Below are 51,711 nucleotides of genomic sequence, written 5' to 3' on the forward strand. Positions count from 1 at the left end.
TTGTAAAATTAGAATTTTCAACATTAAAACAAGGTCATAGGGCGGTCTACCACCATGAGATTTGTTTTTTAAATCATACTTAAAAATCCGGTTAAGAGTTGGGCGAAAACACTCGAAATCAACCACTCTTTCTAGCCGCTCAAGAGGGTCTCCTTTTAAACTTAATTTTTCAAGATAGTCGCTATCTCCAAATAAATTCATCTTCAATACCTCGTTAGCTTATTGTTAATCTATTATACCTCTTTTCATACGTTTTTAGAGGTGCCCTTAAGTGATTTTATCAACGAAGGAGGAGCTGCGCAAGAAACGACGACGTCAGCTCCGGACCCCCAAAAAGTAAAAGTTTCTAGCGAAGCTAATTTTAGTCTTGGGGGAATGACTTGGCAAAAAGTTAAAGAAGACAATTCAGAAGCTAATATTGGGATAGCCTATCAATCTCAAGGTCGTGTTGTTTTTAATTGGCAATATTATGATATTAGTCAAAAAAATTGGGTTACAATGAACGCAAATACAATATCCAATTGGATAACCTTCAAAGCACCTCATGCGGGCCAATATTTGATACATGTTTATGGGACAAATGAAGCAGGCGAAACAAAAGAGTATGCGATTGGTTGGAATGTTGCAGCTGAGTCCATATCTTTAAAAGGTATGACTTGGCAGACACTTGATGGTTTGGGAGCAAAAGCTAATATCGGCGTATCTTATAAATCAAATAGTCCGGTGACTTTTACTTGGCAATACTATGATATTGCTAAAAAAGAATGGCAGGTTATTGCAAAAGATACCACCTCAAATTGGATCACTTTCAATGCACCCCATACGGGCCAGTATTTGATTCATGTTGAAGCGAAAACTGCAGGTGGGCAGACTTCCACTTATGATATTGGCTGGACTGTGGAGACTGAATTTGTGACCCTGAAAGGTATGACTTGGCAGAAGGTTGATAAATATGGTGCAAAAGCTAATATTGGTATTAGTTATCAGGCTAATAGTCCAGTAATCTTTACTTAGCAATATTATGATATTGCTAAAAAGAGTTGCATATCATTACAAAAGATACCCCCTCAAATTGGATCACTTTCAATGCGCCTCATACAGGTCAGTATTTGATTTATGTTGAAGCTAAAACAAAGGGTGGACAGAGTGCGACCTATAATATTGGTTGGAATGTAACAACTAAAGAAGAGCGGATTAATAAAATCATCTCTAAAGCAAGTTCTTATGGCGGCCAAAAAGGTGGGCAACCATTTATTAATTGGTACGGTTCCGACCCCGTTGGTTGGTGTACAATTTTTGTTACCTACGTTTTTAATGAGAGCGGTATGGGAGATTTGGTACCGATGACTCACTTACTACAAACTTACTATAATTATTTCCAATCCAAAGGTCAGTTGTATAGCCCCCGGAGCACACCTCAAGTGGGAGACATTGCCATCTTTGATTGGCCAAATCTGCCTTGGCCTATTGGACCAGGCCATACTACGATTGTAGATTACGTAGGTGCGGATGGGACGGTCAGAACAATTTCAGGTAATACTGGCGACTATGTTTCATATTACTATACAAACTATAAGGATCCGAATAAAGCCTATGGATTAGTTGGTTTTGGAAGACCAGATTATTAAGATCTAAAATACCTTTAACTTTTTGCTAGTTTGCAATGTAGTTATCAAGCCTAAGCCTTGAATAGTTGCATACTTCTAATCAAAGTTGAGTAGGAAATTATCTGCAACAAACGAAAAAACTTTGTTGAAAAGAATATGGTTGTAAAATATAGTTCTGGATAAAAACCATTGCCAGAACTATTTTTATAGGTCGAAATTTAGAAAAATAAAAAATGATAGGAGTGCAGGATGATGAAAAAAATAATAACGTTAGTTTTAATCGTTTTGTCAAGTACTGGTTTAGTTGTATCAGCTACAGATTCGTCTTCACTTTCTGAAGATAAAAGAACACAGAACATGGTAGCAGAAACGGCACCAACAACAGAAGCAACTATGTTGAATAGTTCACAATCAAATCAAAAACCAACATCGCCACCACAAACTTCTGAAAATTCAGAGGATAATGCTAGTCAAACGACCACATATACTCCTCCCAAAAAAGAGCCATCGTCAGGCACGCTAAGTCTTAATGGGATGACTTGGCAAAAAAATACAGGTACTGGTTCAGATGTTAATATTGGTGTTGCCTACCAATCGAAAAGCGACGTTATATTTAACTGGCAGTATTATAATATCAGTAATAAAACTTGGGAGACAATCAATTCAAATACTGCTTCAAATTGGATTACTTTTAAAGCACCTCATGTTGGTCAATATTTAATTCATGTTTATGGGACGACTGCTGAAGGTGAGACTAAAGAGTATACGATAGGTTGGAATGTAGAACCAGAGACTGCCGTATTAAAAGGGATGACTTGGCAAACTCTTGAAAAAAATGCATCAAAAGCAAATATCGGGGTTGCTTATACAAGTAACAGCAAACTGACTTTCACCTGGCAATACTACGACATTACTAAAAAGGAATGGCATATAGTTGCAAAAGATACCACATCCAATTGGATGACGGTTACTTTACCGCGTTCTGGTAAGTATTTAATTCATGTTGAGGCCAAAACAGAGTCTGGTAAGACGGTAACATATGATATTGGTTGGAATGTAACTGCTGATACTGTTAATTTAACTGGTATGACTTGGCAACACTTGAAAAAAGATGCGTCTAGTGCTAATATAGGTATTGCTTACACAACCAATAGCAAACTGACTTTTACTTGGCAGTATTATGATATTGCCAAAAAAGAATGGCATCAAATTTTAAAGGATACGACATCAAATTGGATAACGTTTAATTCTCCTCATTATGGTCAATATTTGATTCATGTTGAAGCTAGAACAAAAGAAGGTACGACCGCTACCTATAGTATAGGGTGGCAAGTTTTTTCTAAAGACGGACTAGGCGAGATTCTACCGATTTTCAATAGTTCTAACAATGTGATGAGTGCGGGCTATTATAACCTAGTAACTGGAGAATCTGTCTATAAAAATGGTAAGAGTTTAGTAACTTCAGCTTCTACCTATAAGTTATTTATTTCCTTATATGTGTTTGACCTGATAGAGTCTGGTAGAGCTAATTGGAATACTAGATTCAGTAATGGAACATTTATGACAGGATTTTACGATATGATTATTAATTCGGGGAATGCCTTTCCTGAATGGGTTAAGTCAAACTATGGTTATAACAATATTGATAGTTTTTTGAAAATTAAGGGTTATGCGGGTATCTATAATTATTCAGATCGAGCAACCACAAGTGCGGAAGACTTAGTCAAGATATTAAAATACTATTATACAAATTCTAGCAATAGTAATATCAATTACTTACTTGATTTGATGAAAAAACAAAATTATCGCTCAGGTATCCCTAGTGGTACAGGTATCATCACTGCTGATAAAGTTGGTTTTCTATGGGATATTCGGAATGATGCCGGTATCGTTTACTCTAGTCAGCCCTATATTTTAGTGGTCATGACAAATGGTCAGTATAATTTTGATTTAATTGCTAATATCTCTAAAAGAGTTCAGAGTGTTCAATAATACTTAACAAGTAGTTATCAGGTATATTTATATGAAAAAAAGAATATTGTTAAGTCTGGCTTTTGTTTTTTTATTAAACAATGTTGTCATGGCGCATGCGGAAGAATCACCCCCGCTTTCAAACATGAAAAGTGATACAAATAAGGTTGCAGTTACAGAAGCAACAAAAAAGAAGTCAATTTTAAATAGTGATTTGTTAAATCAAAATACCACAACGGTACCCAATGTTTCTGAAAAGGAGGAGGGGATTATAAGTCAAGCAAGGCTCGACAGTTCAGCAACAAAAGCTAGCAGGACGTCTAAAGTAAAACTTACCGGTATGACTTGGCAAAAAATCACAAGTACTGGTTCAGAAGTTAACTTTGGTGTGGCGCATCAGTCCAAAAGTGATCTGGTCTTTAACTGGATGTATTATGACCTTACAAATAAAGCTTGGATGACTATTAATCCAAGTACCTCTTCAAACTGGATTACTTTTAAAGCACCCCATTCAGGGCAATATTTAATTCATGTCATTGCGACAAATGCCGAAGGGCAGTCTGACACCTATACGATTGGTTGGAAGGTAGCTGATGATACACTTAATCTAAAAGGGATGACCTGGCAAAACGTGACAAAAGATTGTTCTAAGGCATCAATCGGTGTGGCTTATATAAGTAACAATCAGGTGACTTTTACTTGGCAATATTACGATATTACCAAAAAAGAATGGCATCCTATCGCGAAAGATATAACATCTAATTGGATTTATTTTAGTGTGCCACACAGTGGCCAATATCTAATCTATGTTTCTGCAAGAACAGCTAACGGGATAGAGAAAACTTATTCTATTGGATGGCAAGTTGCGAATGAAACGATTAATTTGAAAGGGATGACTTGGCAAATTGTTCCTAATGATTTAACTGATAGTAATTTTGGCATTTCTTCTGAGACGAATACATCAGTTACTTATAATTGGCAATATTACGATATCAGTAAAAAAGAGTGGCATACCATTACTGATCAAACGCCATCAAACTGGACGACATTTAGTGCGCCTCATGTTGGTCAATATTTGATCCGTGTTGAAGCTAAAACGCCAAATGGTCTGACGAAAGACTATGTCATTGGTTGGAATGAAAAAAGTAGGCATAAAGTGACTACCGATGGTACCATTTTAAGTAATGAAAGTCAGAACATGACCAAGTTAATTGCCCATAGAGGTAATTCGTCAATTGCGCCAGAAAATACGACGGCTGCATTTACTTTGGCTATAGGTGCCTACGGTGTAGAAACAGATATTTTGCTGACGAAAGATCATCATTGGATCATCAGTCATGACAGCACGGTTGATCGGATGAGTAATGGTAGTGGTAGAGTTTCTGATTTAACGTTGGCTCAAATCAAAAGTTTGAAAATAAAAAACGGCGTTAATATCCAAAATTATCCTGGTCTTACAATTGCAACCCTAGAAGAGTATTTAGGTATTATGAATCAGATAGGAGCGAGACCGGTGATAGAAATTAAAGAAGGACCTGAACGGATCACGCCAAATGATATTGCGAATTTATTGCATGCGCTTAATACCTATAATCTCACCAGCCAAGCCCTGATTATTAGCTTTTATTTAGACGATTTGAAACTCGTCTATCAGCAAAATCAAACGCTTGAAATGTCACTGCTATATGCGGGTAATTTTACACAAATACAGTTTGATGCGCTCATTAAGGAGATGCCGAATACTGGTTTAGACATCAATGATGCTTTTATGTCACCCGAAGTTTCAAATTTATTGCATGAAAATGGCAGAAAAGTCGGTATTTGGACAACACCATTGAACTCGGTTAATCGTTATTTAGACTTTGGGATTGATTATTTTACAACTAATCAGCTTAAGTAATGGGTAATATGTGAAGAGATCTTGCGTTAAGAACATAAAACTATGTATACGAGTACATGGTTTTTTTTGTATTGAGAGGTGTGACTAATGTCAGTTATAATGAGATTAAATGTTGAGGATGGCGATAAAGTATTGTGTTTAGGATTAAAATATTTTTGATATTAGAAGCAATCTGTATAAATAGCTTGTGTTTTCGCTCGTAATATTTTGAAAAGCTATGAGGATATGTTACAATAAAGGGTACCTCTAAAAACTGCTTTTGATAACTTTTGAGATAAATTTTTCTAGCGCTAGGCATTGCGACAAAGCTTACTGCTGTAAGGTTCGGAGCAATAACGACGCGATAGGTAAATTTAGCCAAAAGTGGTAAATTTGAGTTTTTAGAGGTGCCCTAAAATTATTGGACTAAACGAGGTGTACTGTGGATAAGATAAATAATAAAATAACAATAAAACTAGTAGGCTTAATTATAGTTACAATTGGAATGTTAACTTCCATTAGTGTTTCTGCAAGTGCAGTCAATGACTATATTATTAATAATAAAGTTAAACCGGCAGATGAAACGTTATCGCTTGGAAGAATTTATAATCAAGATTCAAGCAAAAATGGTGGCATCAAAATGGACTATACCGATGGTAAACCGAAGATGGTCATTATCCATGAAGTGGGTGTTGATGGTGGGTCTATTAATGGGTCTATCGACTACATGGTTAGAACGCAAGATAATGCTTTTGTTCACTCATTTGTTGATGGCTCACAGCTGATTACCATAGCAGACAAAGCCAAGAAATCTTGGGGTTCAGGTGGTTGGGGCAATCAGTATGGTATCCAGATTGAGCAAATGCGTGTGAACACGAGTGCGGCATTTTATAAAGAAATTGCGACACTTGCCAAATGGACTGCTGATCAAATGATTAAGTATGGCATGGGTGCTCCGAAATTAATGTCAAGCCCGAGCAGTCCGCAAAAGAATGATTTATCCACCAAGCCTGATGGAAATTTAGCCAGTCATAAAATGATTTCTTACAAGTTTAACCAGACGACAGACCACGTCGATCCAGATGAATACTGGTCAAGATTTGGCTACGATATGAATCAATTCCGAGATTTGGTTGATTACTATTACTCATCTTCTTCATTAAATCTGAGTGGCATGACTTGGCAAAAACTGACATCAGATAACTCAGAAATTAACTTTGGGATTACTTATCAGTCTAAAAGTAAAGTGACTTTTAACTGGCAGTACTACGATATTAGCCAGAAAACGTGGACAACATTTGCAGGGAATACGGGATCTAACTGGGTGACTTTTAAAGCACCACACCCAGGTCAGTATTTGATTTATGTTAAAGCGACTAATGCTGAGGGGGAATCGAGAGATTACAACATAGGCTGGAATGTAGACGAACCGTTGAAGCTATCAGGGATGACCTGGCAAAAATTAACGGCAGATAACGGCGAGGCCAACATTGGCGTTTCCTACCAGTCAAAAAGTAAAGTCACTTTTGATTGGATGTATTATGATCTGAGTAATAAAACATGGTCATCGATTGCGACTAAAACAGGTTCGAACTGGGTTACCTTCAAGGCCCCACATGCAGACCAATATTTGATTTATGTCAAAGCGACTAATGCTGAAGGAACTACACAAGATTACAGCATCGGTTGGAATGTCGATGAGTCTGTTAGCCTATCGGGAATGACCTGGCGTAAAATTACTCCAGATAATTCTGAAGTTGACTTCGGAATCGCCTATAGGGCTAACAGCCAAACAACATTCACTTGGCAATATTATGATATCAGTAATAAGAAGTGGACAGTGATTGTTGCGAATACGCCCTCTAACTGGATTACTGTAAAATTGCCAAAAGCTGGTCAGTATTTGATTTATGTTGAAGCAAAAACATCAAGTGGCAATACAGCAAACTTCTCAATCGGTTGGAATACCTTGTTTAATCTAAACAATTTAACCGGAACAAATGATACTCAAAAAGCATGGTTCAATGCCCTCTATCAAGATGCGCAAAAACTAGCGAAAGATAATGACTTATTCCCATCTATCATGCTGAGTCAAGCTATTGCTGAGAGTGCTTGGGGACAAAGCGAGTTGGCGACAAAAGCCAATAACCTCTTTGGTATTAAAGCTGATGCCGGTTGGAAGGGTGATAAATATACAGCTCTAACGAACGAGGTTGTGAACGGTCAAACCGTTCAAGTCATGGCTGATTTTCGTAAATATTCGAGTCAGGCTGAATCTTTGAAAGATTACGTGACGAAAATCAAAACAACTAAAAATGGTTCTGCCTATCGCTATCAAGCTGCATGGCGTAGCAATGCAAAAACCTATCAAAATGCAGCCCAAGCCTTGAAAGATGGAGGCTATGCGACAGATCCAAACTACCCAACAAATTTGATTAATCGAATCGTCAATTACAGATTAGATACACTAGACTAATCGAAACAACAAAAAAGTTCTATGACATCACACATCATAGAACTTTTTATATATATTTTACACCCCAGTTCCCCGAATCAAGTCAACAGTTGACCGATCCAAGCGTTGCACAATTTCTTGTAAGAAAGCTTGTGCTGTATCAAAATCTTCCAGTGAGAAGAGGGTTTGATGGCTGTGGATATAGCGGGCACAAACACCAATTGTTGTCGATGGAATGCCTGCATGTTTCAGGTGAGCAGCACCAGCATCAGTGCCGCCTTTTGAGACATAGTACTGATATTTAACGCCAGCTGATTCTGCGGTATCCAGTAAGAAATCACGCATAGTTGGCAATAAGATATGACCGGGATCGAATATTCTAATCAATGTGCCGTCACCGATGCGACCATCAGCACTGGCATCAAAAGTATCTTGGGCAGGTGAACAGTCGACGGCGAAGAACAGATCGGGATTGAACTTGGTCGTTGAAACATGTGCGCCACGAAGGCCAACTTCTTCTTGAACATTGGCGCCTGCGATAAGGGTATTTGGCAGTTGAATTTTGTTATCGTTGAGATGCGCTAAAAGCTCAGTCACCATGAGGCAACCGTAGCGATTATCCCAAGATTTGCTGATAACGCTTTTTTTGTTGGCAGTCAGAATGGCCTCAGTTTGAGGAACGATGACAGCACCAGGATGGACGCCAAATCTTTCGGCCTCTGTACTATCTGCAAAGCCTGCGTCGAAAATAATGTCCTCTACTTGAGGCATGGCAGGGGCTCCACCTGCTCCACGCATGAGATGTGGCGGTACGCCACCCGTGATGACCGGAATTTCAACACCATTTCTGGCAAATAAAGTGAAACGTTGCGCTGAGATGACGAGTGGATTCCAACCGCCGAGCGAAACGACACGCAGTGTGCCGTCAGGCTTAATTTTGCTGACCATGAAGCCAACTTCGTCCATGTGACCTGCTACCATGATCCGTGGAGCAGTCGCGTCTGAGGCGTGTTTGATACCAAAAATCCCGCCTAGGCCATCGGTTTGCACCTCATCGACGTTAGGGGTGATATTTTGGCGAATGAAGTCTTGCATGGGGCGCTCAAAACCAGATGTTGCTTGAATTTCAGTAATAGCTTTGATTTTGTCAAATGTAATCGACATGTTGTGATTTCTCCTTAAATCGCTCAGCTAACTTGAGGTAAGTTAGCTTTTTATTCATTATATTTCCATGATACCAAAATAATGACGAGATGGGGTGAAAAACACAATCAGTTAGCGAGTGGCTCAAATTTATGCTAAAATATATACATGAAGAAAATTTTGAAAATTGGAGTGGGCGCACTTGTCGGTGCAAGTCTGGTCGTCAGTGTCAGCGCGCTCTATCAAAAGCGCAAAGATAAAAATCTAAGTAAGCTATTGGCTTTGGCCAAACAGCATTTTATGTTTGATGATATATTAACTAGTTGGATTGTGATGGAGCCAATTCTTTTTCATGTTCATGAAGGTGGCATCATTCGTCAGGATGGCACAGTTATAACGTTTGAAATCGATGCCGACACTTTGCGAATTGTAGAAACACACGAGTCAGAAGAAGCTATAGTAGCTAGAGGAGAAGTAAAATGATCATTCCGAATAGTGTAGAAGAATTAGCAACATATGTCGAAAAAGGTCGTAACGTTTTCTTTTTCACAGCAGATTGGTGTGGGGACTGTTCTTTTATTAAACCAGCCATGCCAGAAATTGAAGCAGCGTATCCAGAATATACCTTTATTGAAGTTGACCGAGATGTTTATATCGATGTTGCCATTGAATGGGGAATTATGGGGATTCCTAGCTTTGTCGTGATTGAAGATGGTAAAGAAACAGGCCGACTGGTCAATAAATTACGAAAAACAAAAGAAGAAGTGACTGCGTTCTTAACCAGTGTCAAAAGTTAAGACGCTTTTCTAAAGGAGTAGAAAATAAAATGATTGCGATTTATAACACCCACTTAAATGATGTCTTGATGTTGATTACAGGGGACAATCAGGGTGAAAAATTAACGGCAACGCGCAAGGACAATGTTGCTAAAGTTATGCGTGAGGACAACGGTGAAGTTGTTGCTTGGAACTTTTTTGACGCGTCAACTTTGTTTCCAATTACGGGAAATGGTCAAGTTGACCTTTCAGACGCCGATATTGATAAACTAAACGTTGCGATTAAAGCCGCTGGCTTTGATGATGTCTTGATTCCTGATCATGCGCCTAAATTTGTGGTTGGTGAGATTGTAGACCTCGTGCCACATCAGGATTCAGATCACCTCAATATCGCACAAGTTAAGATAGCTGAAGATAAAACGATTCAAATCGTAGCAGGTGCACCTAATGCGCGTGTGGGTCTGAAAACAATCGTAGCGCTACCTGGTGCGATGATGCCAAGTGGTGCATTAATCTTTGCAGGCCAACTTCGTGGCGAACCTAGCTTTGGTATGATGGCAAGCCCACGAGAATTAGCTTTACCAAATGCCCCACAAAAACGTGGTATTATTGAACTCTCAGCGAGCGAAATCCCAGGCACTGCCTTTGATCCAGCTAAACATTGGCATAAATAAGAAAATAGACAAAACAAAATCCTTTTATTTACGTATAAGTAGATAGGAGGATTTTTTATATGCTAAATAAAAGTTTATTAATTGGGCGCTTGACTGCCCACCCTGAGGTGAAGAAAACACCGACAGATAAATCTGTCTTGCGCGTGACCTTAGCTGTTAGCCGGCAATTTAAGAATGCTGACGGACAACGCGATGCGGATTTTCTGAGCATTATTATTGGGGGAAAACCGGCAGAGTTGTTTGCATCCTACGCTAAAAAAGGAAGTTTGGTCTCAATTGAGGGGGAGCTTAGGACACGACGTTATGAAGATAAGGCAGGCGTGGTACACTATGTGACAGAAGTCTTATGCCAGCAGTTTAACCTATTAGAAAGCCGCGCAGCTGTTGCTCTAAGAGAAAATCAAGTTGATGATGTCTCAAGTGTTATGTTAGAGGCTGAAGATTTATCGTTTTGATTTTAGCGTTGTTTAAAAAGGGTGTTTAAAATGAAAATAGAGAAAAATTTTAAAAAAATAGCGCTTATTTCAACGATCGTATTAGGGTTACTTACGCCTATTTTAACATCACCAGGAGCAGTCAGAGCTGAAATGAGTCAAAGTATATCAGCAGAGGTCAATGATGAGGTTGTTAAAGAAAAAACAGGAATCGGTATTCCAGAAGAATTACAAGAAGTATATCTAGCGCAGGTGCAGGGCGTATCACTAATTAAAACACATAGTACAGGATTTAAGTCTCGCTTAACTGCGCCAACACCTTCTAATGCTTACTATTTCAGTAACAATGTATTCTATAAAGCAGGGTACGGTATGCCTAACTGTACAGCTTATGCATGGGGAAGGGCTTATGAAATATTAGGTTCTAAACCGAGTCTTTCGAGAGGTAATGCGAAAGAATGGTGGGGCTATAATGCTGGAAAATATTCTTCAGGTCAGACACCTCGACTTGGATCGGTTGTTTGCTGGGGTAGTCCAGAAGGAGGTGGCTACGGTCACGTTGCAGTCGTTGAAGAAATAAATGGGGATATCCTGACTATATCGGAGTCAAGTTGGGGTGGTTTTATGTTTAGAACTAGAAAATTCAATAAAAAAAATATGGGAGCTGGATTCCAAGGCTACATCTATATGGGAGATTTTTCGACAATTCCAGTATCACCACCTGTGAAATTACCTGCAAAGAATTTGGCTCAAGCTACTTCATTAGATATCAATTATGAGACCCATGTGAGTGAGGTAGGTTGGATGAACAATGTTGTAGATGGTGCACTTTCTGGTTCAACAGGATATGGTCTAGCTGTTGAAGCGATGCGGATTTCTTCTGGAAATACTTCAATTGATAAAGCGATACAATATAGAGCTCATGTTCAAGAGATTGGTTGGCAAGATTGGAAAAAATCAGGTGAAATTGCAGGTACGACTGGACAAAGCAAAAGAATTGAAGCTGTTGAGATTACGCTAAATAATGGTGTATCGGATTATTATGATATTGAGTATCGAGTACATGTTCAAAATATTGGCTGGCAAGGTTGGGTGAAAAATGGTCAAGTTGCAGGTACGACTGGACAAGGTAAAAGAATTGAAGCTATTCAAATTAAATTAGTGCCTAAAAAGTCTTTCCAAGGTAGCTCTAAACCATCAAATGCTGATTTTTCGTATCGTTCTCATATTCAGAGTTTTGGTTGGTTAGGTTACGTTGAACTTAATACGATTTCAGGAACTGTTGGTATTTCAAAACGATTAGAGGCTTTTGAACTTTTGTATCAGGGTAAAAAAGAGAATATCCAAATTGAGGGGCATGTCCAAGGTATTGGTTGGCAGACAAATTTAGGTACTGCAGGGGTAATAGGTCAAGCGAAACGCTTGGAAGCAGTTAAAATAAGCTTTAAAAATGACTTGTCCAAGAAATATACGGTTAAATATCGTGTCCATGTCCAAGGTATTGGTTGGCAAGAGTGGCAAAATGAAGGTGAAGTGGCTGGGACAACTGGTCAATCTAAAAGAATTGAAGCAATACAATTTCAATTTATTCCAAAATAATATCTCGAAGAAAAAGTTTAGGTTGGAGAGAAACACTCACTAAAATCATGAACTGCCAAAAGGGTGGTTCATTTCATTTTATCTTGAATATTTTTATATCTATTCAATCAAAAATCCTTGACTATTCCTGACCAACTGAGTATAATAGAATTGTTAGCACTCGAACACACAGAGTGCCAAAAATTAAAAATAATTGGAGGCTTACCAAATGTTAAAACCATTAGGTGATCGTATTGTTTTACGTGTTAAAAAAGAAGAAGAGAAGTCTGTCGGTGGCATCGTTCTGACGACAAGTGCAAAAGAAAAACCATCAACAGCAGAAGTTGTTGCTGTTGGTGAAGGCCGTCATACACACCATGGTAAAGTTATTGAGCCAGGTGTGAAGGTTAGCGATGTTGTTGTTTTCGAAAAATTCGCAGGAACTGAAATTAAAGATGGTTCTGAAGAATTTCTGATTGTCCGTGAAGACGACATCTTAGCGATTGTAGAATAACAAACACAGCTTATAAAGTAGAAACATCAAATTAAATTTACGGAGGTAGAAGAAGTGTCAAAAGATATTAAATTTTCATCAGATGCGCGTGCAGCTATGGTACGTGGTGTAGATGTTTTAGCAGATACAGTTAAAGTAACGCTTGGACCAAAAGGTCGCAATGTGGTCTTAGAAAAGTCATTTGGCTCACCTTTGATTACCAATGATGGTGTGACAATCGCTAAAGAAATCGAGTTGGAAGACCATTTTGAAAATATGGGTGCTAAACTCGTTAGTGAAGTGGCATCAAAAACAAATGATATTGCAGGTGATGGTACAACTACCGCGACTGTCCTGACACAAGCTATTGTACGCGAAGGTCTAAAAAATGTTACAGCAGGTGCTAATCCAATCGGTATTCGTCGTGGAATTGAAACGTCTGTTGCAACCGCTGTTGACGCATTAAAAAATATTGCTATCCCGGTTTCAGGCAAAGAAGCGATTGCGCAAGTTGCTGCTGTTTCTTCTCGCTCAGAAAAAGTCGGCGAATATATTTCTGAAGCTATGGAAAAAGTTGGCAATGATGGTGTCATTACGATTGAAGAATCAAAAGGGATGGAAACTGAACTTGATGTTGTTGAAGGGATGCAATTTGACCGTGGTTACTTGTCTCAATATATGGTAACAGACAACGAAAAAATGGTTGCTGATCTTGATAATCCATACATTCTTATCACAGATAAAAAGATTTCAAACATCCAAGATGTTCTACCATTATTGGAACAAATCTTACAACAAAATCGTCCGCTCTTGATTATTGCTGATGATGTTGACGGAGAAGCTTTACCAACACTTGTCTTGAACAAAATTCGTGGGACTTTCAATGTTGTTGCAGTCAAAGCACCTGGCTTTGGTGATCGTCGTAAAGCCATGCTTGAAGATATTGCTATCCTCACTGGTGGTACACTCATCACTGAAGATCTCGGTCTTGACTTGAAGGATGCAACAGTTGATTCTCTTGGTCAAGCAAGCAAAGTAACTGTTGACAAAGACACAACGACAATCGTTGAAGGCGCTGGTGGAAAAGATGCTATCGCTAATCGAACTGCTGTCATTAAATCACAGATTGAGCAAACAACGTCTGACTTCGATCGCGAAAAATTACAAGAACGTCTGGCTAAATTATCAGGTGGTGTGGCAGTGATTAAAGTCGGTGCAGCCACTGAAACTGAGCTTAAAGAAATGAAACTTCGGATTGAAGATGCTCTGAATGCCACACGCGCAGCAGTTGAAGAAGGTATTGTCGCTGGTGGTGGTACTGCGCTTGTCAATGTCATTGCGCAAGTTGCTGACATCGAGTTGACAGGTGATGAGCTTACAGGCCGTAACATTGTCTTACGTGCTCTTGAAGAACCTGTCCGTCAAATCGCTAAAAATGCAGGCTATGAAGGTTCTGTCGTGATTGATAAATTAAAACAATCAGAAACTGGAACAGGCTTTAATGCAGCAACAGGCGAATGGGTAGATATGATTGAAACTGGTATTATCGATCCAGTCAAAGTCACACGTTCAGCACTTCAAAATGCTGCATCAGTTGCGAGCTTAATTTTGACAACTGAGGCTGTTGTCGCAAATAAACCAGAACCAGCCGCTCCTGCAGGTATGCCTGGTGGTATGGATCCATCTATGATGGGCGGCATGATGTAGTAAACATAAAGAACCCTTGTAAACAAAGGGTTCTTTTTTTATTTTATTCTAAAATTTATAAAAAGGGGCAAAAAGGGGGCATTAAAAGCTAAAAAATATTGTCAAGAGCATTTGTGATAATTTCTCTTGACTTCTTGGTCACGTGGTTATAAATTTGAAGTGTCGTATTAGCGTCAGAATGCCCCACACGTTCCATTATAGCCTTGAGCGGTATGTTTGACTCAGATAAAATAGAAACGTGCGTATGACGGAATATGTGACTCGTAACGGTCTTTGTGATTCCAACATTTTTAGCTACTTGTTTAATGATAGAGTTGAAAGCGTGAATAGTTAATGGATACTTTGAGGTTGATAGAAAAATGTAGTTTTCTGAATCTACATTATATTTCATTGTATTAATCACTTTAATATCATAGAGTATTTCAATAGCCTTCTGTGGTAAATCAACCACTCTTTCAGAGCTTTGATTTTTTGTTGATGTCTTAACGGCATCAGATATTTTTGATAGCGTATAATCGAGTGTACCTTCTACATTAACGGAAGTTCCGGTAAAGTTTTTCCATTGAAGAGCCTGTAATTCTCCATACCTTAGACCAGTTAATGATAGAAACTCGGATATCATAGCATGCAATTGGTGTCTGGGATTTGCGTATAGAGCATCTAATAATACATGTAATTCTTCTTTTTCTAAATATTTATCATTCAACTTTTTTCTTTGCTGTCTTTCAATTTCTCGTTTCGGCATCACTTTAGTTTTAGTAACTGGATTTGTTTTGATATATTCTTTATCGACTGCAAAGGATAGGATAGCTGACAAAGTTGTCCTGGTTTGTTTTGTATAGTTTAAAGAATAATTCCCAAAGGTATACATGTTATCTATTACCTGCATAATAAGGGCTGAGCTCACTTTATCAATCAGTATTTCTCTTCTGACATATGGTAAGATATGTTTATCCATCATAAACGGAACTTTTATCCAACTCGTTCTTTTTTTTTGGATTTTATAATACTTGAACCATTCATCGTATACTTCCCCAAATGTTTTAGAGTTATTTCGTGACTCTGTATTTGTAAGACTGTTTATTTTTTCTAGTAGCGCCACTCGACCTTTATTGATGGCTTGAGGAGTATCTTTTTCAATTGTCAAAGTAGCTTTACGCGTCTTACCAGTATTTGGATCAATATACCGTTCTTTTAAACTGAATTTTCCGTTTATTTTTGGTTCTACCCACATTGGCTTATAGTCCTTTCTGTGGTAAAATAAAAAGGTAGTCATCCTTTTTACTACGTTTCTATATCGTTACTCACAATCTTTTTGCGGAGGGAGTGGGTGACGTTTTTTTTATTTATCTAAATTTATCAATTGAGCATAATTCAATTTGTATATCTCATTTTGTAAGCCTTTTGTTTCTGCGACATTAGCAAAGTGTTTTACTAAAAGTTGGATTCCTTTATACTGAAGAAGTACATAACCACTGCCGATTATCAGAATAGAGAAAGCAATACTCCATTTTAAACCATCAACATGCTCATTCTTAGCCTCCATGATGTCAGAGTATTCCACATCATCAACATCGTCACTAGCGCTGTAATAATCGCTCTTTAGTGCAATTTTTGCAGCTTCATAATCACTTATTTCATTTTTAGCAGTAGCCACTACCAGAAAACCAATGATTATAATGCTAATACTAAAAATAGTATAAATCACATTAAACTTATCCCAAAATCTCACAAGTTTTTTTGATTCTTCATCAATAAATTCAATACTCTCCACAATAACAATCTCCTCCAGCTTTTAACGTGAATCCTATCTGCACGATATTTCGCCCACAATCTTTGGCGAGGGAGTGAGTAACGTTTTTTATTTTAGTTTAGTTTAGTTTGATTTTTTCTGTTTGCGTTCCCCAAACTCCAGTTTGTACTTGCAACTGAGTCGATGGGTCATTGATTGTATCTTCGCTTACGTCAAATACAACTTTACCACTCAAAGTAGATTCAGGGTTAAGTTCTTGTAAAAAGAAAGCGGCGCTATCACCATTTGTGGCTTGATTAGCATACATTGTAGCTGTTGTGTCTGCTTTAAATTCAGTCTTTCCTTTATAAAGTTTGAAAAAGTCATCGGTAACAGTAATGGCTTTGTCTCCGTTATTCGTAACCGTGACATTTAACACTAGGAATTTACCTTTAGCAGTTGAATTGACATACTCATTGCCTACTGTATCAGCAACTTCTTTTCCGTCCACTCTGTAGACAACTTTTCCGACAGTTACATCTTGACCAATTCCAAATACTTGTTTTTCAGATTTTTTAGGTGCTGATTTTTCTGTTTTTGATTCTGTTTTTGATTCTTTTGTTTCAACTTTAGCTGTTTTTTCGGTATCTGATTCTTTTGTTTTATCTTTATTACCACCGCCAACAGCACCAGCAATCACAATGACAATAATTAACCAAAACCACCATTTTTTAAATAAAGGTTTTTTAGCCTTAGCAACTTTTTCATCTCTTTTTCCCATTTTTGAAACTCCTTTTAAGCTTTTAACGTGAATCCTATCTGCACGATATGTTTATTACAGTTAATTCAATCTAACTATTTTTGTAGTTTTTTAAAGCATCTGCGATCACACGTTTGTCGTTGTCTGACATAGGTGGACTGTCAGCTGATTTAGCTGAATATTGAACAGTAAATGACTTGACTTCTATTTCAAACGTTTCTTCTCGACGATGACATCTGCAAGAAAGGTTATGCTCTATAACTTTTACGTCATTCTTCATAATAATCTCCTATATTTTATACACCAAAACCCACCGTTTTAAGGTAGGTTTTTTAATTATTCCGAATATCTTCCAACTACTCGCCCAAGTATTCTGAAATCGCTGTCTGCATCTACTTTCATATCCTTGTATTTCTCGTTAAAGCTATGCAAGCAAGCGTGGTCGTCCTCTAATATCAACTGCTTAACGTAAGTGTCGCCGTAATACTCAAACACGCCAATCTCTCCATCATTCAAGTTGACAGTCGATTCAATGAAGATATAATCTCCGTCATGATATTCAGGTTCCATTGAGTCGCCATAAACTGGTACAACATAATCAGCATCAAAGTCAACAGGTAACGTTATTGTTTCTCGTTGACTAGTTCCGATGTATTGACCTGTACCGGCTGAAACAGCATCATCATAATAAGGATATTCCTTTTCTATTTGATAATCTGCTATTTCCACGACTTTGTTTTGTTCGTCGAGTTCAGATTTGGCATAAGCAACTACTTTATCTTGCCTTGGTTTTTCAAGTTTATTGAAAATATTGTCTAGGATTTGTTTAGTAGTAGATTGTTTTTCTTTAATAGGATTGTATTCTTCTACTAAGTCAGATTTATCTACGCCAAAGTACCTAGCCATAAGTTCTATCTTATCTATACGTGGGTAAGAATTCGCTTTTATCCAATTCATTACAGTTGTATATTTAAAACCCATAGTATCAGCAAATTGATGCGGATTCATTCGTTTTGAATCAAGTAATCTTTTTATATTAAAAGACATTGTCTCTTTATTACCAAGATTACCAGTACGTCCTTTTATTTTATCTTCCATAGTACTATTATACTTTTTAATGGTATGAATGTAAAGTTGAAAAGTATATAAATAAAAACAAACAAGGAAAATACCATTTTGTGGTTGACATATACCATTAAATGGTATATAATTAACTCATATCAAACAAAACAACTCGAACGGTGTTAGTACGACGGACTGGAAAGCTAAGTTCATGAGTATGATGTTTGATAAATAAAAAAAGCCCGCTTGGGACTAGGAAAAACTATAGAAAGGGGTTTGTTTATGAAAAACGAAGCTTTGCCACTTAAAAAACATCGGTTATTGCATGATTTGACACAAAAACAAGTTGCAGAAAAAATCGGCGTGTCAAAAGAAGCAGTATCAAATTGGGAGAGAGGAGTGACTTTTCCAACACCACCAAATATCGATAAACTTTGTGAGCTGTATGATACAAACTACACGCTCATTAATTTTTATCCCGATATACCATTTAATGGTATATCCAAACATCTAGTGTCTTAGAAAGGAAAAGATATGAACGAATTACAAAATTTTAATTTCAGCGGTCAAGATGTCCGCATTATCACAATCAATGATGAACCTTGGTTTGTCGTGGCAGATATTGCCAAAGTATTAGGCGCTAGCAATTCAAGGAGTTTAGCGCAAATGGTAGACGAAGAAGATAAGGGTAAACAAAGTTTACACTCAGGTTCTGATGCGACTATCGTAAACGAAAGTGGTTTATACACAATTCTATTGCGTTCAAACAATCCACAAGCTAAACCTTTACGCCGTTGGGTTACAAGCGAAGTACTCCCAACAATCCGCAAACACGGTGCATATATGACAGACAAGAAAGCACAAGACGTTCTACATGGCAATGGTCTAGCTGACTTGCTTATCCAGGCAGGAGAACAAATTAAGTCACTTGAATTTGATAAACAGCAGTTGCAAGTTGAGTTAGAGGAAGTCAGACAAAAAACAACTTATCTCGATCTAATTCTTGAAAGTCCTGACGACATCTTAACAACTCAAATAGCACAGGATTACGGATATAGCGCAGTATCATTCAATCGCATCTTGCATGATTTGCGCATTCAACGCAAAGTTAATAAGCAATGGGTACTTTACTCGAAATACATGGGCAAAGGTTACATCGGTAGTCGTACAAGAGACTTTGTAGACAGCAAAGGTATTGCACGGACATCAATTACAACGACTTGGAAACAAAAAGGGCGTAAGTTCCTTTATGAAGTTTTGAAGAAAAATGGTTATTTTCCTTTAGTTGAACAAGATGAGTTAGTTAGCTGAACACAAAAAAAGCCAGTCGGCAAACTGGCTCACATTAAATAATTATAACTTGATTATACCACAAAAAGGAGATAGATGATGTCTAATGTAAATATCGTAAAAATAAAATCAATCTATGAGATTGCAAGCCCGTATGCTGATGATATTGAAATTACCAAGTACTATTGCAAAATATCAGAAGAACACGAGGATTGGGTTAAAGCCAAAAGGACTGTCCAAAATAAACTCAGAGATTTTGATGAGTTTACACAAGGAGAATTTACGAGAGGTATCAGAGGCAGAGTGACCAATCTTGCTGCATTTGATGCATGGATTATTTGGAAAGATAGATATAAACCACTTACTAGGAAACCTAAATTTGTCTTTGAAGACAAGGAGTTTTAGATGGCCAACAAACCGACAAAATTCGAACCAAGTAACCACGCAAAACTAGCAGCGCAGCTAGATAAGCACAACGGTCAAAATGTAGAATATTGGAGTAAGCGGAATGAAAAATAATCTTCCTAGTGATTCATTAAAATCGCAAACAATCAAAGAACTGGAAGACAAGTTAATTGATATTTCTGGATATATTGGTAATTTAGGAAACCCAAATAACACAGAAACAGCTAAAGCTATATCGCTTGCCCTAATCGCTTTGAAACTTGGAGGCAATAATGATTGACGTATTAATAGCTACACATGGCGCTCAGGAAGGCGCACAGGCGCAGTTTAACCACTCAACGCATAAATGGACAGTATGGACTAAACAAGGCTTAGAACGCACGTATAGCGATATCGTGAGATATGCACGGTATATGACTAGAGGGTATTGAGGAGAAACCATGAAAATTTACCACACTGAAACACAAGAAGATTACGACGCGTTGATGATTGAGCTTGAAGAAAATGGTTGTGAATGGAGAAATAGAAAAAAGCCAACACATTCTGATGAGTTTAAAAGGTACGGTAAAGATGTTTATATCTATGACAGATGTGGTGCAATTTCCATTTCTGACGGAGAGTGCTTTAAAGAGCGGCATAGCGATGAGACCCTCATCGAATACAAAGCAAAAGGAGAAAACATGACACAAGAAGAAATGAAACACAAATTGCAGAAAAACCTCTTTGATGTATCTGTAGCGATTGATTTATTTGCTAGATGTACATTGTCAGCAGAATCCGACTTAAAAGAAGCCGAATCGTCTGCTAAAAAGCTAATCGAAAAGATTGACGAGTATCTGGAATCTCTAAAGCCTGAATTTAAAGTTGGAGATATTGTATCAAGTGAAATATTTATAGATGGAAGTGGAATTGTAAGGTTAGAAGAAGATTTAACAAATGATTTTTCCGGAATTGAAGGACTTTGGTATATAAAGAAAGATTGTGAAATTAAAGATACAGCTTTTGGAGTAATAAATAAAAAAACCAGACACGCAACACCAGAAGAAATCGCAGAATATGAAGTTGCATTGACGTTTTACAAACATGGTCGCAAGCCTTTTGAAGTTAAAGATGGCGATTTGTTAGAAAATAAATTTGGGAAATTCATTGCTCTCAAATCTTTATTTGTCAAAGAAAATTTCACGGTTGAGGGGAACGCTTTTCTAAAAACAGTCGAAGAAGTCAGCGAATGGCTAGGTGCTGACGATGAATGACACACTCAACAAAATCATCGATGAGATTAAGCATTTCAGGTCACAAGGATACACAGGTTTTGAGGGATTGGTCATCGAGCTTGAAAGTATCATCGAGGATTATGAAGCTGAAAAGGAGCAGAATAATGGCATTTGAAATTAGAAACATTGGCGAAGCGCTAGACTTAGATACTGGCCAAGTAGTAGCCTTAACGCCAGATTACATTAAGCAGTTGGACGATGAAACGTTAGCACAATTTATATACGAGAGCAAACGATTTGCTAAATTACCAAAAGCTGGAGAGGAAGAACTTAAAAGCCGTTTGGAATCTGGAAAACGATTTAGCATGGTGGATTTTGGTAAGCCAGCTAAAACAAAAACGATTGCTGATAACAACGCACGTAAGCGTGAATTGGTTATCAAGCACGGTTGGGATTGTGTTAGTTTTAAAAGCCTAAATGAACTTAAAAAAATTTACGGTGAAAAATTTGAGGATGAAATATCTGACTTGATTGTAATCGGAGAAAAGAATCCAGCACTGAAGTGGAAGGTGTGAGATGGAGACATCAGAAACAAAAGCAGAACTATTTAAAGCATTTGCAAATTTCAAGAAAAAACTGAAACAGCCATTGAAAGATGCGAACAATCCTTTTTTTAAAAGTAAATATGTACCTTTAGAAAACGTTGTTCAGGTAGTAGACGAAGCCATGATAGATACAGGTCTTAGTTATATTCAAGAAATCGAAGACTTGGAAGAAGGGTATCTGAGAGTAGATACTATCGTCTTACATGAATCTGGCGAGTATATAGTAATTAAAGGGTCTAAAGTTAAGCCAGTAAAGAATGACCCACAGAGTGCTGGTAGTGCTACAACATATGCCAGACGTTACAGTTTAAGTACTGCATTTGGTATTGCAAGTGACCCAGATGACGATGGCAATGGAGCAAGCCAACAAGCTAAAAATAACCAACAACCAAAGAATACACAACAACCAAAAGCTCACCCTAAACCAGAATTAACTCCAGAACAAAAAGTAGCAGCCAATATCGATTGGGTTAATAAGAAGTATAAACCAGAAATCGAGCTTATCAAATCTTGGCAAGAGATGGAACATGAACAGGCATTAAAAGCAATTAAAGAATACTCAAAAGCGATGAAAGAGGCATAATATGGCAATTATCACAGTAACAACACAATTAACAGAAAAGAACATGCGGACAGTTAATACCAAAAATGGTCAAAAACAGGTTGTTAGCGTTCCTGTTATCAAGGATAAAGACGGTAGTTGGGTATACGCATCAACCTTCATCAACTTTGAGGTTCACGAAGGCGATGTTTTGACAATCAGCGGTCGAATTGAACAAAAAGATGACGGACAATACAAAAATAACAATTTTGTTTTCCCAACGGTTGAAAGAATGTACAAACCGCAGCAACAACAAGCTAGACAGCAATCGTCTACACCTAATTTCGGACGCGATAGTGACCCACTTTCTAGTAATTCGCCAATGGACTTGAATTCAGATGACCTGCCATTCTAAGAGGTGAAAAATGACTAAAGAAGAATTAATTGACGCTTTTGGTGTCAATAACTGGAAGTATGAAAAAGGTGACCCTTACAGGGAAAAGTTGCTAGAACTTAGTTATGGCGAGCTGGTAGATAAACTTATCCACTTGAAAAGCCAGACGGCTATCGTGATGTTTGGAGGTACAAATGGCTAGTAAAAGTAAAACAAAAATATATTTTTGGCTTAAACTAGATAACAATTTTTACAAGAATTTAGCTATTAAAAAAGCTAGGAGGTTAGCGGGAGGTGACACGATGGTCATCATTTACCAAAAACTCATGCTTGAATCATTGCAAAATAACGGAGTTCTTTATTTTGAGGGTGTTCTAGAAAATATTGTAGAAGAGTTATCATTGCAACTTGATGAAGATATCGAAAATGTCGCAATGACCTTGGATTTATTTACCAAGTCAGGTCTTATTCAATTGAATGATAGCAACGACATTGAAATGCTTCAAGTTCCTGCGCTGATTGACCAAGAGACTAATTGGAGTAAATACAAAAGGGACACGAGAAAGAAAGAAGATGTCAAAAAGTTGGACATTGTCCAACCATTGTCCAACCGCTGTCCAACAGAGATAGAGATAGAATTAGATAAAGAGATAAAGATAGAGTCAGAGATAAAGATAGAGTCAGAATCAGAGAAAGAAGATAATGCTGATTCTGATTATAAAAAATTAACTGATTTCTATCAAGGGAATTTCGGTGTTATCAGTCAACTTATCTCAGAAGATATAAAGTTCAATCTTAAAGATTACGGCTATGATCTAGTTTACGAATCTATGAAGCGTGCCATATTCAGGCAAAAGCAATATGCTTATTCAGTTCAGATATTGAAATCATGGTCTAAGAACAATATAAAAACTCTTTCTGATGTTGAAGCTGATGATAACAAGTTTAGCAGAAGTAAGACAACTGGAACTGACGATAAGTCAGATTGGACGTGGGCTGAGAAGAAAGCAGGGTTTAGAGAAGTATGACTGAATACTTAGAGCCGATTGTAGAAAATGAAAAACCACTTGCGAGTCTAGCTAAAGACTTAGTAGTACTTGATGAGTGTTGCAGTGTACACACCAAAGAACATTTAGTAAGTCATAAGCTGAGGCCTCAAACAAAGGCTTGTAAAATTTGTGTAGAAAACAAAAAAATAGCTAAGACTATGGAGTTTGGAGGATTGCCTGACTGGACGATACGAGATGCAAGTACTGGACAAGTAGTTAGATATAACCCTCAAAACGAAGAATCTGACGGAGACGTTATATCTGATGGAGAATTTAAACAAACTAAAACTAGCTTATCTGATATTTTAGCTAAATTTAAAGCTCAAAAAGGATATGACTTAGAAAAATCTGGCGTTATTGAATTTGCTTATGATATGGAATCTTTGAAAAAACTAGAGGCATTCCAAAAATGGGTCATCGAAAAATTCAGAGGAGAACACAAGCATGTTGAAAAAATTATGGTTCACGAGTATCTATCGATGTCTAAAAATGCTTATATGAGTCCAGAAAATAAGCAGAGACTGATTGATAAAAAAGGGGCTATTGAACGTTCAGAAATGGTTATTGTTGATAATCTTGGAGATTATTCACCAGATGAACAAAGTCAGTTTCTGAGTTTGATGAGGATGTTACAGAATAAAAAGTTTATTTTGTACACTTTCGCAGACGCAGACAGCAGACTGGATAAGTTACCTGCATCTGTTAAATTTGCGATAAAAGGTAACAGAATGGCTATTTTATAAGCTGGTATTACCATTTTAGGAGGAAGAGTGAAGTTTTTATTTGAATTATCAAAAATGCCGACGACTAATCAGCAAAAAGGCGTGAAATTTATCAACGGAAAGATGATTAGATTTGACCGAAAAGGAACTAAAAACACGGAGCTATTAAATCATTTAATCAAAAATCGCCCTAAAAACCCTATCTCCGATAAAATGATACCGATTAAATTATCTGTGACATTTCACTATGCTATTAAGCAGAAAAAGAAATGGTGGCAATGGAAAACAACAAAACCAGACTTGGATAACTTGCTCAAAGGGTTACAAGATTACATGACAAAGCTAAGATTCTATGTCGATGACAGTCAGATTTGCTGGTTGGAAGTCAAGAAATTTTATAGTGAGAAAAATAGTATTGAGATTGAAATTGAGGAGATAAAAAATGAGTGATAAAACTTTCGGAGAATTATTCTGGAATAACGTTGACAAAATGCTGGAAGAAAATAAAAAAGGATTGAAAGATATTTCAAGATTTCTTGAAAGCGATCATAAAAAAGCGGACAATCTTTATCACAGATTACATCGCAGTCGTTCAGAAGGCACGAATCCGAGCAATATCATGGGTCAAGGAATTTATAATTACTTCAAACGGTTTGATGAGTTTTTGACAGTCGGTTTTCTGTATGACGAGTTGGACGAGGAGTAGATATGGAACTAAAATTCAGAGTTTACGACAGAAAGTACAAGTCAATGGACGATGTAGTTCAATTAGACTGGTGGTACGATGACTTGCGAGTTAATGATGATACTTTCAGCGATTACGTCGTCATGCAATCAACAGGACTGCATGATAAGAATGGTGTTGAAATATTCGAAGGGGATATCGTTAACGTAGATCGCACATTTAGAAATCCAATGACTGGTTCTGGCACGTTAACTTTAAATAAAAACTTTGAAGTAGTTTTTATAAATGGAATGTTTACTAGAGATGGGACAAGTATGGGTCTTAGCAAAGACTTAAAATGCCTTACGGTAGTAGGAGATGTGTATCAAAACCCTGAATTATTGGAGGACGTATGAAACTATTACTAATCGCAGGAGTTATGATAGAAGTGTTGATGATAATTTATATATTAGACGAGCGAAAACATCGCAAGCGTATTGCTGAAATTGAGGAAAAGTTGAAAGGTCGGTATAAAAATGACATTTGAAGAAGTTTATAAAACTCTCTATAAAAAGTATGAAATTGTGAGTTTTGATTACAGCGATAAAACAATTAAGGCTAAAGATTCTATTACAATCAGAACTTATGACTTATTTGATTTAATTGAGGGTTTAAAAGAAACCTATGCACCAAAAATCAAGATGACATTTGAACAAAAAGATGAGCTTATGCAATTTTTAGGAGAATCAGATTTTGGATTTGAAAATTTTTGGATTTGCTTAGGTTCGGGTGCCAATCTTTATAATGAATTTACTGAAAATGAACTAATGCGTGCTTGGCTACATCCAGAATTAATTGAGGTGACAGATGACTAAAATGATTATAAAAGTTGAAAAAGATGATATTAATTGGATGAAATCTTTTAACGAATACTTTGATAGTACGTTTATAATTGGGCAAGAAATAGAGCGAGAAGATGCCGAGCAATTTCAGAAAATGGCAGATGATTTCAATAATCGAATCGCTTGTGGGTTAATAATCAGCTTGGAGGTATCAAATGACTAAAAAACAAGATGCAATCAGCACGTCATGGTTATACGTGATACTAATCTTGCTATGTTTGTTCGGTGCTGTATCGCTTATGTCAACACTAGAGACTAGCAAGGTAAAGCGTGAACAGATACGGATTTACAACCGTATCAATAATATGGAGCGAGCTTTGACGACTAAAGACAAGGAAATTGAGCAGTATTTAATTAAGGAGAAGATGAAATGATAGAATTTACAGAATTTACAGAAAAATTGAATAGTTCAGAACTAGTATCAAAGGCTTGGGATGAAATTGATAGAGACCAAGCAAATGCAGGACTTTTGATTGATACGATTAGCAATGAGTTCAAGGATTGGCAACCACCTAAACCACTTGTAGTAGTGCCGCAGATTATTGCTGATGCTATAGAATCGATACCTGATCATTATTCTGCATATGGCGCAATCAAGTTGATTGATATGAAACTTACAGAATTACCACTTGAAAATGAAGACTGGAAACATGTACATGATTGGATTTTTGTTGATGATAATGCTAATAAATTTGTAAAATCTTGGATTGACGGTTACACGGTCGAGAAAGAGAAAAAGTACATTCTCAAACATATTGATTTAAGCGAACAAGATGACTTTGCTTCGTTATATCTTGCTCATGCTCAAAAAACAAAACTTCAACATGAAAGATACCCAAATGGAGCTGATATGTCTGAATTTGAACAATGCCATTTCACTCAATCAGAAATAGACAAATTAAATATTGGTAGCTATGAGAAAAATGAGGTAGAGCCATGAAAAACCCAGAAGTTGAGTTGAGAAGAAGACTGCACAACTTACAAACTGGTCAAAATTTGACATATGAAGAATTTTGCTTGTTTGAAATTAGAAATTTAATTAAAGGGGATGCAGATGCTGTTAATCGAAATGCTAAAAATTTAGGCACAACAGCAAAACGAGGTAAATTGATTACAAAGCACTTGTGAGGCAGAGATTTAGCGATGACGACACTTTAATATAGTTTTGGTATAAATTATGTACCTGAATGTTAAAGTGGCGTGTGAGGCGTTTTGAGAGGATGTAAGATGATGAAATTTAAGCCGTTATTTGAAAAAGGCGAAAATAAAGATGATTTTAAAAAAGAGTTTGCTGAATTTAGAGACAAAGATGGGTACATAGTCGGCTGGTACGTTGTCGGCAAATATTGAAATAGCAAGGTTTGGAAAGTGAGTAGAGATGAAAACAGAGGAAATAGTACAAAACTACCAAATAAAGTTGTTAAAGATTATATTCAAAGAAATTGATAATCTGATGACGAAAAAAGAAAATGCGGATATTAACACACATAAACTTGCTGAAAATGGGGACTCTGTGAGAACATCAGCATATTGGAAATCAGTAGGAAATGCAGAGTTTTACATTAAAGAGATCTACCAAAAGTTGAGCGCTTTAGCAGAAATTGATAGACTTTTTCATTGGTCCGATCGTTTGCATCAAGAACAATTAAAATTTGTTAGTAAATATCCCAAAGTTATGGAAAAATACAGACAAACTAATATCGCTGGTCAATGACTGGTAGCTACAAAGCGCCATATTGATATTTAAAGGGGTCGAATTCGACTCGTATAGAAAGGAGTGACATTGTACGATTTAGGTTTAGATTGGTCAGAACAAGAGCGAGAACAAATAATCGAATACGCTAAAGAAGCGCTGAATAGCTATCGAGTGTTAAAGCGTAGAGAACGCATGATGTTGCAAGCAGAAGCGCCAGATGTTAAGAGCCCGACTTTTTCAGATATGCCTAGGTCGCAGAATCTGTCTAACTCATCAGAAGACAGAATGATTCACTATCTGGCAGCTTTAGAAGAGGCTAAAGACCTGAGAATGCGATATAAGGAGATTGAGCGGTCAATCAATGCATGTCAAGGAGATGACGGTGTGTATGTTAGCTTGCTGAGGCTGAAATACATTGAAGGCAAGCAATTGTATGCTATCTGTAACCAGTTGAATTATGGTGATACCTGGCTGTACGAAAAAGGACTTGACAAAGCACTTAGCCTTTTTGCTGAAACGTGGGATTTTGGAAGGATTCCAAGGGAAGTCAGAAACGGAAAAAATGCGGAAAAAACACGGAAATAGAGAGGGGAGAACAACGTGAAATAACTGATAAAATAGTATTATGATGATTGCGGATAAATATTCAATCACACACATTAATTACGTATTACCGCATGAATCTGATAATTTCTATAGTTGGTGCTTCTTTTACAGGTAGCGGGGGAGAAGCTAAGTGAGTACTGTTCAGCCATCTAAAGTATTATTGCAGGCATGTCCTGCGTACATGGATATGTGCGAGCTTGAACCACACTAAAAGCAAGCTAGGTTTATTGTGATTTTTTGACTGCTAGGAAAGACTAGCGCACGGAAAGACTTGTCTATTGGTAAGACTAATTGACCTGCTAAGTCAATGGCGAATTTCGTTTAAGAGTTCGATTCTCTTTTTTTCCTTTTGTGCATCTCGGTTGAAGCGTAGTGATATACGTCCGAGACACTTTCTTTAGTTGAAAAACTTAAAGTAGCAGATGTAAGATAGGGTATATCCTGTTGAGACGTTGCTTGATTACCGTGAGTTAAATCAAGGCTAGTAAACGCTAGTGCGAAAACGGAAGTGTGCCACAATAATATAATTATAAAGCATAGGTCTTTTCGTTGGATAGAATTGGACGACTAAGAAATTAGTTTGTCTGGCTGAGTTAGTGGTAGGAGTTTGTAGCCTTCTTCAAAACCTCAGTAATTGCAAAACAATCCGATTTGCCGTGAACAGTAGAAATGCTGGTATAAGAAAAGCGCCTGGTATGAGTAGCACAAGGCAAAACTAGATGAATATAATAAAAAGCATATATTATAAAATCTAAATCGTGTGAAAGTTGATGAGTTTCGGTCTCAGTCCTAACATTAAAAGCAATAGGAGCTTAGAGAGTTGCTACTCTAAGTAGAGCCTGTTGGGTTAGTAGCTTAATAATAAGAGTATTGTTGTGGTTGGAGAAAAACCGCATGATTAATGAGAATTAGTTCAGTTGGTAGAACATTGCGCTGTTAACGCAAATGTCACAGGTTCGAGTCCTGTATTCTCAGTAGGCATCTATTGCCGTAAGTTTGTGTATTTGGTTTGCAGTACTATTTGTCGCCTTTAAATTAATTGCTAAACAAGAACTCAAAGTAGCCTAACAGCTACACAAGTTTCTAGTCGCTAAAATGTTTGCAGGTTGGCATTTATCATTGTGGTTAGTCCACAATTGACAACACTTGGTAGTTTATGGATTGCGTCTGCGATTTGTAAGCGGGTTCGATGCCCGCGTTGTCAGTAACGATCGCATAGCATTAACAACCTATGTGTGGAAAAAAATTTAAAGTATTTATAGTCATAGCGTGCGCTGTGGCTTTTTGTGTGGAGGAAGATAATGGCAAAAGAATATAAAGTAAATGTTGGCGGTAAAGAGATTGTTTACGGATCGCTTGTCAGAGGAGGACGGATAAGTGTTGAAGAGTGGGATGCTATTGCTCATGAAATGGTTATTCAAAATTTACCAGAAGAATACGAAAAATATAAAAATAATGTCGATGTCATTGATTATATCAGCAGTTTCATTGATATGCGTGAAAGATACGAAGTGCTGCTAGAGCTATTGCCGCAAAGTGCAAGATATGTTGAGACACCTGCTTATATGGTAGCTGATCAAGTATATGAGAACACTTTAGATAAAGATATTACCAAAGATGATATCAAGATGTTCATTGATGAATCGAAAAGTTTAGATGAATTGAAACTACAGTTAACTGATTACTTTGGCTTAGATTCAAAGTAGGAAGGGTTTGGGATGGGTTATGATTTTAACTATTGCTTTATTGTGTTCAATTATTGGTGGCGTTGTTGGCTACGTAATTGCAAGATATGTTGTAGGTAAGTGGATAAGTAATCTTGTTCTGGAAAAGCTGCAGGATGCTATAAATGATTTCGAATATACCAATCGTAAAGACTAGAGTTTACCGTGTGACTTTGGCGAGGGCATGAAGTTGTATAGAAAGATTTGATTATATTAAAAGCGAAAGGAGGTGATGAGAATGTCAAAAAGTGGTACAAAAGTGAACGAATATAGACCTACTAAAGCGGAAAATAGGTTGCTTGAAGCCTTGGTAAACCCCGATAATGTGGGTAAAAACGTTGAAGAGATGTGTTCAGTCGCCGAAGTTGCTAAAAATACATATTACAAAGCCATGAAAAAGCCTGATTTTGTGAAGCTTGTTAACGAAACAACTCTAGATTTAATCAAAGGTAAAGTATCTGACATTCTCAACGCATCTTACACCTTTGCCTTAACTGAGAAAGGATTTCAGGATCGCAAGATTTTACTACAAATGGCAGGCTTGTTAGTTGAAAAGACTGAAACGACTATCAACGGTTCTCTTGACATTTCTGAGTCAGCAAAAGAGATTGAGCAATACTTCTCGGATGGTGATACATCATGAACGAAAAGAAAAAGCAGTATCTCAATTTAACTAAAACTGATCCTATAAAATTTGGTAATCTAGTAGGCTTCAAGGACTTAGTAGACATTCACAATGAGTGGCTCAAGTCCTTTTTGTTTGCAAGAGATGATCAGACACTACTTGCCCATCGTGGATCGTACAAGACTACTACACTAGCTGTGGCTATTGCGTTGCTTATGATATTATTCCCAAATAAGAATGTTATATTCTTGCGGAAAACCGACACGGACGTTGTAGAAATCATTGTTCAGGTTTCTAAGATATTGAAATCAGACCATTTTCAAATACTTACTAAAGTACTGTATAGTGTTGAGTTGAAGTTTCTAAAAGATACTACCACAGAATTAGATACGAACCTTAAATCTTCATCTCGTGGTACATCTCAATTACTTGGCATGGGGATATATGCATCGCTGACTGGTAAGCATGCGGATATCGTGATCACTGATGATATCGTTAACATCAAGGATCGTGTGTCAAAAGCTGAACGTGAGCGGACTAAACTTCAATATCAGGAACTTCAGAACGTGAAAAATCGTGGTGGTCGATTCATTAATACTGGCACGCCTTGGCATAAGGATGATGCAATCTCAAAGATGCCTAATATCCAACGTTTTGACTGTCACCAAACAGGCTTGATTACTGATAATCAATTGCAGAAACTTAGGGAAGTAATGACACCATCTTTGTTTGCAGCTAACTATGAGTTGAAACATATTGCTGATGCTGATGCCATGTTTACCAATCCGACAATTGATGACGGTAAATTAACTGATCAGATATATGATGGCATTGGTCAACTTGATGCGGCCTTTGGTGGATCTGATGGTACAGCGTACACGATTATAAAAGAACGTGACGATAAGCTATTTGTATTTGGTAAATTATGGCAAGGCAGGCACGTAGACGATTGCCTTAGCGAGGTAAGCAAGCATCACGCTAACTATAAAGCCGGAACAATGCACCTTGAACTTAATGCGGATAAAGGTTACGTTGCTAAGAAAGTTGAAGGGTTGAGAATACCAACTCAAACCTACCACGAAAAGGAAAATAAGTTTATCAAAATATCTAATTATCTTAGATCGAATTGGTCTAGGATAATTTTCGTTAAAGGTACTGATGCAGATTACATCAATGAGATATTAGATTACACAGAGAACGCAGAACATGATGATGCGCCTGATAGTTTGGCAACTGCAATTAGAGCAATCTCAAACGCTAACAAATTACAGTCATTTGACATCTCAGAGTTTGGATTTAGATAAGGAGTAACATGCTAACATTTGAAGAAGCACGAAAATTATATGAAAGCCACGTCATGAACAGACGTTTAAGATTAAAGCAATTACTGAATGCCTACAAAGGTAACCATGATATCTTGCGGAAAGCTAACCGCAAAGGTAAGAAGGACGCGAAGATCGTCCACAACTTCCCTCGCTATATCAGCACGATTGTTACTGGTTACACTGGTAACGTGAATTATACTAAGATGGAAGATGTTCAAGATTTGTCTGACATCTTCTCTTTTAACTCAGAGCCATCTGTCAATAGCGATCATTTGCTGTTCATGTCAATCTATGGTGAGTCTTATGAGCTTCAATGGCTTGATGAACAAGGTAAATATTGCTTTGAAGCTGTTGATCCAATGAATGTCATGGTAATCACTGATGGTAAGATACGTGAAAGCGTAACAGATGCAATCGTCTTTGACGAAGATGATTTGAAAGGCAATAAGATTAAAGTCACTATGACAGTCTATGACGATACATCTAGACGTGTCTACTCATATACACGAACTAAGAGTTCTTTTAACACTATCAAATCAGAAATAAATGTCTCATCATTCGTTGAAGAATATGATGAACCTCATAAAATTGGTGCTTGTCCAGTTATTCAGTTTAAGAATAATCGGTGGGAGCAAGGTGACTTTGAGCCAATCGTCACTATGAATGACGCTTATAATCTTTCTGTGTCAAACAGCGTGAATGATTTGACTGACAACACCGATGCCATGATGGTGTTTAGAAATCTCAACGCAACCACACCAGAGGATATACGTCAAGCAAAAGCAAACGGCGGATTTAAGGTCAACGATGGCGGAGATGTTACTTGGCTGGTCAAGAACATTAACGACGCATACGCTGAAAATATTAAGAATCGACTTGATTCAGATATCCACAAACTATCTTTTGTCCCTGACATGAGTGACCAGAATTTTGCTAATAACGCATCAGGTGTTGCTATCAGGTACAAACTGTTAGGACTTGAACAGATACGATTGGAAAAAGTCAAATGGATGAAAAAAGCCTTGTTTAAACGGCTGCAAATGATTAGTGGATTTCTGTCAACTAAATCTAAAGTATTTGACCCGCTGACGATTGGCATCACGTTCAAGGCAAACTTACCTCAGAACTCACAAGAGATCGCTCAGTTCGTTCAGATGCTGAATGGCATTACTTCCAAATCAACACAACTCGCTCAGCTTGGTGATGATATTGTGCCTGATGTCAAAGTTGAACTTGAAACGATTGCAGAGGAACAGGAACAGGCTAGTAATAACGGTTTTAATTTTGCTTCTGTTGGGCAGGAGGTGACGGCTAATGGCGAAGATGACTTACTGGCAACGAAGGTTGCAGAATCCACTGCACAAAGCTTACAACGAGAATGAGCAAGCGACAAGGCAGTGGCTCTCAGTCTATCAGCAGGCATCTAAAGATATTAAAGCTGAAATCTTTGATACTTACCAAAAGCTGAACATTGAAAAGCCTTTAATATCAGACTTTTACAGGTATAATAATCTCCAAAAGATTGAAAAGCAAATCAATGATTCGGTCTTACAACTTGGTACTAAAGAAGTTGATTATACGAAGCAATCGTTACAACACGCTACTTTAGTAGGCAGTCAGGCAGCTGCGGATGTACTGAACACGAATGTGTTGAATAAGTCAGCAATTGATGAACTGATCAAAAGACCTTGGCATGATGCAAACTTCTCTGATAGGATTTGGAAAAATAAAGCGCAGCTAATCAATTCGTTAAAGTCCGAATTGACTAATGGTATTATCCAAGGTAAATCAATCTATGAAGTTGCAAATACTATTGATGTCCGTCTTGACGTCGGGCGCAGTCAAACTCAAAGGCTTGTACGCACTGAGTACATGCACGCCCTTAATCAAGGTCAGATTGAGTCATATCGTGCTAAAGGCTACAGCAAACTCAAATGGATTGCGACAATGGATGACAAGACCAGTAAGATATGTCGTAAACTTAATCGCAAAGAGTTTGATATAGAAAACTTACCTGATATTCCAGCGCATCCAAATTGTAGATGTACTATGGTGCCTGTGATTACCGATGAAATGATTGAGGCTGCAGGAAATCGCTTGCGAGATGCAAAGGAAAAAGCTGCTAAAGCTAGATAGCAGATATATCTATTCAACTAACAAACATTTAGCGAATTAGCTAGGTGTTTTTCTTACGCTCAAAGGAGGGCGATATATGTTGCATCACTACATTACACATTATGGACAAGAAAATAAAGACGGTTCAATTGATAGTATCGTAGAATCTTGGTTTCAAGTCAATATATTTAAATGGTGCTTTTGTTTTTCAAAAAAACGCTTAAATTTTGGTGCAGTTTGGCAAGACTAAGACCTTTGCTCAGAGGAGGGCGGAAAATGGAACTAATCGTATTTACAAACAATGGTCAAACTTATCACTTTTTTGAAGTAGAAGATTTTAAACCAACTACCACAGGTTTCAGCTTTACTTATACAGGTAAGGCTACAGGAGTAACTCGTAAAGCAGTATTTAATAATACTAGTACAGCAGGATATGCACTAGTATAACAATATTGTCCAGGCATGAATGACAGTAAACTTTATGGGAGCGTGCAGGCATGCATCCACGTAAAAAGGTATGGGAGGAACTAAACATGAAACAACAACAACAATTATTGCCAATGAACTTGCAGATGTTCGCACATCCGACTGATCCAGTTGACCCTGCACCACAAAACCCGCCAGCTGATCCAGTTGAACCTAAAGAGCCAACTGATCCAAAAACGCCAAGCGATCCAGCAGAGTCAGACAAAAAGTACTCTGATACTGATGTCGATAAGATTATCAATGAGAAGTTTGCCAAATGGCAAAGCGATCAGGAAGAAAAAGACCGTGTTTCTAAACTTTCAGCTTCCGAAAAAGAACAGGAACGAATTGCAAAACTCGAAAAACTTGAGCATGACGTAGCTAGCCGTGATGCAGTCGACAAGTCTCGTAAGATGTTGAGCGATGAGAAGTTACCTGAAACTTTTGCTAAGTTTATCGCTGATACAAAAGAAGACGTATCTCTGGAAAAATTTAATGACTTTAAAGGGATGATGCAGGCTTTCAAGGAATCTATTGTTAGTGAAATCATGAAAGACAGAACGCCTGCTAAACCAAAAGTGGCAGGCGATGGTAATGGCACTGATTGGCGCAGTAAAGCCCAGCAGGCCTATGAAAAATCAAAAGGAGAATAGAAAATGTCAGTAATTTTAAACAGTAAAGACCTTGAACAGGTTGATAAGGAATTTGCAGCAGAATCTCAAGTGTGGGAAGTCCTCAAAGGTGGAGCAAGTGATGTCACTGATTCGGATTTCACGGGAGCTAAAGAAGTACGCATCAATAAAATGAAAGGCTTCACAGCTTCTGATTATAAACGTAACGATACTAATGCACGCGCCAAGATTGATGTTTCTAAAGAGACTGTCAAACTTGGAAAAGAACGTTGGATGGCTTATGACCTTGATGTGCTTGACCAATCAGAGAATGGGTCTTATAATGTTGCATCGATTATCGAAGAGCATTCACGTTTGATTGCTACTCCTGAAAAAGATAAGACAGCAGTAAAGCGCTTGATTGAAGCAGCCTTTAAATCCGCAGAATCAGATGATTCTACAAGTAAGTATGTTGGGAAGACTGTTATTGAAAAAATCACAACTGCTAATTCTTTAACTGCATATGATGCTGCGGAAACCTATATGACTGACGCAGAAGTTGTAGGGCCATTCGTTATGTTTGCCTCATCTGAATATTACAATGCTTTGAAGAACAACGATAAAGTTTCTAAGAGCTTCACAGTAAATGAAGCACAAATTAATGGTATTAATCGTAAAGTTGCTCAGCTTGATGGTGATGTGCCAATCATCAAAGTAGCTAAATCACGTTTACAAGTTGATTCACCTAAAAAAATCAACTTCATTCTTGTGCCACTTCATGTTGCTGCACCAATTGAAAAATACAACGATGTGACACTCATTCCAGCATCACAAGACCGTGACGGTAACCGTGATACTATCAAAGGAACGAACTACTACGATCTAATCGTATTGGAAAAAGCACGCCCAGCAATTTACGTATCTTACGAAACAACCGGCGGTTAATTTAGGAGGAAAACATAATGGCATACAAAGTTGTTCAAGCGTTTGTTGATTTAAAAGATGGAGACAAAGAATATCGAGTTGGCGATACTTACGAGAGTGATGACCCTAAACGTATCAAGGACTTGCTAGCTAATGATAATAAAGGCCGCCATGACTATTTAAAAGGTAAACCCTTAATCGAGTCAGATGGTGAGCAGACAGAAGTTGAACCACCCGAAGAAGTTGAAGCCCCTAAAAAAGGTAAAAAATAGGTGAAACTATGATAGAAACTTTGTTAAAACGTCTCAAGGCAAGATTAGATGAGAATGAATTATCTGATGGTAAGCTGCAGGCAATAATTGATGATGTTACTCTTGAGGTCTTAGCTGACACTAATCAGCCTGAGCTTAATGCACAGTTAGAATCAGCAGTGATCAGCATGTCTGTAATTGCGGTTAATCGACTTGGCACAGAAGGGCTAGCATCTGAAGGATATTCAGGAGTTTCTACAAGTTATCTTGATGATGTACCGCCTCGTGTAGCATCTATTCTTAACGCTAACAGACGTTTAGGCGTATGGGAGGATGAAGATGAATCCATTACGTAAGAGGTTAGTCTTTGACATCTACAAAAGCACGCCTGTAAGAGGGCCTTCTGGTTCTCTCAAAGACGGTTGGGTTAAACAAGATGCTCAGATAGTTGTTAGTCTATATGACCAGAGCGCCCAAAATCAGCTCACATTCGGCAGTTCTGGGGCTCGTGTCAAGCAGTACGACTATTTAGGTCTGACCAAGAAAAAAACGCTAATAGCCGGCAAATATCGGCTTGAACGAGACGGTGTGAAATACCTGGTAAAAGGTGTTAACAACGAGGGTCGCTTAGCTCAATTATTTTTGGAGGTGATTGCCAATGGCTGACACTAGAGCTTTTGAACAAGCTTGTGATAATTCGGTTAATCAGATGCAAGAATTGTTAATGCAAAATATGGAGCAGACCTTGGAATATGTAGCTGGAAAAGCTAAGGGAAGGGTCGGTGTTGGCACTGGTGCACTACGTGCTGATACTAGGTCTCTTGGTGTTGAAATTGTTGGGGATGAAGTCCATGGCGCAGTTGGTAACAGTTTAGAATATGCAATCTATCATCATCAAGGAACTGGTATTTATGCCAGTGATGGCAACGGGCGTAAGACACCTTGGGTCTATGAAGACCCAAAAACAGGGGAGAAAATCTACACTAGAGGCTCAAAACCAAATCCTTACCTTAAAGATACGATTGAGAAGGAACAAAGCACCATATCAAAATTGCTTGGAGGTGCTAACTAATGCTACAAGGTTATCAAGTCAAACAGCTGATTGAACAGCGATATCCTGAATTAACAGACAAGATATATCCATCTTTCAGCACAACCGTTGAAGATATATCAATCATTTACTTTATAAGCACTGCTACAGGAGGCTATGTTGGCCAAGATACACTTGAAATTAGATGTATTCATCCTGATTATGATACAGCTGAAAGCTACAAGAAGAAAATGATTGATATTTTCAGCACAGAAAAAGAGAACAAAGCAGTTGTCTTACCAGATATTGCCTTTACTGGCGCTGTATCTGGTGGCGGTGCAATGTTTAACGACACTTATCAGACGTGGGAACTAACCACGTTTTTCGTTTTGAAAACAAAGGAGAGAAATTAAAATGGCAGAAACAACTCTATCACCAAATGACATTATTTTAGGAGCAGGAGAACTATATTTGACAGAATTTAAAGGCTCTGCGATTCCCGATAATGTAACAATCGAAACAGCCTCAAATAACGTTGGTCATACGTCAGGAGGAGCAGAATTCACTTATAAACCAACTGTCTATGATGTAGAAAATTCTTACGGTAAAGTCGTGAAACGTAAGATTACAAAAACTGAATGCAGCTTTAAATCAGGTATCCTGACATTTGACCCTGACAAAATCGGATTGCTAACAAACGCAACAATCGCTAAAGATTCTGTAGGTAAAAAATCGACTATCACTTTTGGCGCAAATAACCCACTAAAAAATGTACTTGTTCGATTCGTGCATACAAAAGATGACGGGAAGGCTATTAGACTGACAATGGTAGCGAATGCAACAAACGGCTTTACTATGTCATTCCAAGGCGGAAAAGAGACGGTCATTGACGCTGAACTTTCCGCAATTGAATTCATCAAGAATTTCATGGCACAGATTGAAATTGAACTACCTGCAGTTTAATTAGCTAACGACAAGGGCTTTATGCCCTTGTTTTTTTGAATAGGAGAAAAAATGGCAATCAATTTACAAGAACTCGTAGAAAAAACAATTGACTTCATCTGGATTGACGGCTCAGAATTACATATCCCAATGCCGTCTACACGTTTTGTTAATAAAGTGAACCGTTCTGAAAATGAGTTTTCTCGAATTTACGAACTGACTTTAGAGTTTCTCAATACGAATAAGGAAGGCCGAGAATTCGCACTTGAAGATGTTGAACAACTGAACTCTGTACAATTGACAGCAATTCTTAGTGCAGCGATTGGAGTTATCTCAGAGGTTGATGAACACCCAAACTTATAATTCCTGTTCCGCAAGACGTTAATGTCTTGAATGCTCTAGTTGACAAGTATTTTCAAAAAGAGCAGTGGGAGCAGGATCTAACAAGTAACACAAGTGACTACAAAGCAGTTGCCGACTACTCTGGCGTGCCATTGGATAAAGTCCAAGACCTGCCATATGCTCAGTATAAGCTCTATCTGCGTGACGCATGGCTGGCTAACATGAGTAAAAGTGAGGATGGTCGTAAATTTCTCGAAACGTGTTGGCGCATTCGTCAAACATCTGCAGATGAGCAAGCAATTGAAAAATATCAAAGATATGGAGGTGATGTTTAATGGCTGGATTTATAGAGTTGGCAACGCTTAAAGCGCCAGTTGTAGCTGATTCAAAAGGTTTCAAAGTTGGCATGTCAATTGTCAAAAAAGAAGGCAAAGATGCAGCTACTGAGATTGAAAAAGAATTTCAAAATGCGTCTAAAAAAGCTGCGACTTCATGGGAAAATGCTTCTAATAAAATTCAAAAAAGCCTAAAAACAACCGAAAAGGACGCTAAAGAGCTAACAAAGTCTGCTGAGAACATCTACAAAGACGGATTTGGCAAGTCAGCTAATGATGTCGTCAAGTCTTTGATGCAGACTAAACGTGCTCTAGGTGATGTCGACTCCAAAGAGCTTGAAACAGCAACTAAACGAGCTTTAGAACTCAGGGACACCATTGGTGTCAAGATGAGTACAACGCTCAAAATGGCTAAGCGTGAGATGGAGATGTACGGCTCATCAGCTGACCAAGCGTTTGACAGAGTAAATAAAAAACTCGAACAAAATCAAGCTGCGTGGGATAAAGTTGGTAGATCTGGCGAAAAGTTAAGTACGCTTGGCATTGCTTTGACAGCTGGCATAACAACACCTTTGATTGGTTTAGGAGTTGTTGCTGGTAAAATGGCATCAGACTTTGAATCAGCTAATGCACGAGTTGTCAGCTCTCTTGGATTGACCGAACAACAAAGTGCAGTCACCAAGCAAGCGATTCAGGACATCTACTCTGATGGCTTTGGCGAAAGCATTGATGATGTTGCTGAGTCACTCATCCAGGTCAAAAGACAACTTGGTGATATTCCAGATGACCAAATAAAAAAAGTAACCGAAAACGCAATGGTCTTACGTGACACACTTGGTCAAGATATGGGCGAGTCGCTACGTGGTATCAATTCGTTGATGGTTAACTTTGGTCTGTCTGCTGATGATGCTATGGATTTATACGTCAAAGGCGTACAGACTGGTCTTGATAAGACTAATGAGTTAGGCGATAACTTAGCTGAGTATGGTCAATTGTGGTCACAGGCTGGTTTTAACGCTAAGGACATGTTTGCAGTACTTGATAATGGTCTAAAGTCAGGTGCTTATAATCTTGATAAGGTAAATGACTTCGTCAAAGAGTTTGCGATTTCGCTTAATGATGGGCGAATTGAGAAAAATTTAAGTAGTTTCTCTCAAGGGACGAGAGACGTATTTTCTGAGTTCAAAAATGGTAATCGTACATCACAAGATGTATTTAAATCTATCATCAGCGACCTAGAAAGTACTACTAACCAACAAGATAAACTTTCGCTTGCTAGTACTGTTTGGTCTGCACTCGGTGAAGATAATGCCATGAAAATCATTGAATCATTGAATGATGTTAATGGTACTTATGATAATGTCGCAGGGTCGATGGAAAAGGTCAAACAGCAACAAAATGAAACTTTTGGAGCTCGTGCTAAATCCACTTTCCGTGAAGCTCAGACAGCTTTGTTGCCGCTTGGTGAGGCTTTGCTTGATATCGCTGAAAAGTACATGCCACAGCTTCAAAAGTCTGTCAAATCATTGTCTGACACGCTGAGCAACTTAAGTGAAGGTGATATTGATCGCATCTTGAAAATTGGAGGATTTGTGGCAATAGCTGGTCCTACCGTTGTTGGTATTGGGAAAGTTACAAGCGCAATATCAACAATTGGTGGTGCCTTGAAACTCGGTGCAGGTGCTTTGGGGCTGTTTGAAACAAGTGCAGCTGCTGCAGGCGGTGCTGCCGGTGTTGGCGGTTTAGGTGCTTCTCTTGTCGCTCTTGCAGGTCCTGCAGCTATTGCAGTTGGTGCGATTGCCATTGTCGCTGGTGGGATATGGGCAGTTAATAAAGCCTATGAGTCCAATCAGTTGGCGGGTGCTAAATGGGGGACAGAAGTTACCAAAGAGCAAGACAAAGTGATTACTAAGTCTTATGAACTCGGAAACAAAGCCAAAGCTGACGTCGCAGCATATGCAGATGGTGTGAAAAGCTCAGCTGAAGATGTTGTGAAATCTAATAACGATATTGTTGACTCTATTCAAAAAACAGTTGAAAAGGAAGCTCAACGCCGTAAAAAGAACGCTGAAAAAATTGAAGACCCAGAAGCTAGAAAAAGGGCTGAGGAATATGCAGATTATAAGTCAAAATTAGACCTGAAAACAGTTGATAGTGCAAAAGTAACAGTCGGTACTATCAATAAAATTATGGCTGATGCAAGCCAAAATAATCGCAATCTTTCAACCGAAGAAAAGAACTATATTGCTGAAAATTATCGAAGTTTAAGTGATGCGCAATTAAAATCTGCTGGGTTTACAAAAACTCAACGAATTGCGATTGAATCAGCCTATCAAAAAGACATCTCTAAACTATCAGATAAACAGTTACAAGATAGAGCCGAAAATGTGATGAAAGGACTTGATAAAGAAAAGTCTTTCTACGACAAGCAAAAATCGTATCTAAAAGAAGTATACGGCGAAGGTACTGAAAGTTACAAAAAAGAGATGGAAAATCTCAATAGTACTAATCACAAAAATACAGAAACCATGATTCTTGGTCTCGCAAGACTTACTAAAGCTCAGGGGTTCAGTCTTGAAAACATGTCAGGCGCATGGGAAAAATACGGCTGGACTACACAAGAGGTAGCTGATTTAGTAAAAAACAGTGGTGAGGATTCTGGAAAAGAAGCTGAAAATCTAGGTAAAATCCTCAAAACTATGGGACGTGACTGGGATAGTATCGATTTAGACCCAAAAACTGGTAAATTGACCGTGGAAGGGAAAGAGGAATTAGTTCAATCTCTTCTTGAAACGAGTAAGTGGAAGACTTTATCAATTGACGAAAAAAAACTTTTAGTCGATGGGGATGAGTCTAGAGTTGCATTTTTAGATTCGCTATCGGATGCTAAAAAATGGAATCAGTATAAAATACTAGAAAAAGAGATTGGGGTTAATAACTCTAAAGCAATCCAAGCGATTATGGAAGCTGAAAACGGTGTAAATCGTTGGAATAGCTTACAACCTGCTGACAAAGAATTTTTGGCTAAAAATGATAAGGTCTTAAAAGTTGTCCTGAGTTCAGAACAGGCCTTGCAACGGTACAAAGATTTCCCACCTGCAGAACAGGAATTACTAGCTAATAATCAAGATTTGTTGGCTAAGGTTTTAGAATCTGAGGAAAACCTCAATCGTTGGAATCTATTGCCTGCAGCTGATAAAGAGTTTTTGGCCAAAAATGAAAAACTCTTAAATACTGTTTTGAGTTCAGATGAAGCACTTCGCAGATACAATGAATTTCCGCCTGCTGAACAAGAATTTTTAGGCGATAACACTGACTTGCTCAATGTGATTATAGGTTCTCAGGAGGCGTTCGATAATTACAGTAGGTTAGAGCCAGATGAAAAACAATTCATTGCAGATAACAAAGACCTGATAAATAAAGTGTTAACAGGTACAGGTAGTGTTGAGGAGTTCAATAGATATCCAGCGTTGATGAAAATGTTTAATGGTGTAGATGCTACTGGTCAGCCAGTAGCTTTTGCCAAAGAAAATATAAACAAATTCAATCAAACAAAAGCAAATCCTGTAGTTCTGAGCGCAGATAATCAAGCTAGTTCGGTGATAAACGGTGTACTTGTAGACCTTGATAAGTTACCAAAATATCGAGGAATCTCAATCGGTATCGAGCGAGTCGGTGGTGGTGAAAAGTTGCCACCTGGGATTTTTAATGCTAAGGGTACACCAGGCTTACCACAAGACCAGTGGGCAATTGTAAACGACCAAAAAGGTGCCTTGTACGAAGAATTGATAACTCTTCCTAATGGATTCTCGTTCATTCCAAAAGGTCGTGATGTCATGCTACCTTTGCCTAAAAACACCAGAATTGACAAGGCTTCTGATACTGACAAAATTAAGCGTGGCCTCCCACATTTTGCGGATGGTTTAAATAACCAACAGCCTTTACCGTTTATTGGTTATAATGCAACGTTTAAACCAACAAGTGTTTCAAGGGTTGACACGTCAAGTTCAGTGTTAGATCCTGGCACAAGCAAGGTGATTCAATTACTTCAATTGATATATGAAAAGGACATGGATGTCATTTTAAATGGCAAAAGTGTCTTAGATCATTTTGAAAAAGAAATGACAAGGAGGTCAAGAGTATAGATGATTTTTGGAACAAATCTTAAAATATATAATGCCAAAAATGACTTAGTGGATTTAGATGATTTAGATTCTGTTTTTTCTGTCAGTCCCGAAGGTTTTGGTGCAGCTATTGAAAATAATATTTTTAATGCTGGGGCTAGTTTTAAAAGTAGTGGCGTTGATATGAAAGCTTCTAGCTTGAAATTAAACCTCTACTTTGGTCTTGGTGACGATAATTCAGAAATGGTTGAATATCGAAAATTCGTTGAGTTTTTGAATTATCCACCATACAGACTTGTCTATATCACAGAAGGAACTGAACTGTTTAGAGACTGCGTCCTTAATGAGATTACTAAGTCAGATATCAACACAAATCAAGTACTGCTTGAGCAGGTTACCTTTGACTTTCTCACACCTTTCTATAAAGAAATATCTGAAACTTACAAGCCAAACTCAGATACCGAAGGTGATGGCAAGATATACGCAGGCACTAACAAACCTAGAAATCTGATTGCAAATCCTAACTTCTTAAACAATATGCAAGATTGGTCGAATATGAGCGATACAGAGGGAACATATCAATTACAGGGGCCTGCTTCCGATAAGCCGACTTCAAACATTCTGAAACTGACATCAAGCAACAATAAGCTATCAAGTTTCCTGAATGCCTGGGGACTTAAAGTCAGGAAAGGCGAACGTCTATCTTTTCGTGTTGATATCAAGACCGAAAACAATCCGGACTATGACCGACCAGTAATAAGAGCTGTCTATGGCACAGGCGAAAAGAATTATAAATACTCCGATTTAGGCATTACAGCTAGTTCATCAGGTTTCAAGACTACTTCAATCTCTTTCGTAGTTCCAGAGGATGGCGTTTTTAAGTTGTATTTAATTAATCAGAACTGGTCAACAATTGGCGAGATGTCAACGTATTTCCGTGAACCAATGCTAATTCGTGGAGATATCTCAGATATGCCAGTTGAACAGTATGACAAAAGTTATCCGAATTTGAATTTGTTGACAGGAACAAGTACTAAGGTAGTTCAAGCCACCGATTGGTATATGCAAGTTGCTGATATTAAATACGACAAAAGTCTTGGTGGGGCTTTATGTGCATCTGTGATGATTAATAATGCTGACCGCGCAAGTGATTTACTCCGAGGGCGGGCAGTTATTAAGATAGAGACTCTTGATAAAAACGGTAACGTCTTAGCAACGGTTTATGGGAAAAATGTTGGCTATAATGCCAATGGCCTAAGTTGGGGTTCTGTGAGCATTGATGACAATACTGCAAATGTCAAAGTGTTTATTGTGACGGCTAACATGAATATGAACGCATTTTATTCATGCTTAAAAATAGAACCAGGCTCAACCGCCACTCCTTGGATGCCGTCATCTAGTGAAGTCAAACCAACTGATTATCCAAGTTACGTACCCGGATTTTACGAAGGAAAACAAGTATCCGATTCATACGTATACTCATACGTCTATGAGTCTGAGTATAATGGCGAATCAGGTGTTTTCCAGATTGAAAATAATTCAGTGTATATTGGTTCTGCCAAAGGGTCGCCAGTTGAAATTACGGTACATGGTCCATGCACAAATCCATATTGGGAAATATTGGACGGGTCAAAAGTGTTACAGTCTGATGGCTATAATATCAATGTACCAGAAGGTTATCGGTTAGTTGTATCAAGTGTTGTTCAGAAGCAGCGTGTCAAACTAATAGCGCCTGACGGAACGATATCGGATGTCTATCAACAGCAGGACTTGTCAAGGTCTAATTTCATTACGATACCTGAGGGGCGCGTAACTTTGGCGTTTCACAATGTTGGTGATGTGTCATTCAATTACAGAGAGGAGTATATCACAGTATGAGTGATCAAATTAATATTTGGATAATCGACAGAAAAGGTGTAATCACACAAGAACCTATTATCGTTTCTAAGGCCGCTATCCAACCAGACTATATTACACAGGATGCCAGCACATTTGAGTTGCCAGATGATGCGTCATTTGTCCGTGGTGATTTCATTCTGGCTAAAGTAATGAACAGCACGACGGTTTCATTTTTTGGTGTTATATCAAGCTATGAAGATAAAAAAGTGGTCGCAAAAGACTTATTAGGTCTTGTAAACTTTGAGTTTCCAGCCACTCGCATGAGTGGGTCAAGCTTTGAACAACATTTCAAAAATCTTGTTAATCGTTATCTTTTACAAGATGCGTCTAAAAATCTGAATATCCTAGACATTGAAGTCAAGACAAACACGCCCCACATCTACCAACCAGATGAGCCACCAAAGGCAACAAACTTAATGAGCTATGCAATTAATGGCTTCAAGAAATACAATGTCGTGTGGCGATTTGACAAGTTTGAAAACGGTCGAATCAAGACGGTTATTGAAACGGTGACTGATACTATGCAGCTTAAAGATAATATCGCAGATTTTCAAGATTGGGAGGTTTCCACAACGGAAGTTGGCAAGAATACGCAAAATCACTTATTGATCGTGAATAAAAATACGACTAACTCAGAAGGGCCGAATGTGTTAGCTGAGCGCTATTTGACCACAAATAACGACATAACAAGTAACGTAAATGATCCAGCTGTATTTAAGCCAACAACAACTAAAGTGGCTATATACGACACGACTGCTACCGACAAACCAAGCTACGACGATTTAGCCAACAGCGAACTTAAGGGCAACTACTACTCACACGAGATTAGTTTCACCATGTCAAAAGACAATGAATTTTTTAACGTTGAAAAACTAAAACTTGGCATGCTGTCCACAATTTACAAAAGCGGTAAAATCTATAAGTCAGTCTTAACTGGATATGAATATCCAAGTGATTCTGACAGGGTTAAACTGAAATTCGGTCATGTAAAAAGTAGGCTCAGTGAATTATTAAATTAAAGGAGGAATTATGGCATTACAAGGTTATCAATTTGACAAGGCGAAAGTCACGCCAGAAGCGGATGCACAGCTATACAGCTATCTGGCGCAAAGCTCAGACAACAAGGTTATCTCAGGCTTGACAGTGACTGCAACGGGACTTAATGTCTATGTGTCATCAGGCAAGGCACTTGTGCAAGGTAGGTTAATTGAAAATGTTCAACAAGCGCAACTGACTGCGCAAGCTAACAAGATTGGTTATGTGTGTATTACGATTGACCTGACTCAGAACAATACATCAACAGGAACACCAGGCACGAGCAATTATGCACCAGTAAATAATCAGCTGCGCTTGGAGCTGGTAGACGTCCTCAATCAGCAAGATTTGAACTCTGGTGGACTGATCTACACTTTTCCTTTGTACTCGTATACATCAACAGGGACATCTGTAGCTCTGACTAAGCTTGACAAGAGCTTTTTCAAAAAAACGGAAACAGCAACAATTGATTTGGGTTGGGGTATGTCAGTTGTGTTTACTAAAAAAGATGGATTGGTTTTCGCAAACGGAGAAATAACACCAGCATCTAATGTGGGGACATCAGGAGGGATCGTTGTCGGCGTGAGAGTTCCAGATGGCTTCAAGCCTCTATCTGGCCGAGTGGGTACGATAAAACTTCAAGGGAACAATGGACAATGGGGTTCTTATGTAGTTACCTCAGATGGTAATATCAAACTTATCACGGGCGGCATGAATGTAGGATATACTTTCCACGTCAACGGCGCATGGGTAGTAGAATAGAAAGGATAAAGGATTGTAACTTGAACATTGAAACTTTAGGCGCATATGCTGGTTCATTGATGGCAATTATCTTACTAATTGCATATTTTGCTAAACCAGTCGTAAGCTCATTTAGCGAGATAACAGACACGCTAAGCAAAGTAAACCATAGTTTAGATTTGCTTAATAAAGACTTGGAAGCTAGCAAATCAGACAGACAGTCTATGCATGACGAATTAAAAATTCACGATGCTAAATTAGACTCTCATAGCGAGAGATTGGTCGCTCACGACGAGCAATTAAAAACGCTGTTCAAAGAAAGGAATTAAAAATGAAATTTCCAAAATTAACAAACGGTCAATACGACCGCATCAAACAATTCTTGCTAATGGTTGTGCCTGCTGCGACTGCTGTAATCACTGGTATTGGTGTGATGAATGGTTTCAGCACTGAGAAAGTGACAGGAACAATTGCTTTACTTGCAACTTTTGCAGGTATTTTGCTGAATTGGGTAGCCGGAAAATACGACAAGGAGGACTAATGGCATATACAATAGAACGCAGAATTGTCATACCTGATAAGTATGTTCAAAACACAAGCGGATATGTAGCGCCTTTCAGACAGGTTCATCTGCATAGCACAGCTAACCCCTCAGCGTCTTTAGATAATGAGGTGGCTTATTTATCAAGAAACTATCAAAACGGCAACTACACGCATTTGGCGGGCGATAATGGACGTGTTATCCAAGTAGCAGAAGTTGGGCAAGGCGCTTGGGATGTTGGGGGAGATTGGAACGCTGAGACTTATGCAGCTATCGAATTTGGCGAAAAAGTGACTAGTCAAGAAGACTTCAACGCATCTTACAGAGCTTATATTGAATTAGCTAGAGACTTAGCCAAACAAGCGGGCATACCACTAACATTAGATACACCAGATGTGGCGGGTATTAAGACGCATAACTACGTGTCCAGTATCGGGCATGGTAGCGATCATGTTGACCCTATAGCATTTTTGGCAAAATGGGGTGTTAGCTATGACGTGCTGAAACATGACATTGAAAATGGTGTAGGAACGGTTGAAACACCTAAAGAAGTAGAAAACGAAGTAGCAAAAGCAAACAAAGGAGAATTGAGTATGTTTATCGCAAAGTGTGTTGGTGGGGATGTTAATGAGTATGTTAAGGATGGCACGTTTGTGCTGTTTAATTTGTCACGAGGTACTTATAGCGTGCTGAACGGCAACGACCAAGTAGACGCAGCAGCAAAAAGTCACCAATTATCTACAGGAGAAAGTTTGACCAAAACAGAAATGAATTACATGGTTATTTTCCACTTAATCATGGGTTCAAAACTTGACTATCGTGCTTAAATGCGGTTATGGTCGTATCTGGTATAATGCAGATGAGTTTTTGAAGCTATGAAATTAAAGCCTTACAGTCGATTGGTTGTAGGGCTTTTTTTATATTTAAATGCTGTATTTTATTCTTAAAAAAGATAAAAATATATCAAAAATAGCGAAAAATGTTCCAAAAAGTACACATTTTTGATAAAAACTGGTAGAATAGATAAGTACATACGAACGTCAGGTTAGGTAATCTATAGTGAGCAATTGGTTTAAGGTGGCAGATGATGTTGCTAGATTTGCATCTGAATTAGCTACAGTTGCAGGAGTTGGCGGAGTCTTTTATGCTTTAAAATCTTTCAAAAAGTCAGAAAGTGATAGCAAACAGGCGGAATTATCTGAGATGATGAAGAATTCCATAGAGGTTTTGAGGTTATTTTCAGAGAGTATAATACCTCAAATAGGTAAATGTCAAGAAGTATATCTAGATATGTATGAATCTTCTTTTCTAGAATATCAACAAATTGTATTTGAAAAAGAAGGCAAAAGAATAGAACATCTTCCACCTGAATTAAAAAGCGCTACTGAACTGGAGTGTAAAATTAAAGCGGAGTATATTGGTATATTTAATCAATTAGAACAAGTGTGCGCTTATATATCTAATGATTTAATTATTGATGACGTAGTTTATCCGACTGTCCACTCTGTGTTTATAAGATTTTGCGACAGACATGATGATTTGTTAAATCATTTGACTAAAGATTCTACTCCATACAAGCATGTTCATGATGTCTTATATAAATGGAAACGAAAATCGGATAGACAAATGTTAGAGAAACAAAAAGAAGATGTTGATAAAAAGTTAGCTAAATTGAAATAAAAATAGCTGCACAACATGATTTAATAGGAGGCTAAATATATGTCTGAAGAACTTTTAAAAACTTTAGTAATGGAAGCTGAGAAAAAAATAGAAGAAGAAACAGAAAAAGCTCAAGAAGAGTCTTGGAAAGATAATGTTTTTAACAAAAATAAATGACAAAATGGCCTTGTAGACAACCGTCCGCAAGTTTTTTTGTTTACAAAAAATAAAGTATGAAAAGGCATCGGAAAATGTTAAAATGGGTAAAGAGCCAACGATAAAATAAGGGGCATAAAAGGGGCAAATTATTTTTAAATTTTCATATTATTTATGATTATGCTTTAACTAATAAGTAGGTAAAAGCCAGTGTTTATACGGTTTTTATACATATGATTATTATTAACGAATTAGATAATCTGATGGGCGGCATGATGTAAGCCAAAAAAGAATCCTTAATTGAGGGTTCTTTTTCTATGTTGTCGATTCACAAACACTGCGACTAGGCGTCATTAAGTCTGTGTTGGGCGGTTATGTTTTGCAATGGTGATAGAACTATGATAAGATAAAATAAGAATGATATTGAGTAGTCAATTTAATCTAAAAAGGAGACTTATGAATCAAGAAAAAATGATTAAGTATTTAAGCTGGGTTGCAACGACGATGTCAGTCATGATGTATGTCTCATATATTCCTCAAATAGCGGATAATATGTCGGGGATAAAAGGCAACCCAATTCAACCGTTAGTTGCAGCGATTAATTGTACACTTTGGGTTGTTTACGGTTTATGTAAAAAGCAAAGAGATTATGCATTAGCAACGGCAAACTTTCCTGGCATTGTTTTTGGGCTTATCACGTTTATCACAGCCCTATAATTAGTCATTACTTTCAAAGTACATCATTAATCTAAAATCAAGGGTTTGAAAATCCTTGGTTTTTTTTAATTGCATGTCGGAGGAGAGTTTGCAAGGTATAGACTATTTTCAAAAAAAGAGATTCAAAGCCATGACTTGCCAAAAGGTTCAGCTATTTCCGAACTTTACAGACACATAGTCAGGTAAAATAGGGAGCAAGGTGGCAATCTCCATGTAGATTTGATATAATAAAGTGTTACAATTTGAGCAAGTTTTTAAAGAGTATCGAGTTACAGGTATCTCTAGCGATGCCTGTAGGGCTTGAATCTTGAAGGAGAAGATATGTCATCAGTAGTAGTTGTTGGGACCCAATGGGGTGATGAAGGTAAGGGGAAAATTACGGATTTCCTCAGTGAAAATGCGGAAGTTATCGCGCGCTATCAAGGTGGCGATAATGCTGGGCATACCATTGTTATCGAAGGGACTAAATACAAATTACATTTGATTCCGTCAGGGATTTTCTATCCGGAGAAGATTTCTGTCATCGGAAATGGTGTGGTGGTTAACCCTAAATCATTGGTTAAAGAGTTGGCTTACTTGCATGATGCAGGGATTACGACAGATAATCTGCGGATTTCTGATCGTGCGCACGTGATTTTGCCTTACCACATTAAATTGGACCAACTTCAAGAAGATGCTAAAGGCGATAACAAAATTGGGACAACGATTAAAGGCATTGGGCCAGCTTATATGGATAAAGCTGCGCGTGTTGGGATTCGGATTGCTGATTTGCTGGATAAAGAAATCTTCGCTGAGCGTTTGAAGACAAATCTCGAGCAAAAAAATCGTGAATTTACGAAGATGTATGAAGTTGACCCAATTGATTTCCAAGACATTTTTGAAGAATATTATGACTACGGTCAACAAATCAAGAAGTATGTGACTGACACATCTGTGATTTTGAATGATGCTTTAGACGCTGGTAAACGTGTCCTCTTTGAGGGTGCACAAGGTGTCATGCTTGATATTGACCAAGGGACATACCCTTATGTGACGTCTTCAAACCCTGTTGCAGGTGGTGTGACGATTGGTTCAGGTGTTGGACCGTCTAAGATTTCTAAAGTTGTTGGCGTATGTAAAGCTTATACATCGCGTGTTGGTGACGGACCATTCCCGACTGAATTGAACGATGAAATCGGTCATCAAATTCGTGAAGTTGGTCATGAGTATGGCACAACAACTGGTCGTCCACGTCGTGTGGGTTGGTTTGACTCGGTTGTCATGCGTCATTCACGTCGTGTATCTGGTTTGACAAATCTGTCACTCAACTCAATCGACGTTTTGACAGGTCTTGATGAAGTTAAAATCTGTGTGGCTTACGACCTTGATGGCGAGCGGATTGATTACTATCCAGCAAGCCTTGAAACATTACAACGTTGCACACCAATCTATGAAACATTGCCAGGGTGGTCAGAAGACATCACAGGTGTTCGTCATTTGGATGACCTACCTGAAACAGCGAAAAATTATGTTCGCCGCGTCTCTGAACTCGTAGGCGTGAAAATCTCAACTTTCTCAGTTGGTCCTGGTCGCGATCAGACGAACGTATTGGAAAGTGTTTGGGGCGTTCTATAATAATTTTATAATATTAAAATTGAAGTACTCGGCTTTGGTCGGGTACTTTTAGGCTCTATAATAAATCGTGTGGGAAAATTTCCCAGGCGATTTTTTTGCATAAAAAAATCCTTCCTTCTATAATGTGAGTTACTAAGCAACACAAAAGAGAAGGAAAGACATGTTTAATTATATCTT

At 38.0% G+C, this 51,711-nt stretch carries 71 protein-coding genes and 2 tRNA genes; 66 read left to right on the forward strand and 7 right to left on the reverse strand.

Going from position 1 to position 51,711, the window contains the following annotated elements; translation table 11 throughout:
• Positions 1 to 201 (reverse strand): transposase (locus HZR21_RS08405; protein WP_489752620.1); only part of this gene is annotated, 201 nt, incomplete at its 3' end.
• 60 nt (positions 202 to 261) lie between these two features.
• Here HZR21_RS08405 and HZR21_RS08410 point away from each other — a divergent pair.
• The 5 genes from HZR21_RS08410 (at position 262) to HZR21_RS08430 (ending at position 7,933) form a co-directional block, all read left to right on the forward strand.
• Entirely contained in the window at positions 262 to 1,014 is a 753-nt protein-coding gene (locus HZR21_RS08410) for a hypothetical protein (RefSeq protein ID WP_180747269.1), read from the forward strand.
• A gap of 26 nt (positions 1,015 to 1,040) precedes the next feature.
• Positions 1,041 to 1,628, forward strand: coding sequence for a CHAP domain-containing protein (locus tag HZR21_RS08415; protein ID WP_180747270.1), 588 nt, complete (start codon positions 1,041 to 1,043; stop codon positions 1,626 to 1,628).
• 231 nt (positions 1,629 to 1,859) lie between these two features.
• A complete protein-coding gene (locus HZR21_RS08420) occupies positions 1,860 to 3,599 on the forward strand; it encodes a serine hydrolase (RefSeq protein ID WP_180747271.1) in 1,740 nt (579 codons plus the stop codon).
• Positions 3,600 to 3,630: 31 nt separating this feature from the next.
• The gene (locus HZR21_RS08425; RefSeq protein WP_180747272.1) at positions 3,631 to 5,478 is read left to right on the forward strand and encodes a glycerophosphodiester phosphodiesterase family protein; all 1,848 of its coding nucleotides are present in this window, start codon (positions 3,631 to 3,633) and stop codon (positions 5,476 to 5,478) included.
• Between the two features lie 484 nt (positions 5,479 to 5,962).
• Entirely contained in the window at positions 5,963 to 7,933 is a 1,971-nt protein-coding gene (locus HZR21_RS08430) for a glucosaminidase domain-containing protein (protein ID WP_180747273.1), read from the forward strand.
• A gap of 57 nt (positions 7,934 to 7,990) precedes the next feature.
• On the opposite strand, the gene pepA is transcribed toward HZR21_RS08430, so the two are convergent.
• Positions 7,991 to 9,076, reverse strand: a complete 1,086-nt coding sequence (gene pepA / locus HZR21_RS08435) for a glutamyl aminopeptidase (protein WP_180747274.1) — start codon at positions 9,074 to 9,076, stop codon at positions 7,991 to 7,993.
• Positions 9,077 to 9,223: 147 nt separating this feature from the next.
• Between pepA and HZR21_RS08440 the strand changes: the two genes are divergently transcribed.
• From HZR21_RS08440 to groL, 7 genes are all read left to right on the forward strand, one after another.
• The gene (locus tag HZR21_RS08440) at positions 9,224 to 9,538 is read left to right on the forward strand and encodes a hypothetical protein (RefSeq protein ID WP_180747275.1); all 315 of its coding nucleotides are present in this window, start codon (positions 9,224 to 9,226) and stop codon (positions 9,536 to 9,538) included.
• On the forward strand, positions 9,535 to 9,852 hold the full coding sequence (locus HZR21_RS08445; RefSeq protein WP_180747276.1) for a thioredoxin family protein: 318 nt from the start codon (positions 9,535 to 9,537) through the stop codon (positions 9,850 to 9,852). Before HZR21_RS08440 ends, HZR21_RS08445 begins: the two co-directional genes overlap by 4 nt.
• 29 nt (positions 9,853 to 9,881) lie before the next feature.
• On the forward strand, positions 9,882 to 10,505 hold the full coding sequence (gene ytpR, locus HZR21_RS08450; RefSeq protein ID WP_180747277.1) for a YtpR family tRNA-binding protein: 624 nt from the start codon (positions 9,882 to 9,884) through the stop codon (positions 10,503 to 10,505).
• A gap of 59 nt (positions 10,506 to 10,564) precedes the next feature.
• Complete coding sequence (locus HZR21_RS08455; RefSeq protein WP_180747278.1) at positions 10,565 to 10,960, forward strand: single-stranded DNA-binding protein; 396 nt, start codon at positions 10,565 to 10,567, stop codon at positions 10,958 to 10,960.
• 30 nt (positions 10,961 to 10,990) lie between these two features.
• Positions 10,991 to 12,538, forward strand: a complete 1,548-nt coding sequence (locus HZR21_RS08460) for a CHAP domain-containing protein (protein ID WP_180747279.1) — start codon at positions 10,991 to 10,993, stop codon at positions 12,536 to 12,538.
• 208 nt (positions 12,539 to 12,746) lie between these two features.
• A complete protein-coding gene (gene groES / locus HZR21_RS08465) occupies positions 12,747 to 13,031 on the forward strand; it encodes a co-chaperone GroES (RefSeq protein WP_180747280.1) in 285 nt (94 codons plus the stop codon).
• 54 nt (positions 13,032 to 13,085) lie between these two features.
• Positions 13,086 to 14,717 carry a chaperonin GroEL gene (groL, locus tag HZR21_RS08470; RefSeq protein ID WP_180747281.1) on the forward strand — a complete coding sequence of 544 codons (1,632 nt, stop codon included), beginning with the start codon at positions 13,086 to 13,088 and terminating at the stop codon, positions 14,715 to 14,717.
• Positions 14,718 to 14,805: 88 nt separating this feature from the next.
• Here groL and HZR21_RS08475 read toward each other — a convergent pair whose 3' ends face one another.
• From HZR21_RS08475 to HZR21_RS08495, 5 genes are all read right to left on the reverse strand, one after another.
• Positions 14,806 to 15,951, reverse strand: coding sequence for a tyrosine-type recombinase/integrase (locus HZR21_RS08475; protein ID WP_180747282.1), 1,146 nt, complete (start codon positions 15,949 to 15,951; stop codon positions 14,806 to 14,808).
• Between the two features lie 108 nt (positions 15,952 to 16,059).
• Positions 16,060 to 16,491: a hypothetical protein gene (locus tag HZR21_RS08480; RefSeq protein ID WP_180747283.1), complete on the reverse strand. Its 432-nt coding sequence runs from the start codon at positions 16,489 to 16,491 to the stop codon at positions 16,060 to 16,062.
• Between the two features lie 97 nt (positions 16,492 to 16,588).
• Complete coding sequence (locus tag HZR21_RS08485; protein ID WP_180747284.1) at positions 16,589 to 17,230, reverse strand: DUF4352 domain-containing protein; 642 nt, start codon at positions 17,228 to 17,230, stop codon at positions 16,589 to 16,591.
• A 70-nt stretch (positions 17,231 to 17,300) separates the two neighbouring features.
• A complete protein-coding gene (locus tag HZR21_RS08490) occupies positions 17,301 to 17,489 on the reverse strand; it encodes a hypothetical protein (protein ID WP_180747285.1) in 189 nt (62 codons plus the stop codon).
• Positions 17,490 to 17,545: 56 nt separating this feature from the next.
• On the reverse strand, positions 17,546 to 18,307 hold the full coding sequence (locus tag HZR21_RS08495) for a LexA family transcriptional regulator (RefSeq protein ID WP_180747286.1): 762 nt from the start codon (positions 18,305 to 18,307) through the stop codon (positions 17,546 to 17,548).
• 246 nt (positions 18,308 to 18,553) lie between these two features.
• Between HZR21_RS08495 and HZR21_RS08500 the strand changes: the two genes are divergently transcribed.
• The 54 genes from HZR21_RS08500 (at position 18,554) to HZR21_RS08755 (ending at position 51,534) form a co-directional block, all read left to right on the forward strand.
• Positions 18,554 to 18,793, forward strand: a complete 240-nt coding sequence (locus HZR21_RS08500) for a helix-turn-helix transcriptional regulator (RefSeq protein ID WP_180747287.1) — start codon at positions 18,554 to 18,556, stop codon at positions 18,791 to 18,793.
• Positions 18,794 to 18,805: 12 nt separating this feature from the next.
• Complete coding sequence (locus HZR21_RS08505; RefSeq protein WP_180747288.1) at positions 18,806 to 19,582, forward strand: phage antirepressor; 777 nt, start codon at positions 18,806 to 18,808, stop codon at positions 19,580 to 19,582.
• Positions 19,583 to 19,660: 78 nt separating this feature from the next.
• A complete protein-coding gene (locus HZR21_RS08510) occupies positions 19,661 to 19,966 on the forward strand; it encodes a hypothetical protein (protein WP_180747289.1) in 306 nt (101 codons plus the stop codon).
• A 103-nt stretch (positions 19,967 to 20,069) separates the two neighbouring features.
• Complete coding sequence (locus tag HZR21_RS08515) at positions 20,070 to 20,246, forward strand: hypothetical protein (protein ID WP_180747290.1); 177 nt, start codon at positions 20,070 to 20,072, stop codon at positions 20,244 to 20,246.
• Entirely contained in the window at positions 20,239 to 20,397 is a 159-nt protein-coding gene (locus HZR21_RS08520; RefSeq protein WP_180747291.1) for a hypothetical protein, read from the forward strand. Before HZR21_RS08515 ends, HZR21_RS08520 begins: the two co-directional genes overlap by 8 nt.
• Before the next feature lie 9 nt (positions 20,398 to 20,406).
• Positions 20,407 to 21,219: a hypothetical protein gene (locus HZR21_RS11630; RefSeq protein WP_219605602.1), complete on the forward strand. Its 813-nt coding sequence runs from the start codon at positions 20,407 to 20,409 to the stop codon at positions 21,217 to 21,219.
• Positions 21,212 to 21,355: a hypothetical protein gene (locus HZR21_RS08530; protein ID WP_180747292.1), complete on the forward strand. Its 144-nt coding sequence runs from the start codon at positions 21,212 to 21,214 to the stop codon at positions 21,353 to 21,355. The genes HZR21_RS11630 and HZR21_RS08530 overlap by 8 nt, the downstream gene beginning before the upstream one ends.
• Complete coding sequence (locus tag HZR21_RS08535) at positions 21,345 to 21,755, forward strand: hypothetical protein (protein ID WP_180747293.1); 411 nt, start codon at positions 21,345 to 21,347, stop codon at positions 21,753 to 21,755. Before HZR21_RS08530 ends, HZR21_RS08535 begins: the two co-directional genes overlap by 11 nt.
• Position 21,756: 1 nt before the next feature.
• Positions 21,757 to 22,368 carry an ERF family protein gene (locus HZR21_RS08540; RefSeq protein WP_180747294.1) on the forward strand — a complete coding sequence of 204 codons (612 nt, stop codon included), beginning with the start codon at positions 21,757 to 21,759 and terminating at the stop codon, positions 22,366 to 22,368.
• 1 nt (position 22,369) lies between these two features.
• Positions 22,370 to 22,741 (forward strand): single-stranded DNA-binding protein, encoded by a 372-nt coding sequence (locus HZR21_RS08545; RefSeq protein ID WP_180747295.1) that lies wholly within the window; start codon positions 22,370 to 22,372, stop codon positions 22,739 to 22,741.
• 10 nt (positions 22,742 to 22,751) lie between these two features.
• Positions 22,752 to 22,922, forward strand: a complete 171-nt coding sequence (locus HZR21_RS08550) for a hypothetical protein (RefSeq protein ID WP_180747296.1) — start codon at positions 22,752 to 22,754, stop codon at positions 22,920 to 22,922.
• Entirely contained in the window at positions 22,915 to 23,748 is an 834-nt protein-coding gene (locus HZR21_RS08555) for a phage replisome organizer N-terminal domain-containing protein (protein ID WP_180747297.1), read from the forward strand. Before HZR21_RS08550 ends, HZR21_RS08555 begins: the two co-directional genes overlap by 8 nt.
• Complete coding sequence (locus tag HZR21_RS08560) at positions 23,745 to 24,512, forward strand: hypothetical protein (protein WP_180747298.1); 768 nt, start codon at positions 23,745 to 23,747, stop codon at positions 24,510 to 24,512. The genes HZR21_RS08555 and HZR21_RS08560 overlap by 4 nt, the downstream gene beginning before the upstream one ends.
• Positions 24,513 to 24,539: 27 nt before the next feature.
• The gene (locus HZR21_RS08565; protein ID WP_180747299.1) at positions 24,540 to 24,941 is read left to right on the forward strand and encodes a RusA family crossover junction endodeoxyribonuclease; all 402 of its coding nucleotides are present in this window, start codon (positions 24,540 to 24,542) and stop codon (positions 24,939 to 24,941) included.
• On the forward strand, positions 24,934 to 25,197 hold the full coding sequence (locus HZR21_RS08570; protein WP_180747300.1) for a hypothetical protein: 264 nt from the start codon (positions 24,934 to 24,936) through the stop codon (positions 25,195 to 25,197). The genes HZR21_RS08565 and HZR21_RS08570 overlap by 8 nt, the downstream gene beginning before the upstream one ends.
• A 44-nt stretch (positions 25,198 to 25,241) precedes the next feature.
• Positions 25,242 to 25,571 carry a YopX family protein gene (locus HZR21_RS08575; protein WP_180747301.1) on the forward strand — a complete coding sequence of 110 codons (330 nt, stop codon included), beginning with the start codon at positions 25,242 to 25,244 and terminating at the stop codon, positions 25,569 to 25,571.
• Complete coding sequence (locus tag HZR21_RS11955) at positions 25,568 to 25,702, forward strand: hypothetical protein (RefSeq protein WP_259276406.1); 135 nt, start codon at positions 25,568 to 25,570, stop codon at positions 25,700 to 25,702. Before HZR21_RS08575 ends, HZR21_RS11955 begins: the two co-directional genes overlap by 4 nt.
• A complete protein-coding gene (locus HZR21_RS08580; protein ID WP_180747302.1) occupies positions 25,692 to 26,030 on the forward strand; it encodes a hypothetical protein in 339 nt (112 codons plus the stop codon). The genes HZR21_RS11955 and HZR21_RS08580 overlap by 11 nt, the downstream gene beginning before the upstream one ends.
• Complete coding sequence (locus HZR21_RS08585; protein WP_180747303.1) at positions 26,023 to 26,220, forward strand: hypothetical protein; 198 nt, start codon at positions 26,023 to 26,025, stop codon at positions 26,218 to 26,220. Before HZR21_RS08580 ends, HZR21_RS08585 begins: the two co-directional genes overlap by 8 nt.
• The gene (locus HZR21_RS08590) at positions 26,213 to 26,431 is read left to right on the forward strand and encodes a hypothetical protein (protein ID WP_180747304.1); all 219 of its coding nucleotides are present in this window, start codon (positions 26,213 to 26,215) and stop codon (positions 26,429 to 26,431) included. The genes HZR21_RS08585 and HZR21_RS08590 overlap by 8 nt, the downstream gene beginning before the upstream one ends.
• Positions 26,428 to 26,997 carry a DUF1642 domain-containing protein gene (locus tag HZR21_RS08595; protein WP_180747305.1) on the forward strand — a complete coding sequence of 190 codons (570 nt, stop codon included), beginning with the start codon at positions 26,428 to 26,430 and terminating at the stop codon, positions 26,995 to 26,997. The genes HZR21_RS08590 and HZR21_RS08595 overlap by 4 nt, the downstream gene beginning before the upstream one ends.
• Positions 26,994 to 27,185, forward strand: coding sequence for a hypothetical protein (locus HZR21_RS08600; RefSeq protein WP_180747306.1), 192 nt, complete (start codon positions 26,994 to 26,996; stop codon positions 27,183 to 27,185). Before HZR21_RS08595 ends, HZR21_RS08600 begins: the two co-directional genes overlap by 4 nt.
• 99 nt (positions 27,186 to 27,284) lie before the next feature.
• Positions 27,285 to 27,407: a hypothetical protein gene (locus HZR21_RS11960; RefSeq protein ID WP_259276405.1), complete on the forward strand. Its 123-nt coding sequence runs from the start codon at positions 27,285 to 27,287 to the stop codon at positions 27,405 to 27,407.
• A 28-nt stretch (positions 27,408 to 27,435) separates the two neighbouring features.
• A complete protein-coding gene (locus tag HZR21_RS08605; protein WP_180747307.1) occupies positions 27,436 to 27,771 on the forward strand; it encodes a DUF1140 family protein in 336 nt (111 codons plus the stop codon).
• Positions 27,772 to 27,834: 63 nt separating this feature from the next.
• On the forward strand, positions 27,835 to 28,338 hold the full coding sequence (locus HZR21_RS08610; RefSeq protein WP_180747308.1) for an ArpU family phage packaging/lysis transcriptional regulator: 504 nt from the start codon (positions 27,835 to 27,837) through the stop codon (positions 28,336 to 28,338).
• Positions 28,339 to 28,622: 284 nt separating this feature from the next.
• A tRNA-Ser gene (locus tag HZR21_RS08615) sits at positions 28,623 to 28,707 on the forward strand.
• A gap of 554 nt (positions 28,708 to 29,261) precedes the next feature.
• A tRNA-Asn gene (locus tag HZR21_RS08620) sits at positions 29,262 to 29,334 on the forward strand.
• A gap of 326 nt (positions 29,335 to 29,660) precedes the next feature.
• Positions 29,661 to 30,065 (forward strand): hypothetical protein, encoded by a 405-nt coding sequence (locus HZR21_RS08625; protein ID WP_180747309.1) that lies wholly within the window; start codon positions 29,661 to 29,663, stop codon positions 30,063 to 30,065.
• 19 nt (positions 30,066 to 30,084) lie between these two features.
• Positions 30,085 to 30,240 (forward strand): hypothetical protein, encoded by a 156-nt coding sequence (locus HZR21_RS08630; protein ID WP_180747310.1) that lies wholly within the window; start codon positions 30,085 to 30,087, stop codon positions 30,238 to 30,240.
• 81 nt (positions 30,241 to 30,321) lie between these two features.
• Positions 30,322 to 30,726: a phBC6A51 family helix-turn-helix protein gene (locus HZR21_RS08635; protein ID WP_180747311.1), complete on the forward strand. Its 405-nt coding sequence runs from the start codon at positions 30,322 to 30,324 to the stop codon at positions 30,724 to 30,726.
• Entirely contained in the window at positions 30,723 to 32,012 is a 1,290-nt protein-coding gene (locus tag HZR21_RS08640) for a terminase family protein (RefSeq protein ID WP_180747312.1), read from the forward strand. The genes HZR21_RS08635 and HZR21_RS08640 overlap by 4 nt, the downstream gene beginning before the upstream one ends.
• A gap of 8 nt (positions 32,013 to 32,020) precedes the next feature.
• Complete coding sequence (locus HZR21_RS08645; protein ID WP_180747313.1) at positions 32,021 to 33,415, forward strand: phage portal protein; 1,395 nt, start codon at positions 32,021 to 32,023, stop codon at positions 33,413 to 33,415.
• Entirely contained in the window at positions 33,348 to 34,169 is an 822-nt protein-coding gene (locus HZR21_RS08650) for a minor capsid protein (RefSeq protein WP_180747314.1), read from the forward strand. Before HZR21_RS08645 ends, HZR21_RS08650 begins: the two co-directional genes overlap by 68 nt.
• 255 nt (positions 34,170 to 34,424) lie before the next feature.
• On the forward strand, positions 34,425 to 34,595 hold the full coding sequence (locus HZR21_RS08655; protein ID WP_180747315.1) for a hypothetical protein: 171 nt from the start codon (positions 34,425 to 34,427) through the stop codon (positions 34,593 to 34,595).
• Between the two features lie 86 nt (positions 34,596 to 34,681).
• Positions 34,682 to 35,266 carry a DUF4355 domain-containing protein gene (locus HZR21_RS08660; protein ID WP_180747316.1) on the forward strand — a complete coding sequence of 195 codons (585 nt, stop codon included), beginning with the start codon at positions 34,682 to 34,684 and terminating at the stop codon, positions 35,264 to 35,266.
• A 3-nt stretch (positions 35,267 to 35,269) separates the two neighbouring features.
• Positions 35,270 to 36,169, forward strand: a complete 900-nt coding sequence (locus HZR21_RS08665) for a capsid protein (RefSeq protein ID WP_180747317.1) — start codon at positions 35,270 to 35,272, stop codon at positions 36,167 to 36,169.
• Between the two features lie 17 nt (positions 36,170 to 36,186).
• The gene (locus HZR21_RS08670) at positions 36,187 to 36,420 is read left to right on the forward strand and encodes a hypothetical protein (protein WP_180747318.1); all 234 of its coding nucleotides are present in this window, start codon (positions 36,187 to 36,189) and stop codon (positions 36,418 to 36,420) included.
• A gap of 8 nt (positions 36,421 to 36,428) precedes the next feature.
• Positions 36,429 to 36,755, forward strand: a complete 327-nt coding sequence (locus HZR21_RS08675) for a phage head-tail connector protein (protein ID WP_180747319.1) — start codon at positions 36,429 to 36,431, stop codon at positions 36,753 to 36,755.
• Positions 36,739 to 37,065, forward strand: coding sequence for a hypothetical protein (locus HZR21_RS08680; protein WP_180747320.1), 327 nt, complete (start codon positions 36,739 to 36,741; stop codon positions 37,063 to 37,065). The genes HZR21_RS08675 and HZR21_RS08680 overlap by 17 nt, the downstream gene beginning before the upstream one ends.
• Positions 37,058 to 37,471, forward strand: coding sequence for an HK97 gp10 family phage protein (locus HZR21_RS08685; protein ID WP_180747321.1), 414 nt, complete (start codon positions 37,058 to 37,060; stop codon positions 37,469 to 37,471). The genes HZR21_RS08680 and HZR21_RS08685 overlap by 8 nt, the downstream gene beginning before the upstream one ends.
• Positions 37,471 to 37,842 (forward strand): hypothetical protein, encoded by a 372-nt coding sequence (locus tag HZR21_RS08690; RefSeq protein WP_061774502.1) that lies wholly within the window; start codon positions 37,471 to 37,473, stop codon positions 37,840 to 37,842. The genes HZR21_RS08685 and HZR21_RS08690 overlap by 1 nt, the downstream gene beginning before the upstream one ends.
• Before the next feature lies 1 nt (position 37,843).
• Positions 37,844 to 38,392: a hypothetical protein gene (locus HZR21_RS08695; protein WP_180747322.1), complete on the forward strand. Its 549-nt coding sequence runs from the start codon at positions 37,844 to 37,846 to the stop codon at positions 38,390 to 38,392.
• Positions 38,393 to 38,443: 51 nt separating this feature from the next.
• Entirely contained in the window at positions 38,444 to 38,734 is a 291-nt protein-coding gene (locus tag HZR21_RS08700) for a hypothetical protein (protein WP_180747323.1), read from the forward strand.
• A gap of 26 nt (positions 38,735 to 38,760) precedes the next feature.
• The gene (locus tag HZR21_RS08705; RefSeq protein WP_180747324.1) at positions 38,761 to 39,048 is read left to right on the forward strand and encodes a hypothetical protein; all 288 of its coding nucleotides are present in this window, start codon (positions 38,761 to 38,763) and stop codon (positions 39,046 to 39,048) included.
• Positions 39,048 to 43,193 carry a phage tail tape measure protein gene (locus HZR21_RS08710; RefSeq protein WP_180747325.1) on the forward strand — a complete coding sequence of 1,382 codons (4,146 nt, stop codon included), beginning with the start codon at positions 39,048 to 39,050 and terminating at the stop codon, positions 43,191 to 43,193. Before HZR21_RS08705 ends, HZR21_RS08710 begins: the two co-directional genes overlap by 1 nt.
• Complete coding sequence (locus HZR21_RS08715) at positions 43,194 to 45,050, forward strand: phage distal tail protein domain-containing protein (RefSeq protein WP_180747326.1); 1,857 nt, start codon at positions 43,194 to 43,196, stop codon at positions 45,048 to 45,050. It abuts the gene before it with no gap.
• Positions 45,047 to 46,090: a hypothetical protein gene (locus tag HZR21_RS08720; RefSeq protein WP_180747327.1), complete on the forward strand. Its 1,044-nt coding sequence runs from the start codon at positions 45,047 to 45,049 to the stop codon at positions 46,088 to 46,090. The genes HZR21_RS08715 and HZR21_RS08720 overlap by 4 nt, the downstream gene beginning before the upstream one ends.
• A 10-nt stretch (positions 46,091 to 46,100) precedes the next feature.
• Positions 46,101 to 46,868, forward strand: a complete 768-nt coding sequence (locus tag HZR21_RS08725) for a hypothetical protein (protein WP_180747328.1) — start codon at positions 46,101 to 46,103, stop codon at positions 46,866 to 46,868.
• The gene (locus tag HZR21_RS08730) at positions 46,853 to 47,176 is read left to right on the forward strand and encodes a hypothetical protein (RefSeq protein ID WP_374940026.1); all 324 of its coding nucleotides are present in this window, start codon (positions 46,853 to 46,855) and stop codon (positions 47,174 to 47,176) included. Before HZR21_RS08725 ends, HZR21_RS08730 begins: the two co-directional genes overlap by 16 nt.
• Before the next feature lie 2 nt (positions 47,177 to 47,178).
• Positions 47,179 to 47,388 (forward strand): phage holin, encoded by a 210-nt coding sequence (locus HZR21_RS08735; protein WP_180747329.1) that lies wholly within the window; start codon positions 47,179 to 47,181, stop codon positions 47,386 to 47,388.
• On the forward strand, positions 47,388 to 48,215 hold the full coding sequence (locus tag HZR21_RS08740; RefSeq protein ID WP_180747330.1) for a peptidoglycan recognition protein family protein: 828 nt from the start codon (positions 47,388 to 47,390) through the stop codon (positions 48,213 to 48,215). The genes HZR21_RS08735 and HZR21_RS08740 overlap by 1 nt, the downstream gene beginning before the upstream one ends.
• A gap of 250 nt (positions 48,216 to 48,465) precedes the next feature.
• On the forward strand, positions 48,466 to 49,068 hold the full coding sequence (locus tag HZR21_RS08745) for a hypothetical protein (protein WP_180747331.1): 603 nt from the start codon (positions 48,466 to 48,468) through the stop codon (positions 49,066 to 49,068).
• A 591-nt stretch (positions 49,069 to 49,659) separates the two neighbouring features.
• Complete coding sequence (locus tag HZR21_RS08750; protein ID WP_003138553.1) at positions 49,660 to 49,920, forward strand: SemiSWEET family transporter; 261 nt, start codon at positions 49,660 to 49,662, stop codon at positions 49,918 to 49,920.
• A 321-nt stretch (positions 49,921 to 50,241) separates the two neighbouring features.
• Positions 50,242 to 51,534 (forward strand): adenylosuccinate synthase, encoded by a 1,293-nt coding sequence (locus tag HZR21_RS08755; protein ID WP_003138554.1) that lies wholly within the window; start codon positions 50,242 to 50,244, stop codon positions 51,532 to 51,534.
• Positions 51,535 to 51,711 lie beyond the last annotated feature (177 nt).

The sequence above is a fragment of the Pseudolactococcus laudensis genome (assembly GCF_013449735.1).
GTDB lineage: Bacteria > Bacillota > Bacilli > Lactobacillales > Streptococcaceae > Pseudolactococcus > Pseudolactococcus laudensis.

Excerpts from the sequence above, each read along its gene's own strand:
- HZR21_RS08420 (WP_180747271.1), top strand. The coding sequence starts at position 1,860 with ATGAAAAAAATAATAACGTTAGTTTTAATCGTTTTGTCAAGTACTGGT.
- HZR21_RS08425 (WP_180747272.1), top strand. The coding sequence starts at position 3,631 with ATGAAAAAAAGAATATTGTTAAGTCTGGCTTTTGTTTTTTTATTAAAC.
- HZR21_RS08430 (WP_180747273.1), top strand. The coding sequence starts at position 5,963 with ATGTTAACTTCCATTAGTGTTTCTGCAAGTGCAGTCAATGACTATATT.
- pepA (WP_180747274.1), bottom strand. The coding sequence starts at position 9,076 with ATGTCGATTACATTTGACAAAATCAAAGCTATTACTGAAATTCAAGCA.
- HZR21_RS08440 (WP_180747275.1), top strand. The coding sequence starts at position 9,224 with ATGAAGAAAATTTTGAAAATTGGAGTGGGCGCACTTGTCGGTGCAAGT.
- HZR21_RS08445 (WP_180747276.1), top strand. The coding sequence starts at position 9,535 with ATGATCATTCCGAATAGTGTAGAAGAATTAGCAACATATGTCGAAAAA.
- ytpR (WP_180747277.1), top strand. The coding sequence starts at position 9,882 with ATGATTGCGATTTATAACACCCACTTAAATGATGTCTTGATGTTGATT.
- HZR21_RS08455 (WP_180747278.1), top strand. The coding sequence starts at position 10,565 with ATGCTAAATAAAAGTTTATTAATTGGGCGCTTGACTGCCCACCCTGAG.
- HZR21_RS08460 (WP_180747279.1), top strand. The coding sequence starts at position 10,991 with ATGAAAATAGAGAAAAATTTTAAAAAAATAGCGCTTATTTCAACGATC.
- groES (WP_180747280.1), top strand. The coding sequence starts at position 12,747 with ATGTTAAAACCATTAGGTGATCGTATTGTTTTACGTGTTAAAAAAGAA.
- HZR21_RS08475 (WP_180747282.1), bottom strand. The coding sequence starts at position 15,951 with ATGTGGGTAGAACCAAAAATAAACGGAAAATTCAGTTTAAAAGAACGG.
- HZR21_RS08485 (WP_180747284.1), bottom strand. The coding sequence starts at position 17,230 with ATGGGAAAAAGAGATGAAAAAGTTGCTAAGGCTAAAAAACCTTTATTT.
- HZR21_RS08490 (WP_180747285.1), bottom strand. The coding sequence starts at position 17,489 with ATGAAGAATGACGTAAAAGTTATAGAGCATAACCTTTCTTGCAGATGT.
- HZR21_RS08495 (WP_180747286.1), bottom strand. The coding sequence starts at position 18,307 with ATGGAAGATAAAATAAAAGGACGTACTGGTAATCTTGGTAATAAAGAG.
- HZR21_RS08500 (WP_180747287.1), top strand. The coding sequence starts at position 18,554 with ATGAAAAACGAAGCTTTGCCACTTAAAAAACATCGGTTATTGCATGAT.
- HZR21_RS08505 (WP_180747288.1), top strand. The coding sequence starts at position 18,806 with ATGAACGAATTACAAAATTTTAATTTCAGCGGTCAAGATGTCCGCATT.
- HZR21_RS08510 (WP_180747289.1), top strand. The coding sequence starts at position 19,661 with ATGTCTAATGTAAATATCGTAAAAATAAAATCAATCTATGAGATTGCA.
- HZR21_RS08515 (WP_180747290.1), top strand. The coding sequence starts at position 20,070 with ATGAAAAATAATCTTCCTAGTGATTCATTAAAATCGCAAACAATCAAA.
- HZR21_RS08520 (WP_180747291.1), top strand. The coding sequence starts at position 20,239 with ATGATTGACGTATTAATAGCTACACATGGCGCTCAGGAAGGCGCACAG.
- HZR21_RS11630 (WP_219605602.1), top strand. The coding sequence starts at position 20,407 with ATGAAAATTTACCACACTGAAACACAAGAAGATTACGACGCGTTGATG.
- HZR21_RS08530 (WP_180747292.1), top strand. The coding sequence starts at position 21,212 with ATGAATGACACACTCAACAAAATCATCGATGAGATTAAGCATTTCAGG.
- HZR21_RS08535 (WP_180747293.1), top strand. The coding sequence starts at position 21,345 with ATGGCATTTGAAATTAGAAACATTGGCGAAGCGCTAGACTTAGATACT.
- HZR21_RS08540 (WP_180747294.1), top strand. The coding sequence starts at position 21,757 with ATGGAGACATCAGAAACAAAAGCAGAACTATTTAAAGCATTTGCAAAT.
- HZR21_RS08545 (WP_180747295.1), top strand. The coding sequence starts at position 22,370 with ATGGCAATTATCACAGTAACAACACAATTAACAGAAAAGAACATGCGG.
- HZR21_RS08550 (WP_180747296.1), top strand. The coding sequence starts at position 22,752 with ATGACTAAAGAAGAATTAATTGACGCTTTTGGTGTCAATAACTGGAAG.
- HZR21_RS08555 (WP_180747297.1), top strand. The coding sequence starts at position 22,915 with ATGGCTAGTAAAAGTAAAACAAAAATATATTTTTGGCTTAAACTAGAT.
- HZR21_RS08560 (WP_180747298.1), top strand. The coding sequence starts at position 23,745 with ATGACTGAATACTTAGAGCCGATTGTAGAAAATGAAAAACCACTTGCG.
- HZR21_RS08570 (WP_180747300.1), top strand. The coding sequence starts at position 24,934 with ATGAGTGATAAAACTTTCGGAGAATTATTCTGGAATAACGTTGACAAA.
- HZR21_RS08575 (WP_180747301.1), top strand. The coding sequence starts at position 25,242 with ATGGACGATGTAGTTCAATTAGACTGGTGGTACGATGACTTGCGAGTT.
- HZR21_RS11955 (WP_259276406.1), top strand. The coding sequence starts at position 25,568 with ATGAAACTATTACTAATCGCAGGAGTTATGATAGAAGTGTTGATGATA.
- HZR21_RS08580 (WP_180747302.1), top strand. The coding sequence starts at position 25,692 with ATGACATTTGAAGAAGTTTATAAAACTCTCTATAAAAAGTATGAAATT.
- HZR21_RS08585 (WP_180747303.1), top strand. The coding sequence starts at position 26,023 with ATGACTAAAATGATTATAAAAGTTGAAAAAGATGATATTAATTGGATG.
- HZR21_RS08590 (WP_180747304.1), top strand. The coding sequence starts at position 26,213 with ATGACTAAAAAACAAGATGCAATCAGCACGTCATGGTTATACGTGATA.
- HZR21_RS08595 (WP_180747305.1), top strand. The coding sequence starts at position 26,428 with ATGATAGAATTTACAGAATTTACAGAAAAATTGAATAGTTCAGAACTA.
- HZR21_RS08600 (WP_180747306.1), top strand. The coding sequence starts at position 26,994 with ATGAAAAACCCAGAAGTTGAGTTGAGAAGAAGACTGCACAACTTACAA.
- HZR21_RS11960 (WP_259276405.1), top strand. The coding sequence starts at position 27,285 with ATGATGAAATTTAAGCCGTTATTTGAAAAAGGCGAAAATAAAGATGAT.
- HZR21_RS08605 (WP_180747307.1), top strand. The coding sequence starts at position 27,436 with ATGAAAACAGAGGAAATAGTACAAAACTACCAAATAAAGTTGTTAAAG.
- HZR21_RS08625 (WP_180747309.1), top strand. The coding sequence starts at position 29,661 with ATGGCAAAAGAATATAAAGTAAATGTTGGCGGTAAAGAGATTGTTTAC.
- HZR21_RS08630 (WP_180747310.1), top strand. The coding sequence starts at position 30,085 with ATGATTTTAACTATTGCTTTATTGTGTTCAATTATTGGTGGCGTTGTT.
- HZR21_RS08635 (WP_180747311.1), top strand. The coding sequence starts at position 30,322 with ATGTCAAAAAGTGGTACAAAAGTGAACGAATATAGACCTACTAAAGCG.
- HZR21_RS08640 (WP_180747312.1), top strand. The coding sequence starts at position 30,723 with ATGAACGAAAAGAAAAAGCAGTATCTCAATTTAACTAAAACTGATCCT.
- HZR21_RS08645 (WP_180747313.1), top strand. The coding sequence starts at position 32,021 with ATGCTAACATTTGAAGAAGCACGAAAATTATATGAAAGCCACGTCATG.
- HZR21_RS08650 (WP_180747314.1), top strand. The coding sequence starts at position 33,348 with ATGGCGAAGATGACTTACTGGCAACGAAGGTTGCAGAATCCACTGCAC.
- HZR21_RS08655 (WP_180747315.1), top strand. The coding sequence starts at position 34,425 with ATGGAACTAATCGTATTTACAAACAATGGTCAAACTTATCACTTTTTT.
- HZR21_RS08660 (WP_180747316.1), top strand. The coding sequence starts at position 34,682 with ATGAAACAACAACAACAATTATTGCCAATGAACTTGCAGATGTTCGCA.
- HZR21_RS08665 (WP_180747317.1), top strand. The coding sequence starts at position 35,270 with ATGTCAGTAATTTTAAACAGTAAAGACCTTGAACAGGTTGATAAGGAA.
- HZR21_RS08670 (WP_180747318.1), top strand. The coding sequence starts at position 36,187 with ATGGCATACAAAGTTGTTCAAGCGTTTGTTGATTTAAAAGATGGAGAC.
- HZR21_RS08675 (WP_180747319.1), top strand. The coding sequence starts at position 36,429 with ATGATAGAAACTTTGTTAAAACGTCTCAAGGCAAGATTAGATGAGAAT.
- HZR21_RS08680 (WP_180747320.1), top strand. The coding sequence starts at position 36,739 with ATGAATCCATTACGTAAGAGGTTAGTCTTTGACATCTACAAAAGCACG.
- HZR21_RS08685 (WP_180747321.1), top strand. The coding sequence starts at position 37,058 with ATGGCTGACACTAGAGCTTTTGAACAAGCTTGTGATAATTCGGTTAAT.
- HZR21_RS08690 (WP_061774502.1), top strand. The coding sequence starts at position 37,471 with ATGCTACAAGGTTATCAAGTCAAACAGCTGATTGAACAGCGATATCCT.
- HZR21_RS08695 (WP_180747322.1), top strand. The coding sequence starts at position 37,844 with ATGGCAGAAACAACTCTATCACCAAATGACATTATTTTAGGAGCAGGA.
- HZR21_RS08700 (WP_180747323.1), top strand. The coding sequence starts at position 38,444 with ATGGCAATCAATTTACAAGAACTCGTAGAAAAAACAATTGACTTCATC.
- HZR21_RS08710 (WP_180747325.1), top strand. The coding sequence starts at position 39,048 with ATGGCTGGATTTATAGAGTTGGCAACGCTTAAAGCGCCAGTTGTAGCT.
- HZR21_RS08715 (WP_180747326.1), top strand. The coding sequence starts at position 43,194 with ATGATTTTTGGAACAAATCTTAAAATATATAATGCCAAAAATGACTTA.
- HZR21_RS08720 (WP_180747327.1), top strand. The coding sequence starts at position 45,047 with ATGAGTGATCAAATTAATATTTGGATAATCGACAGAAAAGGTGTAATC.
- HZR21_RS08725 (WP_180747328.1), top strand. The coding sequence starts at position 46,101 with ATGGCATTACAAGGTTATCAATTTGACAAGGCGAAAGTCACGCCAGAA.
- HZR21_RS08730 (WP_374940026.1), top strand. The coding sequence starts at position 46,853 with ATGGGTAGTAGAATAGAAAGGATAAAGGATTGTAACTTGAACATTGAA.
- HZR21_RS08735 (WP_180747329.1), top strand. The coding sequence starts at position 47,179 with ATGAAATTTCCAAAATTAACAAACGGTCAATACGACCGCATCAAACAA.
- HZR21_RS08740 (WP_180747330.1), top strand. The coding sequence starts at position 47,388 with ATGGCATATACAATAGAACGCAGAATTGTCATACCTGATAAGTATGTT.
- HZR21_RS08750 (WP_003138553.1), top strand. The coding sequence starts at position 49,660 with ATGAATCAAGAAAAAATGATTAAGTATTTAAGCTGGGTTGCAACGACG.
- HZR21_RS08755 (WP_003138554.1), top strand. The coding sequence starts at position 50,242 with ATGTCATCAGTAGTAGTTGTTGGGACCCAATGGGGTGATGAAGGTAAG.